Origin of the sequence: Acinetobacter marinus (genome assembly GCF_900096915.1) — a bacterium.
GTDB classification, from domain to species: domain Bacteria; phylum Pseudomonadota; class Gammaproteobacteria; order Pseudomonadales; family Moraxellaceae; genus Acinetobacter; species Acinetobacter marinus.
On the sequence record NZ_FMYK01000011.1, the window covers coordinates 1 to 57,671 of the forward strand.

Below are 57,671 nucleotides of genomic sequence, written 5' to 3' on the forward strand. Positions count from 1 at the left end.
GCCCTGAAAATGCCGACCATGGAAAGGATTCATATGCTGCACCTTTAGCTAAAACAGTCTTCAGCTTACCATTCGTGGTTATTTGCAACAGTGCCGTAATATCCGCATCACCTTTTTGAGTCGATTCAAGTATTTCATAATAGCGCTTGCGCTTATTCAAGATAATAGGTGACATCGCATATAGACGGATACTCTGTTGATCCATCTGTGCTAAAGCCAAGTCAATCAGTGTACGTGTAATACGTCCATTACCATCATCAAAAGGGTGGAGTGTCACAAACCATAGGTGAGTAATACCAGCGCGAATCAATGGGTCAAGCAAGGTATCGGTTCTACTCGTATTAAACCACTGGATAAACTCATCCACACGATGTTCTAAACCTTCTCGTGGTGGCGCTTCAAAATGCACAGTAGGGTGATCTATACGGCCAGAGACAACCTGCATCGGTTCATACCCACGTAATTGTCCGATCCTGATACGTTGTATCGTCCAATCAGTTTCATTAAATAACCATTGGTGCCACTGCAATAATCTTTCGACTGATAAGTCTTGTTCAAAGTTATTTAAGGCGTCCAACATGATATTGGCTAAACCATCTGAACGTTCAGAGCTTGGATAGGGTTGCTCCAGCGAGACACCTAGACGTTTTGCCAGAGATGAACGCAGCGAATAAACATTCAGCGTTTCATTCTCAATCGCTGAGGATGAGACCAGATTGGCAATCAGGTTGTCTAGTGTAAGGTATTCTTTTTCAGGGTTATGCTGGCTTTGTCCAAGCAGGATTCCAATTTTTTGATGAATGTGTCTGGTGAGTGGAAGAATACTTTCATCTTTCCATGTAAAGCTTGTCCAGTTCGGCTGTTTCCAAACCCAGTCATCATACATATTTGGTCATCCCCTGAAATAGTGAAGAATAGGAGTGAGTCGATTGCAGTGTATATTTGACTCATTGAGTGAGTCAAATAAATTAATAATTCAGCTCGGAATAAAGACTTTAACGATAAGTTTGTGCAATAAATGTTGGGGTCTGTAAATAGTTATATGGAAAGGAAAATGCCTATAGATGTGATTGCAAAGTGTCTTCACGGCTGAGGTAGCTGAGTTTTACTTAGAACATAAAACAGGGATTTCTTCATTGCTTAGCTACATATCGGCGACTACTTCGCTTACAAGTTTAGTTATCTAGCGTGAACACTCGACTGATCCTGATCGAGCCAAGATAGAGATGGGAATTCAGTACATAAGCCGACAAATTCCTGATCTTCTTCAGACCACAAAAATACTAAAAGTATAGGATTGATTGTTTATTAACATTAGTAAATTTCCATACTTTTAACTCAAGTGTTCAGATTATTTTTAATCCGCCTCTTTTTGAAAATTCAGTTTAGCACAGAGAAGAGTTTTCCTTATTTTGGAGGAGAATTTATCAGTGACGATTTTTCTATTTTTAAAAATGTGGATGATTATTGTTGAATTTTTCGAAAAATAAAAGTGACCAAATTTAATCTCAGAACGATATTTAAAATGATCTCTGAATGCTTGCTTTTCCTAAATGTATTGATATACAATGATTTCAGATAATGTCACTTAATGAAATTTATTATAAAAAAGTGGGTGACTTTTGCCAAGGTTGGGGTCGCGAGTTCGAGTCTCGTTTCCCGCTCCAAATTCTAAAAGCCTCAATCAATAGATTGGGGCTTTTTTTATGTCAGTACGATGTTGCATCTACAGTTATGCGCTTTCTTTAGTTATACAATATTTTCAGTATAAATCTGTTGGGTTGTTTCGACCTGCTCTGCTTTTATTTTCTTATCAATTAACCATCTGAATTGTGAAAGTGCAGAATCAACACTCAAGGCTTTCATGGGGTGTGATGGATTGAGCATAATATTGCGTTGTTGCCCTAATATCATTTCCTTATCTTCATTAAATGCCTGAATGATGCCGTTATATATTGCATCGGATACTGCGTGATCATCCAGTGCGAAGTCACGTGCTTGCCCAAAAAAGTAATGTGTCGAGTGCTCCGTTTCTGGGGTGAGTGCTTGTGCGCTTTTGAATGAAATGGCATTGGCTGGTTTTTCCTCATAGCTTCCTGTGCCAGTCGGGTACATCCCTGCATCCATCAGTAAGATACTTGGAATTAAAAAATCATAATACATCCAGCGATCTACCTTAGTATTCTCATCATAGCCTGCATGCTGTTTGGAATAGCCTGGCGCTTCGGTATTGTTGACCATTTTCTCTAAGCGTAAGCCATCGTCATTGCGTGTAACTTTGGGGAGAACACTGGCATAGTCTGGTGAGCCACCCAGTGTTGTTGGATGTAAAAATGGCAGATGAGAAAAATCGAGTAAATTGTCTGCGATCAGCAAATAGTTTACAGGATAATGCATGTGACCATTTGGCTTGTACGCCCAATCTGGATGGTCATACCAAAAGATATCTGGAATGAGATTTGGATCAGCCAAATTTTCATCTCCCATCCAAATCCAGATCCACTGATTCTTTTCCACCACGGGAAAAGTCTGAACGGACATTTTGGGAAGTCTTGTTTGTGCTGGAGCGCTAATGCATTGTCCATTTTTATCAAAGATTAAACCATGATAATTGCACTGAATGCAGTCATTGACTTTTTTACCTAAAGACAGTGGCGCTAGGCGATGACAACAGCGATCGATCATCGCTCTGACGATATGTTCTGAATCACGCCAAAATAGAACAGGCGTGTTTAAAATGGTGCGGGAAAATAAATCCTCAGCACCGACTTCATCCGTCCAAGCAGCCACATACCAACAATTTTTGACAAACATATTCAATATCCTTATCCATGGGTATCTATCGAGCATCATTTTCAGCGAAGCCAATCGAAAGCGAGCCGCTGATGCGATAGATCCTTACACTGACGTCATGTTGCGTATAGCCTTGCGGCACGATTAGCCTGACGCTTTGTATGAAAATCCTGAATGGTTATACTATGAAAAGGGCTACACCTTAGCAATTCAATGGGGTAATAGGCGTCATGATTGAAATCGATAATCAAAAAATGGATTTGAATTTGCTGTTTGTGTTTTATGAAATATATAAATTTCAAAGTGTCAGTAAGGCGGCGTTAAGTCTGAATCTGTCACAGTCTGCGGTAAGTCACTCTTTAAAGAAGCTCCGACATGTATTTTCAGATGAGTTATTCATTCGCAATGGCAATAAAATATCTGCCACGATCAAAGCCCATAAAATTTTCAATCAACTTGATCCGCTGATTGATTTGTTAAGGGAAAGTATTTATCAAACCATCGATTTTCAGCCTGAAACGTCGACAAGAACATTTAAGATTGCCATGATGGATATTACCGAAATCATCATGCTGCCTCGAGTTTTAAATTATTTGTTAAAACATAAATATCAGCTATCCGTTCAAGTGGTGAGCTCCAATGCAGATACGTTGTATCAGGATTTAAATGAAGGGAAGATCGATATTGTCGTGGGTAGTTTTAATGACATTCATCCAGATCTTTATCGTAAGCGACTGTTTGAACATGAATTTGTGGTGATTGAACATGCAAAAAATGATCACGGCACGCATGCGGAGCTCAGCCAAGCGCAATTTCTACAAAGGCAACACATTGTGGTTTGTTCCAGCTCAGATGCGACCTTTTCAAAAATGGCGTTAGAACCATTTGGACTCAAAAGGATGCATCTTTTAGAAATTAATAACTATTTACCTCTACCGTGGTTATTATTTGAAAATGATTGTATTGCAACGATTCCACAAGGATTGTCGAAAATATTATCAACCAATATGAAGCTGAATACTTATGCGCTGAATTGGTTTGCCAATGAGTTTTCTGTGGACATGATTTGGTCAGCAAGAGTGAATAAAGACCCTGCGATTTTTTGGCTGGTTAATTTAATCTATGATCTGATGGTCGATGTGCGTAATAAAAAAGGCGATTATCAAAATATTTTTTAATCTTGTTTATTTTGTTTGTTCTGCTTAGAAAAGCCTTCATGATGGGCGAATGAAACGCCCAAGTCACAATGTATGATGTGGATGCATTGCTGATTTAATTTGATGAACTAAAATCGCCTGTTATGGCATTTATTAAGACGCATAACAGGCGAATTCGGAATTAGCGCCCTGTTTTTTCTTTTAAAAACTGGCGTGCTTGTTTGATACGCTGTTTCACAGGTTTTGGTACTTTTGGCACGACCAATTTAGCGGCTTGATTGAACCACACCAACAACGAAAAATCACCTTCCATCTTGATCTGACCAGACTGCATGCCAGTCATAAATGCACTTGGGTCGCCTTTTAATAAGGTTTTTACCGCATATTCACTATCCACGAACTGGATTTTAAAATCAGCGGCTTGAGATGCGCCTGAAGTGCCAGATGCGGTCGAGACTTTGCCTTGATCGATAATAATCTGGCGAGCCACGCCTTGTTCTGTACCGATTTCAATGCAGAAACGTCGATCATAAATGAGTTCAATAAACTGTGGGCTGGTACGTGCCAATTGCTTCATGCGGAGCACTAAGCCTGCGATCAATAAATCCAATGGATCGGTGGTGACATCAACCGCAGGGAGCTTAACAACGGGTAAAGATGATAATTTCATCGACATTTTCCTAATCTTTGTATGGTTTTCTCAATAATGCCGATGCTAGCATAATCCAAATCAAAAAAAGATGGCTTTTCTATATTTTAGTTGTAAGTATTTGGTCAATACAGATGGGATTCGACAGTGCTATTGAAAATCAATTGAAAAAATACAGCAAAAAACACCATGTGCAAATGCATCACCATTTGCACAATGTTTGGACAAATTCAGTCGTCGTATACAGGCGTATGCTCTATATATTTGACCTTGGTGTCCGTTAGTCGAGCCAAACGGCGATCATTCATGGCGATAATGACTGTAAAAGCCACCAAGCAGACCATCATGGCACTGACATAACCATAGAGTAGTGGCATGTCGAATACACTTTGAATGCCTGCTCGAAGCAATTCTAACCCGCCCCAAAACACCATGCCTGCGCACATAAACACAAGCCAATAGCGATAGCGGGAAAATGCGATGAGCAATACAGCCAAGCCAACCAATGATCCCCCGATAATTGTGGCTACATTTAATGCAAACATTAAAACTCTCCTACCAAATAGACACTGGCTTACAGCGTCCAATGAATTGATCTTCGAATTTAGAATAGAACAACGTGGTGAGATCAATTTTCATACACATACCGTTGTGTACTTAAATTGATTATGCAATTTTTTTGCGGAAAAAAAAGCCCTTGAACGCATTGCTGCGACACAGTGTGACGCTGTATATTTTTAGTTCGATGTAGGGTGATGCATCAAGTATGCTGGATACTATATGTTGTGTGGGTTTGATTTATTACAGATTACGCTGATCGCTAAAGATGTTCTCACAAATTATTTTTTAATGACAAATTTGTAATATTTAAATATCTGATTTATATCATTATTTCACTTTAATCACGTTGTAATTACAAAAGTAATACAGCCGATATGCAGTGCTTAATTTACGACCCATACATACTAGATGTAGTGGGTCGTAGTCTATTTATGCACGGTATAAATCTTTGTCATGCAGACCCAAAAGATAGAGAATCCCGTCTAATCCAACACTGGAAATGGCTTGATTGGCATTTTCACGCACCAATGGCTTCGCACGAAATGCCACGCCAAGACCTGCAAGGGACAGCATCGGCAAGTCATTGGCACCGTCACCAACGGCGATCACTTGCTCGGTGGAAATGCCGAGTTTCTCTGCCATTTGTTCAAGCAGTAGCGCTTTGCGGGCACCATCGACGATGTCGCCTTTGACGATACCTGTGACTACACCATTTTCCACATCCAAAATATTGGCATGGACTTCATCAATGCCAAGTTTTTGTTGTAGATATTCAGCGAAATATTGAAAACCACCAGACAAAATTGCCGTTTTATAACCCAGCGATTTTAAAGTGGAGATGAGGCGCTGTGCGCCATCGGTAATGGTGAGACGTTCAGCAATTTTTGGTAAGACACTGGCATCTAAGCCTTTGAGCAAAGCCACTCGAGCACGGAAGCTCTGCTGAAAATCCAGTTCACCTTGCATGGCACGCTCAGTAATCTCGGCAACTTGCGCACCCACACCTGCTTCCAGTGCCAATTCATCGATCACTTCTTGGGTGATCAAGGTTGAATCCATATCAAAGCAGACGAGACGACGATTTCGACGATAGACATTGTCCTCTTGTACGGCGATGTCCATATTGTGCGCAGCACTCATCAACATGCAGGCAGAGCGCATCGCTTGTGCATCGAGCATTTGACCGCTGAGCCCAAATTGAATACAGGCGACATTTTCATGCGCTGGCTGATCGACGCTATTTGATGGCAACTCTAAACGACCAGATAGACGCGTCACGGTTTCGATATTAAAGCCTTGATCTGATACGATTTTGGTCACGGATTGTAGGTGTGACGCAGTCAACTCAGGCGCAAGCGCTGTGACGATATATTTGGTGCGACCGCCTTCTGCGACCCATTGTTGGTATTCGCTGGCAGGAATCGGTTTAAAACGAACAGTTAAACCGATCTCTTGTGCCAAGATCAAAATCTCTTTCATCGCCAAAGCGGTTGCAGTTTGATCTTCGGAGCTAACCACGATACCTAAGGTCAATTGATTGTGGATCACGGCTTGACCAACATCAAGAATCTGCAAACTATGTACAGACAATACTTGCATAAGTCGGGTAAACTGATTAGGTTGGTCAGGTCCTAAAAAGGATATAAGAATGATTTCTTGCATGCGCTTTTGCTAATGGGGCTAATCTAAGACTGGCTAGAATGATAATCTATAGTCATGACATTTTAAAAGCACTACATCGTTAACCTTGCTCGATGTACCATGATGTACACGATTTCGCATTGGCTTTGTGTGAGGTTTTAAATTGTCTTTGACTAAAAATTTGCAACGAATGGCTTTGGAAGTTTTAACTTGAATGCACCTCGACAAGGGCTTTTTGCAAGCCTGCTGATCCTCAGTTTTATTTTGCACGGTATTCTTATCGTGGTCGCAACCAATTATTTTTTAAAGGATAATCGTGCAATTCAAGGCGAGTTGTTGACTCGTCAGCTAGTTGCCGATAGTGCCGCAGAGCTTGCACCGCCAAATACTGTGGCATTGGCATTGCTGACTTCACGCTATGCCACCAACCCAAGCATTGCCTCATTACGTGTCTTGGATCAAAACGATCAAGTCTTGGCGACAGCGGGTGCCAATAAAACCCGTCAAGGTGATATCTTTGTCCGTGATGCGGTCGTCAATGAGCAAAAAGTTGGGCGCATCGAAGTGACTTTGATCAAACCAAGCGTTGGTGAATTGTTGCGTAATCAATGGTTGCCACTATTGGTTTCGTTGATTTTACATTTTGGTTTATGGATTGGTTATCGCACCATCGCACGTCCGACACGTTCAGAATTCTTAAGTAAAATGAAGCGTGAAGCCTTACTCAAGCATGAAATTCAGCGTCTTGCCGAAGCGGTTGAGCATGAAAAGCATCAGGCAAGTCTTGCGATTGCCAAAGCACAGCAGCTTTATCAGCGTCCGCATGCCGAATTACAAGTGAAAGATCCGTTGCAGCAAACCCAAGATTCTGAGCATATTTATCTGAGTGTGCAACATTATGATCCAAAACAACTTTTGGGGACGGTCAATCAAAAAACAGCACAAGATTATTTTTACCTGTGCCAATCATTCTTAAATAAAACTGTTGCCTTGTGTCAAAAGCATTATCAGCTCAGTGAAACGGATTTGGAAATTATTCAGCCATTTTATGATGATGGTGCATTGGTGCGTGTCAATAAAAAATCTGCCAATGCGATTGCGGCGATTATCCAAGTGGCGGTGGTCTTTCAGTTGATTTTTGAGGCAGTGTATAAGCGTTTTCGCCATGAAAAGCGCTTTGTTTTGCAAGCTCGCTGTGCCATTGCTGAAGCTCTGCCAAGCATGCAACTGGCGGCGGACAAATCTGCGATTCGTCTAGCGCAGTATCTACATGCCAAGGAAACAGCGATATATTTGAGCCGTCCAAGTTTTAAAGATGTGCGTCATTGCTATGAGTTTTTAAATCTGCCAAATCCGTCTAATGCGCTGACCCGTGATGCGGTGCTGCTGCAAGGCATGAATAATGACTGTGCGCAAACCGCACAAAAAATGCGTGCCGAAATCTTGCTTGGCCCAAAAGCCCATTTGCAAGATGACAATATCACGCCTCGATCTGATCAAGCCTAATATAATCAGTAGTTTAGTCAGTCGCTTAAAGCATCAGCTGATCAAGCAAACCCAGTCACATCCGACTGGGTTTATTTTTTCATTCAATCCAGCCATATCAACGCTCAGCACAGCATCATTCAGCAAAACATTCTCCATAAGAAGATCAGCAAAATCTGTGTGCGACGATTGCAGTCATCGAAAGTACAGCAATTTCTTGCAAAAACCGTTAGAATATGGCGCATTTATTCTATTTTGTTTGTTGCATTGAATTTCGCTTGTACTGAAATTTAAATGCTTTTAAACATTCCCATCGCTAAACAGGTGTAGCTGTAATGCAATTGAGTCGCATTGAAGAACTGGTTGCCGATATTCGTGAAGGCAAAATGGTCATTCTCATGGATGACGAAGATCGTGAAAATGAAGGTGATTTGATCATCGCAGCGACGCATGTGCGCCCTGAAGATATTAACTTTATGATCACCCATGCACGTGGTCTAGTCTGTTTGACCTTGAGTAAAGCCCGTTGCGAACAGCTCAATCTGCCGTTGATGGTCAATCTGAATGGTGCACAGCATGGCACCAATTTCACCTTGTCGATTGAAGCAGCCGAAGGCATCTCCACAGGCATCTCAGCCAAAGAGCGTGCGCATACTGTGCGTACAGCGGTGGCTGCACATGCGAAGCCAAGTGATATTGTACAGCCAGGACACATTTTCCCATTGATGGCTCAGCCAGGCGGTGTGTTGCACCGTGCGGGACACACTGAAGCAGGTTGCGATTTGGCACGTTTGGCTGGTCTTGAGCCTGCCTCAGTGATTTGTGAAATCATCAATGAAGATGGTGAAATGGCACGTCGTCCAGACCTTGAAGTCTTTGCAGAAAAGCATGGCATCAAGATGGGCACCATTGCAGATTTGATTCACTACCGCATGACCAATGAGCAAACCGTTGAGCGTATTGAGTCGAGCACCATTCAAACCGAATATGGTGAGTTCCAACTGTTCCGCTATCAAGAAGCAGGCAATCCTGCGGTACATTTGGCATTGGTCAAAGGCGATCCAACAGATGGTGTGACCACTGTGCGAGTCCACGGCTTTAATCCGACTCGTGATTTGCTCAAGCAGAAAAAAGCCGATGGCTCAAGTGCGTGGAATATCGATTCAGCATTGCAAGAAATCGCTAAAAACGAACGTGGCGTATTGGTGTGGATTGGTCAAAATCAATTGCCTGATCTCGGTCCTGCGCTAGTACAGCAGTCACAGCCACGCCAAGGCAAATCCAATGCAGCACTGTCACAGCAATATCAAACCATCGGTGTCGGTGCGCAAATCTTGCGTGATGTCGGTGTGAAAAAGATGCGTCTACTCAGCTCGCCACTGCGTTTTAATGCACTTTCAGGCTTTGATTTGGAAGTGGAAGAGTATGTGAGCCCTGCGCAGTGTGGACAATAGACAAATTTTTAAATTATTGGTTTTATGCATGATTAATCGCTCCACTGAGCGCAAAGAAATTAGAGGAAAGAAACATGGCAATTCGTAAGGTCGAAGGTGTTTTACATTTAGCAAACGAAGGGCAATATGCCATTGTCGTTGGTCGTTTTAATAGCTTCGTGGTGGAGCACTTGCTCGAAGGTGCCATTGATGCGCTGAAACGTCATGGCGTGGCAGAAGAGCAAATTACCGTGGCGTATGCACCGGGTGCTTGGGAGCTACCTGTAGTTGCCAAAAAATTTGCTTCAACAAAGCAGTTTGATGCCATCATTGCCCTTGGTGCAGTGATTCGTGGGAGTACGCCGCACTTTGATTTTGTCGCAGGTGAATGTGCAAAAGGTCTTGGTGTGGTGGGTCTTGAGAGCACAATGCCAGTCATCAATGGCGTATTGACCACCGACAGCATTGAACAAGCGATTGAGCGTTCAGGTACCAAAGCAGGCAACAAAGGTGCTGAAGCTGCGGTAACTGCGATCGAAATGGTTAATCTGTTAAAAGCGATTTAAGCGAAAGGCAATTAAAAGCATGAATCAAAGTTATCCAACAACCTATGCGGCAAAACGCAAAGCACGTCGTTTTGCTGTACAAGGCGTTTATGAATGGCAAATGAGTGGCAATGCCGTGCACGAGATTGAAGCACGCACCCGTGCCGATAATGCCATGCACAAAGTCGACATTAGCTACTATCACGAGTTGCTCAGCCAAGTCGTGGCAAGTCATGAGACGCTGGATGAATATCTCTTGCCTGCATTAGACCGCCCAGTATCAGCACTTGATGGTGTGGAATTGGCGACCTTACGTCTTGGCGTCTATGAACTGCTCAATCATATGGAAATTCCATACAAAGTGGTTTTGGACGAGTCAATTGAGCTGGCAAAACACTTTGGCGGTGCAGACAGTCATAAATATATCAATGGTGTATTGGATCGAGTGGCAACACAGCTCCGTCCAGATGAAAAGCAACTCTAACTGATTCCATCTACTGGCATTCGCCCATGGCTGAATTCTCAATCATCCGTCAATATTTTCAGTCGCTGACATCACGATCCTTAGCATCGCAATCCTTAGCATCGCAATCCCCGACATCACCAGCATCTGCTGATGTCGGGATTGGCGATGATTGTGCAGTCAGCACAGTACCGCAAGATATGCAGTTGGTCAGTTGCGTCGATACTTTGGTCGCTGGACGACATTTTCCCCTAGATACATCGGCGCATGCCATTGGCTGGAAAAGTATGGCGGTCAATCTTTCGGATTTGGCGGCGATGGGCGCAACAGCGCATAGCATTTTACTGGCGTTAAGTTTACCGAAAATTGAAGATGCATGGCTGGCTGAGTTTAGCCGAGGCGTTGCCGACTGTTGTAAAAGCTACAATGTGCAGCTCATCGGTGGTGATACAACGCAAAGTCCGACATTAACCATTTCCATCACCGCTTTGGGTTGGATTAAAACTGGACAGGCGATCTTACGCGGTGGTGCACAAGTTGGCGATCACATTGTAGTCAGTGGCGAAATTGGTAGTGCAGCGTATGCACTGCGCCACCCGAACAGCGCATTACAATCGACTTTGGACTATCCACAACCACAATTGGCTTTGGGGCAATCCTTAGTGGGTTTTGCGTCAAGTATGATTGATATTTCGGATGGTTTGGCGCAAGATTTAGGGCATATTTTGTCTGCCAGTCAGGTTGGTGCTGAGATTCAACTAGAGCAGATTCCGATTGCCAATGAACTTGCACAATTATCTATTGATCAGCGTTTTGCCGATGTGCTTGCAGGCGGTGATGATTATCAACTATGCTTTACCATCAGCCCTGATCATTTTCAGCGTTGGCAAGCACAGTGTGCACAAAGCAGTGTGACGCCAGTGACCGTCATTGGGCAAATTCAGCAAGACATGACTTGTCATTATTTTTATCAAAAGCAAAAATTTACCCCAGAAAAATCAGGATACCAACACTTTGCCTAAGACGCCGATCAATCTCGAAAATACTCCATTTCACGACCGTTTGACATGGTTTTTAGGTGTAGGCTTAGGTACAGGATTATCACCTGTTGCACCAGGTACCGTCGGTTCGCTCTTAATCTTGGTGCTTTATCCACTGTGGCTTTCGATCGGTTGGGTGGCGACCATCATTGCCATCGTGGTGATGTCCTTGCTTGGGATTTATATTTGCGGGCGTAGCGCCGAAATCATGCACACCCATGATGACAGTCGTATTGTGTGGGATGAATTTGCTGGACAATCGATCACATTAATCCCATTGATTTATCTTGCAAATCTGCCACATTGGTGGATTGTGATTGCTTTTGCATTATTTCGTTTATTTGACGTGTGGAAGCCATTCCCAATCGGCTTTGTAGATCGCAAAGTGCATGGTGGTTTTGGCATTATGCTCGATGATCTTTTGGCAGGCTTGATGGCGATGTTTAGCTTGGCTGTGATTTTGTATATCGTATTGACTTAAAAGGCGTTATTGATGATTGATGTGGTGATTTTAGCGGCAGGTAAAGGCACGCGAATGAAGTCGGCTTTACCAAAAGTTCTGCAACCTTTGGCAAAACAACCCTTACTCGCCCACGTCATCCATACCGCAAAACAACTGCACGCCGAACGCATTATTACTATTTATGGACATGGTGGCGATGCGGTCAAACAGCGATTTGCCAATGAGCAGATCGAATGGGTGGAGCAAGCCGAGCAACTCGGTACTGGACATGCGGTACAAATGACCCTGCCTGTACTTGGCAGATCTGGTTTTGCCTTGATTCTCTATGGCGATGTGCCACTTGTTTCCAAAGCCACATTACAACGTTTATTGGATGCGTCAAAAGACTCGGGCATTGGCATGATTACGCTGGAGGTGGCTGACCCAACAGGCTATGGGCGTATCGTTCGTGAAAATGGGCTGATTCAAGCCATTGTTGAGCATAAAGATGCTAATGATGCACAAAAGCAAATTACTGAAATTAATACAGGCATTTACTGCGTCAGCAATGAAAAATTGCATCAATGGTTACCAAAACTCTCCAATAACAATGCGCAAGGCGAATATTACCTGACTGATATTGTCGCTATGGCGGTGCAAGATGGTTTGGAAATTGCTTCGATCGCACCTGAATATGCGTTTGAAGTTGAAGGTGTGAATGACCGTTTGCAACTGGCAAATCTCGAACGTGAATGGCAACGCTATCAGGCAGAACAACTCATGCGCCAAGGCGTGCATTTGATTGATCCGTCACGTTTTGACTTACGTGGTACGCTCAGTGTTGGTCAGGACGTCGAGATTGATATTAATGTCATCATTGAAGGCGATTGTACCATTGGGGACAATGTCAAAATCGGCGCAGGCTGTGTGATTAAAGACAGTACGATTGCATCAGGTACGGTGATTCAGCCGTATAGTGTTTTTGATCAAGCCATCGTTGGCGAGAATAACCAAATAGGTCCTTTTGCCCGTTTACGTCCAAATGCTAGGCTCGCTGATGAAGTACATATCGGTAACTTTGTCGAAGTAAAAAATACCACAGTCGGTCTACGCAGTAAGGCAAATCATTTCACCTATCTTGGCGATGCTTCAGTGGGACAAGACAGCAACATCGGTGCAGGCACCATTACCTGTAACTATGACGGCGCCAATAAGTTTAAAACCACGATTGGCGATCGTGCCTTTATTGGTTCGAATAGTTCACTGGTTGCACCTGTGAGCATTGGCAATGGTGCAACGGTCGGCGCAGGCTCGGTGATTACACAAGATGTCGAAGCCAATGCTTTGGCTGTGGAGCGCAGTAAACAATTTCAAAAGGGCAATTATCAACGTCCACAAAAGCAAAAGTGAACGCAAAATCATTGAACGAAAATACACAGTCGTAAACGTTTTTTTGAGGTAAATCAGTATGTGCGGAATTGTTGGTGGTATCGCAGAACGTAATATTTCAGGGGTCTTACTTGAAGGGTTGAAACGTCTGGAATATCGTGGTTATGACTCCGCAGGTTTGGCGTTGATCGCATCGGGTCAGCTAAGTCGTGAGCGTGAAGTCGGCAAAGTTGCCAATCTCGTGCACGCTGCAGAACAAAGTGGTATTCACGGCAATGTCGGTATCGCACACACCCGCTGGGCAACGCATGGCAAGCCATCACAGCATAACGCCCATCCGCACACCTCACACAATATTGCTGTGGTACATAACGGTATTATTGAAAATTACCAAGAATTAAAAACCGAATTACAAGCACTTGGCTATCAGTTTACGTCTGAAACAGATACAGAAGTGGTGGCGCATCTGGTGCATCATGCACTGAAAAATCAAGCCGATTTATTGCTTGCTGTGCAATCCATCATTCCCAAACTCAAGGGTGCGTATGCGCTCGGCATTATTGATGCCAATCAACCTGATGAACTGATTGCTGTGCGTGAAGGTTCGCCATTGGTCATCGGTGTGGGTATTGGTGAATATTTTATCAGCTCCGATCAGTTGGCATTGTTGCCTGTGACCAATCGTTTTATCTATCTCGAAGAAGGCGATACGGTACGTTTGAAACGGGATAGTGTGGAAATCTTTGCCCACGGTCAAGCCATCGAGCGCCCAGTCACCGAGCTGGATGCCACCGTCATGAGCAGTAGCAAAGGTGAATATCGTCACTTTATGCTCAAAGAAATTTTTGAACAACCCAACGCCGTGCAACAAACCATTGCTCAAGCGCTTGATGGCAATGCCTTAAAAGAAAATTTCTTAGAACATGCCAATCCTGCGTTGACGCAAGTACAGCACGTACAAATCATTGCCTGTGGTACCAGCTATCATGCGGGATTGGTGGCGAAATATTGGTTTGAGCAAATCATCGGCTTGCCATGTCAGATCGAAATCGCCAGTGAATTCCGCTATCGTCATCCTGTGATTATTGCCAATACCTTGTATCTATGTATCTCGCAATCAGGTGAAACGGCTGATACTTTGGCGGCGTTACGTGATATTCAGAAACGTGCCAAAGCAAGCAATACGCCGATTTACACCATGGCGATTTGTAATGTATCGACTTCATCAATGATTCGTGAAACCAATTTTCATTTGCTTACCCTTGCAGGACCTGAGATTGGCGTGGCATCGACCAAAGCCTTTACCACTCAGCTTGCTGCGCTGATGCTTTTGATCTTAAAAATCGGTGAAGTGAAGCAATCGATTACCACTGAATTAAAATTAGAATTGATCCAAGCCCTTTGGCATTGTCCAAAAGTGCTGAATGAAACACTCAAACATGATGCCAAGATTCTCAGCCTGTCTGAGCTATTTGTTGAAAAGGCACACTGCTTATTCTTAGGTCGTGGCACGCATTATCCGATTGCATTGGAAGGTGCACTCAAGCTCAAAGAAATTTCTTATATCCATGCCGAAGGCTATGCCGCAGGTGAGCTTAAACATGGTCCTCTGGCACTGGTCGATAATGATATGCCTGTAGTAATCTTGGCACCGCAAGATGACATGCTTGATAAGCTGAAATCGAATATGGAAGAAGTACAAGCCCGTGGTGGTGAGTTATTCGTCTTTGCTGATGAGCACAGCGGTATCCATAAAAAAGACCGCCAGCATGTGGTGCATATTCCTCAAATCTCCCAGTGGCTTGCACCGATCATCTATAGTGTGCCTGTACAATTGCTGTCGTATCATGTTGCGGTACTGCGTGGAACAGATGTTGATCAACCAAGGAATTTAGCCAAGAGCGTCACGGTGGAGTGAGATAATTTTTTGATTTTATTAAATTTATATTGAGAGTAATAAAGATATACCTAGTGAAATCATATAATCAAAAAAGATCTGTTCTTAACAAAACAGATCTTTTTTTGTTCAAAATAAAATCTATATTCTACGTAAAACCCTAATCAAATAATCTAAGGACAATACAATGGACTTGGTTAGATTGAATGCAAAAGTCTATAGAAGTAAAACAGGTGTCTACACTGAAATTCCAGTCCTTTTAACGGAGTATGGGGTCATAGACTCCTTTGTTGAGTTTTTCCTTGATCATAGCCATAGACGTGGTAGAAGCTGGATGGAGAAACACATAACAGCAATAAAATTATTTTTAAATTTCTTAGAAGTAAACTTTCAAATTATCAATACTCCAAAAAAATTATTCAAAGTTTTTGTTCAACAGTAAATGGCTGGCTAAGTCCTGAAGCCTTTGAACTGAAATATTTTAAGAAATTAGAGGGATCGGCTGTCCACAATACTGTCTAGGATCACTCTTTAGTGTATAGTCACACAATAAAATTAAAGTACTTGAAATAAACTCTAAAAGTAAAAAATAGAGTTTTATGAGGAGGGAAGATGCAATACATTGATAAACAAATTCTTGAAGGAAAAGCAGTATTATTTCTTGGTGCAGGTGCATCGTATAGCTGTACTAATTCTAAAAATGTGAGAATTGGCTTTACAGGAGGTGAGTTACTGCAAAAAATTAATAAAGAGTTTCTTGGAAACACCTCAGATTCTTTAACACTAGACTTTGCATCAAGCATGGCTATACAAATTTCTGGAAGAGAAAATTTTGATCACTTTATAAAAAACTTAGTTTGTGATTTTGAACCAACAAATGAACATAAGATAATCACAGAGTTTAAGTGGAAAGCAATTTTTACCACAAATTATGATGAAGTAATTGAGACAGCATTTAAAGAAAATAAATCACATTTCCAAAAAGTAGAGAAAATTATTAGTGATAATGATTCATTACAAAAGGTGGTTGTTAATCCTGAAAAATTACCATTAATAAAAATACACGGCTGTATATCAAGAACAAATGATAATAGAGTTCCTTTAGTTATTGAAAGCAGTGATTATCGAAGACATTTAGAAAATAGGTCTAGCTTATATCAATTCTTAAAAGAGTGCTTAACTAGTAATTTAGTAATTTTTTACGGTTATGGTTTAGCTGATCCTAATATTATTGGTATTTTAGATGATTTAGAAAAAGATGGAGTAAGTCGTACAAGACACATATGGTTAGACCCATTTATGAAAGACTTACATAAAAAATATTGGGAAACCAAAAACTTGGAATGTATAATCAGCAATTTACATGATTTTTTGACAACCATTAAAAATAAAAAATCTAATAATGTAGTGTCTTTAAACAATATTCTAAAAAATGATTCTATTATTTCAAAAATAATTCCATCAAATAATAGACCTGGTGATGAGTTGGAAAATTATTTATTAGCTCAATTAATATATTTCGAAATAAATGATGAAATAAAGAAAGAGTCTGATAATTATAATAATGATATTTTCTACAGAGGTAATTCACATGGTTTCGGTTGGGTTAATAAAAATCTAGATTTCAAAAGAACTATAGAGGGAACCTTAGAAAATGAAATATTTGAAAATTTAGAAATATCTAACAATCATTTCAATTTTTTAGTAATTAATGGGTATGCAGGTAGTGGGAAAAGTGTCTTATTAAAAAGACTTGCATGGAATGGTGTTTCAAAATTTAACAAATATTGTTTTTACCTAAAAGAAGGTGCATTATTAAATACAACACTAATATTTGAACTGATTAATTTAATTAAAGAACCTATCATTATATTTGTTGATAATATCTTAGAATATCAAAAAGAAATAATAGAAATAAAAAATTTTTCAATAAAAGATAGAGCAAAAGTATTCATTGTAGGTACTGCTAGAAGTAATGAATGGCATAACAATGAAAATACTTTAGATAAATTAAACCCTAGTTTTTTTAGTTTAAAAGATTTAAATGATATAGAAATTAAAAATCTTATAGATAAATTAAAAGAATTTAATGCAGAAGGAAATTTAAAAGAATTAAATGATTCAGATAAATTTAAATTTATAAAAGAAAAAAGCAATAATCAATTACTGGTTACATTATTGGAAGCAACCCATTACGGTCAAGAATTTTCGGAAATAATAAAAGATGAATATGAAGGTATTTATGATAGATCAGCAAAGGATCTTTACTTAAGCATATGTTGCTTACATAGGCATGGAATAGAACTCAGAGCAGGAATGATTAAAAGACTAAGTGGCATTGACTTTGAACAGTTCAAACAAAAATTTTTACAGCCACTTGAGCTTTTAGTTGTGAGTTATCACAGTTATAGGTTAAATGATATTGTTTTTACATCTAGGCATTTTCATATTGCAGAACATGTATTTAAACAAGCATTTATGTCTGAAATGGATAAAGCCCAACAATTAATAAAAATTATTAGATACCTAAATATAGGTTTCGATACTGATGCTAAAGCATTAGAGTGTATTTTAAAGGGTAAAGTTTTAGCAGAAGAATTTAGCAGTAAGGATTTAGCACATTCTATTTTCAATATTGCACAAGAAATTGGTGTCAATAATGCATTTATTTTACATCAAAGAGCTATTTTAGAAATCAATCACTCAACACCAAATTTTGAATTAGCCTTAGAGTATTTGAAAAAAATTGATAATACTGATATTTATTATGATATGAGAACTGTAGAACATACCAAGGCAAATGCTTATAGAAAATTAGCACTTAATACAATATCTAGGCACGACAAAATAAAATATAGAAACTTCAGCCTAAAATTATTAAATGAAAACATTAAAACATCCACTAAAACGTCAATGCCTTACCATACAAAAGGATTGGTTTTACTTGATGAAATTAAAGACTGTGAGAATGAAAATGATCTAGTTGATATTATTAGAGATTTTGAGAACAATTTATCTGCTGGTTTTAAAAAATTTCCATATGATGAATCATTAACACTACTTGAACATGATTTTTCAAAAGAAATGAATAATTCCCCTCGTGCCATAGGAAAAATTAAAGAGGCATTACGAAAAAATAGTGATAATGTCTATATAGTTCAACGCTATGCTAAATTTTATATAAGTAAAAAAGATTACAATGAAGCTAGAATATGTATGTTAAATTTTTTAAGAAATGACATTAATAATCGTTATATTAATTATTTAATGGCATTATCATTTATTAATGAAAATGAAAGTCTATATTATCAAAAAGCCATTTCATACTTAAAAAAATGTTATTCACCTAATGATACAAATTATGAACCAAAATTTTTACATGCTTGCCTTGAGTATGTTTATCAAAGTGAAGAAAAAGCATTAAAAATTTTTAATGATTTATTACAATCAAATGTAAAACCAAGAATTAAAAATAAAATATCACACCCTATTTTGAATACAGATGGTCATGAAAAGCTTTTTGAGGCTGTAATAGTAACGATTAATGATCAATTTGGATTTGTAAAAACTTCGAAATATGCAGAAAATATATATATGCATAAAGTCTCTATGGTTGATCAAGATGATTGGGAAGCTTTGAGACCTGGTGACCCTATAAACATTACCATTTGTTTTAATTTTAGAGGACCAAGAGCTAAGACGGCTATTATCAGATAATCTATAAATTAATCCTTGGAATAAATTAAGACGATATTCGTTAGAATATAAATCTAAAAATTGTAGTTAGCATAACTGCTAACTACAATTAATATACTAAACAAAAAAATGGCTATACCAGTGATGACATATAATAAGAAGATATTTTATTAGATTCATAATCTTACTATATTTTATTATATACCCACTAAGTACTTATAAAGTACTCTCATACAAAATTTATTTATAAAAATAAAAATTTATCTCAAATAACAATCGCCTGCTATTCTTAAACTAATGAGAGTAGCAGGCGATTTGCTATAGCGATGGCGACTAAAAAAACTTAAAAATGATCTTAACCAATAAATAGACAGTAGTCAGCTCAGGTCTGAGCTCGTAGACGCAAGGAGTTCTCGTTTTAGTTTTTTTCCGCATTCGATGATCGTTTTTCTTTGCGCTGGTAAGGCGCCATGAATGATGGCTTTTGCCCTCACTTCCACTGTGACGTCATAATGTGGATAAGATGCACTGCGGTGAAACCAACCTCGATGCAGACCTAAAAATAGTGCAAATTCGTGCAATTCATCCAGACTATCTGCCATAAGATGACACCATTCTTTCCCCTTGTATTTGATACGCATGTTATCGACATAGATCGTCATATTTATTTCCATGTAACAATGAGAAGGCGAATCAACATTTTAGCGCAACGATGATAGGCTGTATATTAATCCATCAATATGGTGATAAATATGGTGATATAGGTTATTGATTACACTTCTAGCATAAAACTCACAGGGCCATCATTGATGAGGTGAACTTGCATATCTGCTGCAAAAATCCCTGCTGCGACATGCTGATATTGGCTGTGTAGATAGCTGAGTAAGGCATCATACAAGGCTTCCGCTTCGGCTGGTGGCATGGCGGGCGCAAAGTCGGGGCGTAGTCCCTTATGTGTATTGGCGTAGAGAGTGAATTGTGAAATCAGCAAAATCCCGCCATTTGCTTGAGCGACATTCCAGCCCATTTTTCCATTTTCATCATCGAATATCCGATATTTCAATAGCTTATCAATGAGTTTTTTGCCTTTTTCCAAAGTGTCTTCACGCCCGATACCGAGTAAGACCACCAGACCGTGGCTGATTTGACCAACGATTTGATCATCAACACTGACATGCGCCGACAGGGAACGCTGAATAAATGCACGCAAAATGAAACGCCTAATCAAAAGATTGCATGCATTGTAAAGGGCTGTTCGGCTTTCTTCAATCTTGCAGATGATATGGCTTTAAAGCAACTTCGATTCGATTTCTGTACGCAAGTGTTTGTATCGATTGATATAATTTTTTTGCATACTCTTGTAGCGGTTGAGTCGACTATTCACCGCATTGGGATTGTCCACCAACGCCACGATTTGCATGGTGCTATAGTTGAGTTGCATCACGGCATTGCGCAGGCGTGCCACTTCTGGGGTGTGGATATGCAGCTTTTTAAATTGTTCATTTTGACTACTCAGCGTGCCCGAAATATCCTGTAAGGACTGGCGAATTTGGGCGCTACTGGTACTTTTCTTTGAGGCAAAGCTAAGCTGTTGATCCAATTCATCAAAGACGCCATTTTGCTGGCTTCGGATTTGATCAAAGGCTTTCAGATCGGTTTTGAGTTTGCTTTGGTATGCCGCATCGGGACGTTGATCTTGCGTCATCCCAACGATTTGTTCCAAAGTATCTTTACAACCGACCAGCATCACACTGGCAAGAAGCAACAGTAATGCGAGCATCGGTTGAGATTTGACACGATAAACAGGGATACCAGTCGGCATTATTTTTCCTAAGACCATCAAATTAAAGCCCAGCGCATATTTATACTGAATGATTAATTAACAATCAAGTCTTTCATTCGATAGAATTTAGATTAGGCGCTGAATAGTTTTGCGTTTCCAAACCAGTTGGTAGTACAAGCCTTGAAAAATAAACAGACAGACGAATGCTGCTGCATAGCCGTACCAAATGCCTTGTAGCCCCCACCAGCGACTAAACAGATACGCTAGCGGTACTTCGATCAGCGTGATACAGGCGACATTGATCAGCATCGGTTGTACCACATGACCACTGGCACGCATAATCGACACGAACACCGCACTGGCGCCAAAAAACAGAATCGACCACAGCACAATAAACAATAATTGTTGTCCCAACTCGATCACATGCGGTTCGGTAATAAACAGTGCCATTAGATATTTCGATGCCAGATACGCTGCCATGATGAGTGTGCCTGTGAGTGCCAGATTCATCATCAATGCTGTGCGGGTGACTTTGCCAACGGCATCCGCATGGTTTGAACCGATGGCTTGTGCAGCAAAGATCGATGCAGCGATGGAAATCGAAATTGCAGGGAATTGCACATAGTTCAGCACTTGATTGACCGCACCATACGCCGCCGTTGCTTCAGCGCCAAAGCGGTTGACCAAGCCAACAATGACCAAGCCAGCCACCGATGTAGTGACCATTTGGATGCCTGTCGGGACACTCAATTTCAGGATCAGTTTGCTCATCTGCGGTTGATGGCGGATTTGTTTTAAAATCTCAGCATCGACTTTCAGCGGATGATTTTTGACTTTCATATAGACAAACAGAAAAATCAGCACCAAAAAATAACCGAGAATAGTGGCAATCGCAGGCGCAACAATCCCCATCTGCGGAAAACCAAAATAGCCTTTGATCAGCGTTGGCGTGACAATTAGACCGACCACACTGGTCAGCCCAAGTGCCATCAGTGGCGTCACGCTATCACCAACACCACGAATAATCGAGGTGTAAATAATATAAATAAAAATCAATGGGCTACCTGCCAACATACAGCGTACATAAGGCAGTGACAGATGCATAATTTCATCATCTGTACCAAGTAGGCGCAATAATTCTTCGGCAAAATAAACACCCAAAATAGCGATCAATGTGCCACCAATCAGGGTCATAAACAAGGTCGAGCCGATAATGCGTTTTAACTTATCATGGTCTCGTGCGCCCCATGCTTGCCCGATGAGTACGGTACAGCCCGCAGACAGCCCAATGATAAATGCCAAAAGCGTAAATAAAATCGGGAAGAAAACCGCCACCGCTGCGACCGCATTGACGCCCATCATCTGACCGACAAAGACGGTATTAATCGTACCTGATAAACTTTGTAAAATATTGGTGGCAATGAGTGGCAATAAAAAAATCAGAAAGCGTTTCCAAAATGCTTGTGACGGTTGGGCTACATCCATGTGATGATCATATACTTTTTAGTGTGATTGTTGCGCTAGTGTACGCCGATTCTATCGCTGGCGTTAGCGCTGATTTGTATCATCAGGGCGAAGAAAAATAAGAAAAAATGAAGAATTCACATGACATTGTGTTTGCGCCACTGTTGTGGTGTTTGCTGTGTCCACAGTTTAAACGCCCGCTGAAAGGCACTTTGTTCGGAATAGCCGAGTAGCAGTGCAATTTCCTGCAAACTCAAATGCGGATCTTGCAGATATTTAAAGGCAAGCATTTGGCGAATGGCTTGTACACGGGCTTGAAAAGTCGTGTTTTGGCTTTGCAGATGACGTTGGAGCTGTCTGACGGAAGTGTGAAGTTGCGTGGCAATCACTTCAATATTCAGTTGTTGTTTTTGCAATTGCTTTAAAATCGCCTGTTGTAATCGCTCATCAAGCTGTGTGGTATGCGGTAATTTTTCCAGTAACGTCTGCGCTTGCGCCATCAACAAATGTTGCAAGGTTTGGTCGGCATGGCGAATCGGTTTACTGAGAATTTGACTCGGCAAAACGATCTGCGCCGTGGGCTGTGAAAACAGCACAGGACAACCGAAATAGCGTTGATAAATCATTGTATCTTTTGGTGCGGGATGCATGAAATCGACTTGAATCAGCGCCACATCATCGATATGCAAAAAATGCCGTAAAAACTGATACATGATCGCAATCGCAATCTCATTGGTGACTTGCGTGGTAAAGACTTTGGGGACATCCCAGCCGATGATGAGGTGATCTTGATTTTTATTAAATATCAATGGGCTACCATCATAAATCAGCCGATAAAAATCATGATAGCGTAATAATGCCTCACCGAGATGCTCGCAACTTTGCGCCAAATAACCCAGTACGCCAAGATGTTTGAGCTCAACATATTGGGCGATGTCTAAGCCAAGCGCAGGCTGATTGTGCTGTTGATCTAGTTCATTAAGTAATTGATACCAGACTTGATAATCAAAGCGGGGTAAATTTTGCACATGCAGGAGCTGTGTCGGTGCGGGGAGTTGATTCGCTTGGCAGTAGCGCAATAATAAATCACCCAATCCACCGTAGACCGAGCCTTGATAGCTGGTGATCTGTTGCATCCGTACTCCTGATTCATCCTATGTCCTGTGCATTGTTATAAAATTCTTGTCGTAATTTGTCAATCAATCACAGACGAAGTGTCAATACGCTAGATTTTCATCGCTCTACACTGAATAGAGTAAATAAACAGGTGATTTTTATGATTAAGGGATTTGTTGCAGGATTAATGGTTGCTAATGCCTTTGAATGGGTAGCACATAAATATATTCTGCATGGTACACACCGAGCAGGTAAGCCAAGATTTAGTCCTGTGCCACGCAGTATGAAGTCGCATTGGGAACATCATCGTGAAGTGCGTAAACAAGAATTTGCGGACGATGGCTATGTACAAGGTCTGAGCAATTGGCGTACCAAGAATGAAGTGGTGTCTTTAGGAATCGTTGCAGTAACGACAAGTGCGATGTTTTATCCATTCTCAAAGGGTATGGCAGCTGCGGCATGGTATAGCGCATTCAACTATTACTATATCCACCGCCGTGCACACCTTGAGCCTGATTGGGCGAAAGCAAAGATTCCGTGGCACTATGATCATCACATGAATGCCAACCAAGATGCCAACTGGTGTGTGACTAAGCCGTGGTTTGACTATGTGATGGGCACGCGTGTGGTGTCGTCAGCAGATTTACAAGAGCGCAATCCACTTGGCGTCAATTTGCCGAAATTTATTGAAACGCCATTGAAACAGTTGGTCAATCAATACTTCCCTGCCAAATACGTGCAAAAATCGGTGGTGTCGAAAAGTACAACTCAGCAATCAAAAGATGCTGAAGCGCAAGATGCACTTTCAGTTGCATAAATCTGAGTAAAAACCTAAATTAAAACAATAAATAAAGCACTAAGTTAGCACCTTAATTTCTCAGTTTTATCAAAGCGGTTTTCATCAAAGCACTCCACGGTTTAGGATTGCTTATTTTTCACAGGCGTTATATTCTCAAAAACATAATGAATCTATATCTTCCACATCACCGCTGAGCAAAATATCTATGCATTTCCAAAACAATTACTCTCTGAAAAAACAATGTCTTGCTATCCTTGGTATCGTGGGTTTAACCGCCATTTCAACAATTAGCTTTGCCAAAGCATCGACCACCGTCTTTGCCGCCGCCAGTCTGACCAATGCCATGCAAGACATCGAAAAACTCTATGAGCAAACCTATAAAACCGATGTGAAAACCTCATTTGCAGGATCATCGACCTTGGCAAAGCAGATCGAAGCAGGCGCACCAGTCGACATTTTTATGTCAGCGGATTTGCAGTGGATGGATTATTTGCAAAAACAGGGTCAGGTGAATCCCAAAAATCGGGTGAATTTACTCGGTAACTCTTTGGTGTGGATTGCGCCAAAATCACAAACCTCAAAACTTGATGTCAAAAAGGGCGCAGTGCCTGCAGTGGTGAAAAATAGTCGCATCTGTACAGGCGATACCAGCAGTGTACCTGTCGGGAAATATGCAAAGTCAGCACTCACTTCATTGGGTTGGTGGACGACCATTCAACCTAAATTGGTGGAAACCGAAGATGTGCGTGGTGCGCTTGCCTTTGTGGAACGTGGTGAATGTCAGCTCGGCATTGTCTATGCGACGGACGCAGCGATCAGTGATAAAGTCAAAGTGGTTGGCTCATTCCCTGTAGGAAGCTATCCAGCAGTGGTCTATCCAATTGCTAAGCTAGACCAATCTTCGGAAACACAACGTATGTATCAGTTTATCCAAGGCAAAAAAGCTGAAGCGATCTTTAAAAAGTATGGCTTTATTCCGCTTCATCCAGCTGCAAAACGTAAATAATGCTTGTGTTAAGTCCTGAAGAAATCAGCCTACTGCAACTGTCCTGTAAAGTTGCAGTAGCTTGTCTTTTGCTGAATATTATTCCTGCATTATTCTTCGGTTGGCTATTGGCACGCAAAGAGTTTTTGGGGAAATCCCTATTAGAAACATTGATCTTTCTACCTTTAGTCCTGCCGCCTGTTGTGCCGGGTTATTTGTTGCTCCAGCTATTTGGTAATAATGGCGTGATCGGCAAATATTTTAGTTACTTGGGATTCGAGTTGGCGTTTAACTGGAAAGGGGCGGTACTCGCTTCGGCAGTGATGGGCTTTCCGTTGTTGGTACAGTCGATTCGCCTTGCCATTGAATTGGTTGATCGTCGTTTAGAAATCGCTGCCATGACTTTGGGTGCATCTCGATTTGCTACTTTTCGGCAGATCACCTTGCCATTGGCGAGTAGTGGGATTTTAGTTGGGTTAATTCTGTGTTTTTGTCGCAGTTTAGGCGAGTTCGGTGCGACCATTAGCTTTGTCGGCAATATCGCCGAAGAAACCCGCACCTTACCGCTTGCGATGTATAGCCTGATGCAACAGCCGAATAGCGAAGATGCTTTAAATCGCTTAATTATCATGTCCTTAGCGATTGCATTTCTGGCGCTATGGTTTGCACAATGGTTTCAACGTCGGCAAAAACGGCTTCGAGGTGTGCAATGACTGACACGATGAATCAGCAAAAGTCATCTGTGATAGACATTGATATTGCATTATCTTTGGGGCAATTTCAGCTTGAGGCGCAGTATCAGACCGAGCAACAAGTATTGGGATTGTTTGGCGCATCGGGCTCTGGAAAAACCTCAATTTTGCATAGCGTGGCAGGCATTGTCACACCGCAAAAAGGTCGGATTCACATTCAGGAGCAGTGCTTTTTTGATGCGAGTCAAAAGATCAATCAATCGGTGCAACAGCGCCGTGTCGGTTTGGTGTTTCAAGATGCTCAGCTCTTTCCACATTTCTCGGTGAAAAAGAATTTATTGTTTGGGTTTCAGCATATTGAATCGTCACAGCGACATTTTCAGTTGGATCAAGTGGTGGAGTTACTCAAGTTGGCGCATCTACTAGATCGTATGCCGATCAAGCTCTCAGGCGGTGAAAAGCAACGTGTTGCGTTAGGACGTGCGTTATTGTATTCACCGAAAATTTTGCTCTTAGATGAGCCATTGTCTGCGCTAGATACGACACATAAACAGGAAATTATTCCGTTCTTTCAGCAGATACGAGATCAGACCAATATTCCGATGCTCTATGTCAGTCATGATATAGATGAAATTAAGCAACTGACTGATGAAGTGTGGTGTTTGACTTAATTTGTTAGTTGGATCGATCTTCTTTTTTTCTTAACTCTTCATTGGTAATCTCGACCATGTAATTCATTGGCATCATGATAAATGATAGAACTTCATCGTAGTCTAACTCATTCGGATCGACATTAGATAACTCAGGATTTATTGTCACTTCAAACTCAACAAACCACCATTTTTGTATTTTGAAATATAAATCACGAATTTGACCAATATATTCTGTTTTCGTTCTTTTTCCACTATCGGAGATCATTTTAGACAATTCATGTGCTAGTTCATTGCGATGAATCTTAAAATTTTTGACGCTTTGGATATCATCTTTAGAAATAACCCCATTTTTTTCTAACCAGATCAAAGAAGCGATAATGATATCTTTTCGATAGAGTTCGCGTACTTGAGTTTCGTATTTTGTATCAAGAGTTAAGCCATTTTCATTAAATCCATTGGTATAAAAATCTTTAATTTTCTGAATGATACTTTCAATTAATAAATCGTATGCGGTTAAATATAATGACGCAGAGATAAGTTGGAACTTAACTTCATCAGGATCTAAAAATTTCATCCAATCTTTATAAATCTTTTGCTTATCTGTCATTTTGAACTTGAACAAACTAATTGCGAAAACTCTACCATTTCACTTTCAATACTTTGCTTCGCAATCGCCTGCATCTGCCGATATTTCTCCACGATTTCCAGACCAAACGCTGTGACTTGTGCGCCGCCGCCATGCGAGCCACCTGTTTGCGTACTGACCAATGGCGAGATGAAATTTCGATTCATAGTATCGACCAACTGCCAAGCACGACGGTAGCTCATATTCATCTGCTTGGCGGCTTTGGAGATTGAACCTGTGGCGTGAATGGCTAGAAGTAACTCGGCTTTCCCTGGACCAAAAGCAATCTCAGCATCATTATAGATGCGAAGTTTGAGGCTGAGATGCGCTGATTGAGTCATCGGAATGAAATTTTATTTGACGAAACGCATTGATAAATCAATGGCTTGTACATCTTTAGTCAGTGCGCCCATCGAAATATAGTCTACACCAGTCGAAGCCACTTCACGCAAGCGTTCAACGGTAATGTTGCCCGACGCTTCAAGTTTGCAACGTCCATCGACCAGTTTTACTGCATCGATCATTTCTTGCTGACTAAAATTATCCAGCATCACAATATCCGCACCTGCCTCGAGTGCTTGCTGTAACTCATCAAAACTTTCGACTTCGACTTCGACAGGCTTATTTGGTGCGATTTGATGCGCTTGGTCGATTGCTTGGGCGATACCGCCTGCCGCCATGATGTGATTTTCTTTGATCAAAAATGCGTCGAATAATCCAATACGATGATTTTGACCACCACCCATGGCTACAGCATATTTTTGAGCAATACGTAAGCCCGGTAAGGTTTTGCGAGTATCCAAAATTTTAGTATTTAAGCCATCAAGCAATTTCACATACCCGTTCACTTTGGTCGCTACCGCAGATAAAGTCTGAACAAAATTCAGCGCAGGGCGTTCACCTGTCAGCAGGCTACGTGCGTTACCTTTTAGTTCTAAAAAGGCGTCATTAGCGAGGACAGTATCGCCATCATTTTTTAGCCAAATCACTTCAACAGTTGGATCAAGCTGCGCAAAAATTGCATCGACCCACGGACGACCTGCAAGCACCATATCTTCCCGAGTAATCACCCGTGCATGGGCAATCTCGTCTGCAGGCGTAAGCTGTGCGGTAATGTCGCCATCGCCAATATCTTCTGCAAGGGCATGTTGGACATTGATTTGGATCGCTTGCTCAAGCATCGTTGACGAAATCATGGTGTACTCAAAAAGGGATGATGAAAATTGAGACTGATTATAGCGGATTTTTTGTGATGGCTGATATGCCCTGTATGACTTACTGAAAAATAATCAATGCAGAAAAAGATTTACACAGCGCACGTGCAACAACTCAAGTAATATAATGCGTATGACATCAGATTCAATAAAATTTTGCGCATCATGACTGAACTAAAAATTGAACAAGGACGATTAAATATCGCTCGGCAGATCGCTTCACCGAATTTTAATGCACGTCCTGAGCAGACTGAGATTCGTCTAGTGGTGATTCATAATATCAGTTTGCCACCATCGCAGTTTGGTGGCGGTTATATCGAGCAATTTTTTCAAAATCAACTCGATCATAGCAAGCATCCTTATTTTGAAACCATTCGAGGGATGCAAGTTTCAGCGCATTTGCTGATTTTGCGCACTGGGGAAATTTTACAGTTCGTCAATTTTAACGATCGAGCGTGGCACGCAGGACGTTCGAGCTATCTTGGGCAAGTGGAATGTAATGATTATTCCATCGGCATCGAGCTTGAGGGCAGTGATGATTTACCTTTTGAAGAGGTGCAATATCAGCAATTGAGCCAAGTCATTGTTGCACTAGAATCTGCTTATCCAAAAACCAAACAGCATCTTGCAGGACATTCGGATATTGCGCCGCAACGTAAAACAGATCCCGGTGATTTTTTTGATTGGCAAAAACTACGTCGGCTTTTACAGCAGACACGCGCTACATAAAATCATTGGATTTACATGGTCTAGCGCATGCAAATGCTAAAAATTCCTCTACAATAAGCACTTTTGTGATTTGGGATAAAAAACCATGGCGCTATGGCGATCGACCGTCATTGTCAGTGCGATGACCATGTTGTCACGCATCTTAGGCTTGGTACGAGATATGGTCTTGCTCAATGTATTTGGCGCAGGCAAAGACTTCGATACCTTCGTGGTGGCGTTCCGCATTCCCAATTTTTTCAGGCGACTGTTTGCCGAAGGGGCATTTTCCCAAGCCTTTATTCCCGTACTTACAGAGTATAAAACTTCAAAAACACACGAAGAAGTGCAAATCTTAGTTAGTCGTGTATTTGGCGGTTTATTGCTGATCATGAGTTTGCTCACCGTCATTGCGATGGTGGCAGCACCTGCGATTTTATATGCCTATGCAGGTGGTTTTGCCGATGATCCTGAGAAATTTGCACAGCTGATTGATCTATTTCGCCTGACCTTTCCGTACCTGCTATTTATGTCGTTGACGGCATTTGCCAGTAGTATTTTGAATAGTTACGGTTCATTTACCACGCCTGCGTTTGCGCCTGTCTTGCTCAATCTCAGTATGATTTTGGCGGCATTATTTTTAGCGCCAAAAATGTATCCTGATCCTGCAATCATGTCGCTGGGTTGGGGGGTGTTGATCGCTGGTGTGCTACAACTAGCCTTACAACTTCCCGAATTATGGCGTAAAAAATTACTGATTCCACCGAAGCTCGACTTCAAACATGAAGGCGTGCAACGCATCTTAAAATTGATGTTGCCTGCATTGTTTGGCGTGTCGGTGACGCAGATTAATTTATTGCTCAATACCTTTTGGGCGTCGCATATGCAAGATGGTTCGGTGTCGTGGCTGTATACCGCAGAGCGGATGACCGAGTTACCATTGGGCTTGATTGGCGTGGCGATTGGTACGGTGATTTTACCGTCGTTATCGAGCCGACATGCTGAGCAAGATGCGGAAAAATTTCGTGGGATGATTGATTGGGCTGCCAAAGTGATTATTTTGGTCGGTGTGCCCGCCAGTATTGCGCTCGGTATGCTGGCTACGCCGATCATTCAAACGCTGTTCCAACACGGTGAGTTTACCTTTCGAGATACCGAGATGACTGCTTTGGCATTGCAATGTATGAGTGCAGGCGTGATTTCATTTATGCTGATCAAAGTCTTTGCGCCAGGCTTTTATGCACAACAAGATACCAAGACACCTGTGCGTATCGGCATGATTACCGTCTTTGCCAATATGCTGATTACCATTATTTTGCTCGGAATTTTTCATCTGATTGGCTGGCAGGCACAGCATATGGCACTGGCATTGGCATCATCAGGCTCGGCGTTGGTCAATGCAGGATTGCTCTATGTGGCATTGCATCGTCGTAATATTTATCGCTTCGAAGGGCACTGGAAGAAAACCATCGTACAATTTGCCGTTGCCAATATTGCCATGATCATCGCTCTTTGGTTCGGTTTACAATGGTTTAATGGCGAGACTGGGGCGATCATTCGCATCGTATCGCTGATTTTGCTCTGTGTTTTGGGTGCGGCGGTGTACGGCATTGCTTTGCTAGCAACTGGCTTTAGACCACGTCACTTACGCCCATAAAGCGCAACATATTTCGCCGTATATCGCCCAATAAAAAAGCTGTCCTTGGACAGCTTTTTGCATTTTATCTGGTGAAATGCTTGTTTGTTGAAATTATTTCACACGATACCATGTTTGGTTACGACCGAGTGCAGCAACACCGATATAACCACGGACTTTCAATGTCTTACCATTGGCAGCCATTTCCGCATTCATTTTATAAGTTTTTCCTGACTTTGGATCAAGAATTGTCCCGCCAGTAAACTTATTACCTGAGTCTGATTTGAGGTTTTGTACAATGGTCAAACCTTCGATTGGCTTACCTTTGAGTGAACCAGAGCAAGCGTCACAGGTTTTCTTCGAGGTTGTATCAAGTTGTTTTGCGATCGAAGCAGTATATGAACCATTAGATTGCTTTTTGAATTCGACAATCGCTTTGGCTTTGCCTGATTCATCATCAATGGTTTTCCACTGGGTATTATTGAGATCTGCAGCAAAAGCTGAGGTTGCCAACAAACTTCCGAATGTAATTAGGGCTAGTTTTTTCATTTATTGCGTCCTTCCTTAAAGGGGTTTGTCCTACATCATCCACGATAAAACATTAACGAATTTCTATTATGATTGTTTCGTTTATGCGTGTAATTTTATATGCTTATTTTGTGAATATCTAGCCACATTATGGAAAAATAATATGCCTGCTCCACAACAACTCAAATATTTTGTGATCGAAAAAGCCTTGAGAACACTGGTTCACTTTCCGAGTCGACAAGGGCTATCGGCACAGACACTGCGCATGATTTTAGCCAAGGCGACTAAATTATTCCCAGTAGATCAACGGCTTGCATTTCGAGAAATCAGTTTAGCAGGCATGCGCTGTGAAGAAATTCGTCACCGTAAAGCGCCCGCAACGCAGTTGATTTTTCATATTCATGGTGGTGCATTTTTTTTAGGTGGACTGGACAGTCACCGTGGCTTGATGTGTGATTTGGTGCGTGCGACAGGGGCACAAGTGATTCATCTGGACTATCCATTAGCGCCAGAATTTGCCTTTCCACATGCATTGGATGCACTGCAAGCTGCTTATTTGGAGGCGTTAGAGCAGGGCATTGCAGCGAAAAATATTACACTTTCTGGAGACTCCTGCGGTGCCAATTTGGCGTTGGCATTGTGTTTAAAATTGCGGGATGAAAAGCAACCTTTACCGAATGGCTTGATTTTATTATCACCGTGGCTAGATCTGTCGCTTGGCGGCGCATCGATCGTGCGCAATGCCAAACATGATGCGTTGTTGTCTGAGCAATTGCTTCGAGATGGCATCAAATATTATTTGGATGATCAAGCCAGCGTTGATGAACCTTATGTTTCGCCATTATTTGCCAATCTTAAAGGCTTGCCTGAAATGTTAATCCATGTCGGCAGTAAAGAGATATTACTGGATGATGCCAAACGCTTAAAGCAGGCGGCAGACGATGCGGATGTGGACTGTACCCTGACGATTTACCCTGGCATGTGGCATAACTTTCATATGTTTAGCCATTGGGTCGATACCGCAAAACGTGCGCTACGTGATATTGCCAAGTTTGTCGATCACATTGATCGTTAAAAATGCGCATTTTTGTGCGTTTCACGTGGAACATGAAAAATCATAATTCAGATTTACGTCCACCAATAGCGCAAAATATGAAAATAGATCGGCGCAGAAAAGCAAATCGAATCGAGCCGATCGAGCATACCACCATGCCCTTGGATGAGGTGTCCCCAGTCTTTGACGCCTCGATCCCGTTTGATCGCCGACATCACCAAACCACCAAAGAAGCCAAAGACACAGACAATAAAGCCAATCACAGCGGCTTGCCAGAGGTTAAATGGTGTCAACCAATGCATTGCCACACCGAGTAAGGTCGCAAGCAACATGCCACCAAATAAGCCTTCAATGGTTTTGGATGGGCTAAGTTTTGGTGCAACTAAATGTTTTCCAAGTAATTTTCCACAGACGTATTGCAATACATCGGAGCTTTGCACCACCAAAATTAACCAAATCGCCAACCAAATTTGTTCACCTTGGAACTGTGGAATGTTTATATTGACGATGGCAGGCACGTGTGAAATACAAAACACACAGATCATTAGTGCCCATTGGATTTTGCTGGTACGTTCCAAAAAATTGGTGGTATCTTCTTGTTTTAATGTGCTAATTGGAATCAGTAAGAAGATATAGAGTGGAATAAAAATCGAATATAAACCATACCAATCGATGTGAATCAGATAATATTGATAGGGAATGACAAAATAAAAAGCGATCAATAGCGCCCAATAATCACCCCGCCGAGTCGGTAATAACGTAATAAATTCCCGCAGTGCAAACAATGAAATCAGCGCAAATAAAATAATCAGTGCGGTATGACCCAACAGAATCGCCACACCGAGCACGATCAGCATCACCCACCACGCATTAATCCGTGCATTGAGGTTGTCAATGACGGCATGTGGCTGATAATTGACCCGTTGTTTGAGCAAGTGACCAATGGTGGACGCCACACTCAGCAAGATGGTGATAAAGATAAACAGCAGTGCGGTCAGATGGGTGTTACTCATGTTATTGATACTCCGCATCTTTTAAGGCTAATAATTGCTGTCGTGCTTGCGCTAAGAAGACCGATTTTTCACAATTTTGCGTATCGGTTAAGGGTTCACCAAAAGCAACCGTGGAGAGTAATGGCAAGGGAATCACCGCACCTTTGGGCATGACCCGATTGAGATTGGTGATCCATACAGGGATAATTTCTACCTCAGGAAATTGTTGGGACAGATGAAAGAGTCCACTTTTAAAGTCCAACAACTCTTGATCTTCTTCGAGATTTCGAGTGCCTTCAGGGAAAAAAATAATCGACTGACCTTGTGTCAAAGCAGCTTTCACAGGGGCAAGCGGATCCTCACCCTGTTCATGTTGACGGCTGATGATAATGCCGTGAAACACATCATGAATCAGAAATCGTTTCAGTGCGCTATGTTGCCAATAGTCCGATGCTGCCACAGGATGAGTCTTTTCCCGAATCTGGGTCGGTAAGGATGACCACAGCAGGATAAAATCGATATGGCTATTGTGATTGGCATAATAGATGCGTTGTTTTTGCTCAGGCTGACAGCCTACCCAAAGACTGCGTGCGCCAGTCAATAAACGAGTCGAGCGACGTAAAATAAATGCCAAAAAATAGGTCAATCCTCGAAATAGACGACTGGATTTATTTACACTTGGCATAGCACCACCCCAATGATCAGACCGATCAGATATAGCCACATCAACACCGCACTGCCAATAAAATACCGAAATAAACGCATGATACCTGTGAAGCGATCATCCCAATTGCGCACATTGTGCGATGCTTTAACTAGCTTAAAAAATATAAGAGATTGATCAAGTTGCGTGGTGAATTCGGCTATGGATGTGCCTTGTTGCTGAGCATCTATGAGCTGAGCTAAAAGTCCCTGATCGAAGCAAAAACGCAGATAAAAATATAAATGAATCAGTAGGATAAATATCGCAGGAATAATCCAAAGCAACACCTGATGCAACACAGCAATGATAAAAATTCCGCACCACGCCAGCACACAACTCAACAAAAAGGCGAGGCTACTTGTACTTAGCGCCAGCAAAGTCTGCGCTTGGAATAGAATGCGATCATTGTGCGGTTCCATGCTGATGCCATTGTTCCAATTGAGCGAGATTGTCGTGTTTCAAAACGATCCAAGGACGTGCCTGTTGAATCAATTGCATGCCTTGATCAGGGCTTTGCACGACGCCACGTTGTAGTAGCCATGCGATCAACACGGTACTACTTCGAGAATAGCCCAAAGCACAATAAATCAACAACTTTTTTACATCCTGAGTATGGGATAAATCTGCGGATTCAAACGGTGAGGATTGCAATGTTGCAGGTTGACTTGGTGTAGATTGAGTCGCTAAAGATTGCACCTCTGCAAAAAGATGCGCGAATCGTTGTACCGCTTCATCTAGTTGCTGAGCCTGAATGGGAATGAGATCAAGACTATAAAAGGCTTCAAACGATTGCTGCACCCGTTTGGCATGTGGCAGTTCGGCACAGCAGTCAAACAGTGCATCATAAGCATTGGCGTGTTCTGCCGTAGGAATGCGCCCCAAATAAATCTCAACATTCTCAACGCAGATAATCAGATTGTCCTCAGGATGCGAACGTGTCCACAGCCGACTATTGCACCATGCCATCAGTAAATAAGGTGCTAATAACAAGCGACTAGCAATCGACATCGTACCATTGCTATGCTTTTGAAATACCGAGGGTTGTTTGAGTAAATAAGCCAGCGCCACCAATGCCAAAGATAACGCAGGATAAAGCAACCATAAAAAACCACCACCGAACGCAAAGGCAATTGCGCTCAAGATAATTGCCAGTACAGCATAAAAGCTGGCAAGTTTCACATGCTTCGCCGTCAGCTTTTGCCGACCACAGCGTAACGGACTATAGCCATCTAAGGGAAATAGCCACATACAGATCGCACCAACCATGAGCCCTGTGGGGATATCAATAAAATGATGTTGCCATGTGGTCAGTACCGACAGTCCGATAAGAAATGACCACAGATGCACCAACCATCGCCAAGATGGTTTGATATGACGACGGAAAAAATCCCATAAAATCACTAATAAAATGATGTGCAAAGAGGGCGCTTGATTAAAGGGTTTATCAAAACCCATTAAAATATCAAACCATGTGCCGAAAAATCCTGAGATTTCAGGGCGCTCAAAACTGAATTTTAAGGGAAATAGAATAAAACAGCTGACAGCGATCAATTGTGCGCTGAGTAAACGTAAAAACTGCTGGCGAAGTTCAAACGTTGTAAAACACAGCAGTAAGGAGATGCCATAAAATAAATCAATCGACCAATACGGCACGATCGTCCATGGTAATAATGGAATATGCTTTTCCCATGCATAGACGATGCTGGGTACAGCGTCCAATTGGCTGGCATAGTGGTTGGCGAAACCGTAAGACCAGAAGAAAAAGGGTGCCAACACGACTAAGCATAAAATGCCATATTGCCAAACACCACGTTGTGGCGGATTGATAATCATGGTTTACTCTGCGATACGCTGTGCCACGGAAACGGTAAAAATACCAAATTCATCAATACGTTGATCGACTTTTTTAAAGCCTGCTTGTTCCACCAAAGCGTCCATCTCAGCTTGCGCACGTAGACGCATTACCCATGCTTGCCCTTGACGGTGTGAGGTCAAGGCACGTGCGATAAACTCTTGTTGCGGATGCCAGATTTGCCCTGTGTAAATCAGATAACCACCGACTTCAACACAATTCGACAAACCTGTTAAGGAATTGCGTAGCCAAGCATTGTCTGCAAATAACTCATAAAGTCCAGAGACTACAGCCAGATTGACTTTCGGTTCGATCGCCGCCAAATCTTGTGCATCAAAAGCATCGCCTTGCACAAACTGCGCAATATCATGCAAGCCACGTTCATGAATCAAGGCTTGTCCCGCATCGACGTTGATGTCGCTATAATCCCGCAACAAGATCGAGGCAGGACGTTCACTGAGCTGCGCCACGGCATCCAAAATATAGCGCCCATGCCCCGCCGCAATATCGAGAATACGCACCGCTTGACCTTCGGTGCTCAATTGCTGGGCATACTGTTTTAACATCAGCTCCAGATTTTGCTTACGCACACGAATGCCACGCCAGCCGATCGCATTGAGGTATTGTTTATCGATGAGCTTTCCGAGCGGATTTTTACTTTCCATTTGATTGCGATAGACAAAATCGAGCGTTGAACCTGAGTCATAACCTGTCTTTTCCCCGATTTTTAACCCTTTGGAAAATAGACTGCCAATTTTTAAATTCTGTTTTGCCAGTTGCCAGTAGGCATTTTTTAGTGATTTGGCGGGTAAAGGCGTAGAAATCTGCTCGGCAATGGCACAGCTACTGCCGATCACATCAGCATCTAAGACGTTGAGTTGATGCGAGTGCTCAAAGTTTGCCAAGATAAAGCGACGCATCTTTTCGATGGCGAGATGACGATCCTTTTCACCCAAAGTGTCGTGATAAAAGCCTTCTAGCACATGCCATTCTTTATTGGGATGTGCTAATTTTTCAAAAAAACTGCGCTGTGGTGGCTGACGCACCACGAAATCGGCAGAAGAACTGAGTACCTGCGTCGGTACAAAGATATTTTGTGCATCAGCGACAATTCGATCACTCGCCTCATACAGCCCAAGCAACATCCGCACCGAGATCGCTTTGGCAATCATCGGGTCTTCATCATAGCTTTTGGCACGGGCTTGATCATGGGTCAGCATCTTGGCTTTGACATAGCTGGTAATAAAGAAATTACCACGGACTTTTGCCAGTGCGGTCAAACCTGCACGAGCGAAAGGCACATAGAGCTTAATATCAAATGCAGGCGAGGCAAGGCACAGCGCACGGATTTTTGGCGCATAGTCATGAACCCAAGTGGCAGCAAGCACGGCGCCAACGCTTTGCCCAATCACCGCAATATTTTCTGTTTTGATTTGATAGGACTGATTGATATGGCGCACAAAATATTCTAAATCCAGCACCACCGCACTAAAACTTGGTGCATCACCACGTGCACCCTCGGTATGTCCATGTCCACGTTGATCCCATGCAAAAAAATCAAACTCAGGCAAATCCAGTTCACTGACTAAATGTGCCATACGCTCGGCATGTTCATGCCCACGATGCAGAAGAATAATCGCTTGCTTATCTGCTGCGGGTGTATCAATGGATTGATTGCTTTGCCAATGTTGATAGACGATGTGCTGTCCATCATGGCTTTGAAATTGCTGTTTGTGGTTGTTATACATATTTATTTTCCTATATTGATTCAAGTCGATCCTAATCTTTGTGATGTAATAGTCCTTGTCGAATACGATTAAAAATGGTCAGTATTAATAACACACTCGATAGCAGTAATATGCCATTGATCACTGTATCAATCTGTTGAATTTGTATATTTTGAAACTTTGCTTGTAGTGTTGGACTCAAGGCAATAATCACTGCCAATACACTGATCACAAAGGCACGATCGCTTTTGCCCATTGGGCCATCATAGCGACGTTCGGCACCAATAATCGGCGCCATGACCCCTGCATATTCCGCTAGGATTGCCAAAAAAATAAATAAAAATAACAGCTTATGACTAATTAAAGTAAATGCAATCAAACATAGATAAAGTGCACTGTCGCTGATCACATCGCACAATTCATTGAGATACGCACCGAGGTGGGACTGTTGCCCAAACTCACGAGCCAGCATGCCATCGATGGCATTACACGCCATGCGCAGCAACATCCACACGGGCAACAAAAGAAAGTACCAGATCGAACCATGAGGCGACTGCACACTAAAATAAATCCCAATCGCCACAAAGACTGAAACCAGCATACTGCCTAGCGTCACCATATTGGCAGTGACGCCCAGTCGATACAGCCCTTTGACCAAGGGTCGAAGTAGGTTTTGAAAGGCAGGCTTGAGCTGATAGATGGATGGCATGATGAATTGCGCAGTCTTATTGTTCAGTTTTAATAAAATCAATGATCAATTCAGTGTATCGGTTTTTTGTTCGAAGTTAAATCTTTATTATGCGTTGTTGTCGTTGCATATTTTCATGACGCCATCAAGAATATGCGGACGTCATGAATCGTTAAGTGTTTCGGTCAGAATGTGAATCGCCAAGCCATTTGTACATCACCAAAGCATCGACCAAGCCTTGGGTTGGGTGATTAAACGCCTTTGGTAATCGCCCAACAATGTCAAAGCCAAGTTTTTGCCAAAGTCGCACAGCACCTGCATTGCTTGATGCCACAAAGTTAAATTGCATCGACAAATAACCTAGCTCACGGGCGATTTGCTGCGAGTGTTCACACATCTGCGCCGCCACGCCTTGCCCACGTGCTGCTTCGGACACCATGTAACCACAATTACAGACATGCGCACCTGCAGCAGCGTGGTTGGTTTTGATGTAGTACGAACCGAGAATTTCCCCATCTTTTTCAAAAACAAAGGTTTGACGAGGTAAATTCATCCATTGATGAAAAGCCTCCTCTTGACTGATGTTTCGATCATAGGCATAAGTCTCGCCCGCTTGGGCAATGGGTTTGAAAAAAGTCCAAATTTGAGCAAAATCTTCGCTGCTTGCTAGTCTAATCATGTTCACTTCACCCACTTTTGCGTCCGCTATATTGTGCAGAATATATTAACGGTGCAAAAGATTAAAAATATAAAATTCAAAGACTTTAGTCTAGATTTGACGATTAACAGCGTTGTAATAGATTAAAGCGTTCATCTTCACGCTTATGCGCACTGACTTGTTGTAAGACTTTATGGATAAAGCGTAACTTATCTAAGACGGTACTCGACAGTACAAATGGATAGGCATCTTCCAGTCCCATACTTTGGTTCAGCGAATTTAGACCATACGTGAGCGCAAACCAGTTATTTAAGGTCAGTTCAAAATCTTGCGCATGGGTGGGTGATTCGGTGAAGCGCAGTTCAGGGCCGTTCTTATGGCGTTTTTCCACGGTCATGCCGATATGATACGCCGTATCTAAGGTGCTGATCATGTGTAGATAATGCGCCCAAGTTTCCGCCCAATCTTCCCAAGGATGGCTGGTGGCATAAGTGCTGATAAAGCGTTCTTGCCAATCTTTTTGCGCACCGTGTTCATAATAGTTTTGGAGGGCTTGGCTATAATCTTGACGCTCGTCTCCAAAAATCTGCCGAAACTCAGCCAGCCACGGGGTATCTGCGATCAACACATCAAAATAGTAGTGTCCACTCTCATGGCGAAAGTGTCCAAGTAGAGTGCGATAGTTTTCGCCCATGGTAATGCGGGTTTGTTCTCGATAGAGATGATCTGCCTCAAAGGCATTCAAGGTAATCACCCCATTGGCATGACCTGTCATCACGGGATGGTCTTCGGTCGGTACCAAAAACTGAAAACTCAAACCGAGCGCATCATCAGGGCTGGTTTTTGGTCGTGGGAAAATATCGAGACGCTGGGTGATATATAAAAAACGGCGTTTGGCGATTTCGAGTTTTGCCCAATATTCAATATTTTTTTCTTCGTGCAGATTCGGGATCACCGAGGTCAATTGACATGAGCAACAATAAGCTGAGGGATCGTCAGCGTCGATCATCCAATTGCAGACATGATATTCTTGATAGTTGGCGCACGGGCGGTATAGTTTTTCCGAACCATCAAGCGCAAGCCAGCCTTGTTCGGTTTGCTCGAACGTCGCCATATCTTGACTTGTCGGTAAATAACCCACCACTTTATTGCAAGAGATGCATAAGCTGTTGCTATACATGATTTGCGCATGGCAATGATTACAATAAAAAACTTTCATATCCGCTAAAACTAAAAAGAATCGTGTTCGATCATAGGGTAATTAGCTGTGATTGAAAAGTGCATTGACCTAGAAGTCGTAGAAAACTCGCAAAACGAAGCACAGGTCAGGGCTTTATTTTTGCATTGGTAAAGTCGGTATAAGTGTCTGTATCAGCAGATTTAATCTTATTCTACTTTTAAAATGGTATTGGTCAGCACATTCATCAGCACAAAACGGTCATTGACCTTGACCCATTGCTGGTAACGAGACGGTTCACTGAGTTGACGATGATCTCGATAATCAACCCGCTCGGCATGACGAAACTCTTCTGGTAAGGCTTGTCCTGCTTTGAGCGGGGCGTTATGACGTTGCTGTTTTTTGCCTTGACCTCGACCTTTGTCATTTTTCTGGCGCTCATCGCCTTGCCCGTGTCGATCTTGCTCAAAAGACGGATCATGCGGATGCTGGTTGTCTTTTGGCTTTGCAAACGTGGTTTGCCCTGCCATTAAGCTCAGCATAACAATAATCAATCCAGCAAGTTGTTTCATACGAGCAACCTATTCAATTGGGTGTGTGCCAGCAATCATAACCGATTGGCTTTGGCTGTTGATGAATTTGGTTTTACTTTTACGTGAAAACTATGTAGAAACGATGGATTTTTGTGCATGGAAATGACAATAGATGAGAATCATTTCCGATGGTTTGGGTCATTTTTCATGGTCATGGTGTACTGAGCAATGAATTTGACGATGCGTCGTCTGAATCGCAACAGACCCTAATCAAAGTGGTTGAAATGCAAAAATCATCTATCGATTAGTCAATCAATTTACGAAATACTTGTGAGTTGCGTTGATAGTTGTACATGGCTTGGCGCGCGCTTGGCAGTTCGCTCAATTCGACTTTTTCAAAGCCTTGTTCCATAAACCAATGCCCCGTATGGGTGGTGAGCAAATATAACTGTCCAATGCCAAGGTGTTTGGCACGTTGCTCCAAAAAGTGTAAGACTTGCACGCCACGATTGGATTTACGGTAGTCGGGATGCACCGCAACGCAGGCAATTTCACCTGACGCAGGTTCAGTATCGTCAACAGGGAGCGGATAAAGTGCAGCACAGGCAAGGATCATCCCGTCACGTTCAATCACGGCAAAGTGCTCGATTTCATCTTCTAGCCGTTCTCGTGAGCGATACACCAAGATGCCTTGCTCCTCAAGAGGACGCAGCAGATTGAGCAATCCGCCAACGTCTTGAATCGTGGCTTGGCGCACTGCTTCATAGTCCATCGCTGTGACCAGCGTACCGAGACCATCACGGGTAAATAGCTCACCAAGAAGCGCACCATTTTGATGGTACGACAGCAGATGACAACGTTTCACGCCAGCTTTGCACGCCTGTACTGCACCTGCCAAGTGCAAATACTGCTCATGATTTGGCGTATCGAATTGTGTCAAATGATGTGTGGCTTGCTGTGGTGTGAGCTCTCGAATGAGTTTGTGCTGGCTGTCTAAAAAGCCACGCTGTTCCCCAAGAAAAATCAGTTTATCCGCTTTTAAGTCAATGGCAGCACGTGTCGCTACCTCTTCTGCACGCAAGTTAAACACTTCACCCGTGGAAGAATAGCCTGTCGGACCAAGTAGGACGATTTGATTATTTTTCAGATTATGCGTGATGGCATCATGATCAATGGCACGCACCTCACCTGTCAGTTGAAAATCAACGCCTTCGTGGATACCAAACGGTTTTGCCGTGACGAAATTGCCTGAGACCACATCGATGCGTGCGCCATACATCGGTGAGTTGGCGAGTCCCATCGACAGTAAGGCTTCAATCTGCAAACGAATCGAACCAACCGCACTGAGCACCGCAGGCAAAGATTCACGGGTGGTGATACGGCGATGTTTTAAAAATGGGGTTTTAAGCTGAAGCTGTGCCAGATTGTGATTGATTTGCGGACGTGCACCATGTACCAAAACCAGCCGTATACCCAGCGCATGCAGTAGTGCAATATCATGAATAATATGCTGAAAATTATCAGATTGCAGGGCTTCGCCACCGAACATCAGTACAAAAGTTTTATGACGATGCGTGTTAATATACGGTGCTGCATGACGAAACCAATGCACATAGTCAGGCGTAGATGCTTGATCCAAGGATAAGTTATTTTGATTTGGGGTGGGCTGTGCTGGTTTTGTCACGGGATGACCTTATTTTTCAATATGCGATACAACATGCCAAGCATAGCACTATCGATGCATTGCCAAAAGTGCTTGGAATCAGTCATTTGTATATGTCGTTTGCGGATGCGATGAGATGAATATTTTAATCTTGGGTTGTGGTCAAATTGGTCGAGCGCTCGCTGAGGGCTTGGCACAAGAAGGCGATGGGGCAACACATCAAGTGACCTGCGTGAGTCGAAGCGCACAAACCTTTGCTCAAGCGAATATCCAGCATGTTGCGCAAGATATTCAAGATTTAAATTTTCTAAATTTAGATCTATCCGATCAGCATGGTTTTGATTGGGTCTATGTCATTGTTTCACCAAGTGAACGCAGCGTGGATGGCTATCAGCAGATTTTCATTGATAGCGCTCGCCCAGTCTTTCGGGCATTGCAACATCATCCGATTCAAAAAGTGATTTTTGTGTCCTCTACGCGTGTCTATGGCGAGGATAGCGGACAATGGTTAAATGACGAAACTACGCCACAGACGCATGATCCGATCGGGCAGACCCTGATTGCAGCGGAGCAACTGTGGTCGGCGTATTGGCAGGAAAAGCTCACCATCATCCGCCCCAGTGGTTTATATCGGGAGCACAGTCTATATCTCAAAACGAAAGCATTAGAAACTACGCAATTGACGACAAATCATTGGACCAATCGGCTTCATCGCAGTGATTTGGTGGGATTTTTACAGTACTTCATGCAGATTGAAAATGTAGAAAATATCGAATCAAGCTATATCCTGACTGACCAACGCCCGAGCATACAACATGAATTATTCAATATCATCCGTGCGGAACATCAATTTGAACCGCTAACGATTCATGCCGATGCAAAGACAACAGGCAAACGACTGCGTGCGGATCGTTTTACGCAGTCGGGTTATAAGCTGAAATATTCTGCGCATCCTCTATTGACTAAGATAATCCCCACCGAGCCTCCCCTTTGAAAAAATGGAGGAGCGCCTATCTTAAGCCTAAAGCCAGTCAGTTAAGTATTTTTTAATCCTCCCCAACCCTCCTTTTTCAAAGGAGGGAGTATTTCGAGATTCAATACAGTGTTGAATTCAATGGTATTCCCCTCTTTTCAAAGAGGGGTTAGGGGAGATTTATCAATCAGTAATAATGAAATTACGCTTAACTGATCAGCATTATATCTTAAGCCTGTTTTTTAAAGCGTTCACGGACAAAGGTATAGATTGCAGGCAGTACGCTCAAGATGATGATGGCGAAAATGACATAGGTGAAGTTGTCTTTGACCGCAGGAATATTGCCAAATAAATAACCCAACAGAATAAATGAACCCACCCAACAGATCGCACCGATCACGTTATAGCTCAAAAAATATTTATAATTCATCGAGCTGGCACCCGCCACAAAGGGTGCAAAAGTCCGTGCAAAAGGAATAAAGCGGGCGAATATAATGGTCTTGCCACCATGCTTTTCAAAAAAGGCTTGGGTTTTGAACAAGTATTCTTTATTGATCCAGCGTGACTCAATGCTAAACACTCGAGGACCAATATATTTCCCGATATGATAATTCAGCGTATCGCCAAGCACCGCAGCGATAAATAGCAGAATAACCAATAACACAGGATCCATTGCACCAGTGGCAGCCAAAGCACCCGCAGCGAACAGTAAACTGTCACCAGGTAAAAATGGCATCACCACCAGACCAGTTTCGACAAAAATAATTAAAAATAAAATGCCGTAAATCCACACCCCATAATTGGTCACGAACTCGACGAGGTGTTGGTCGACATGCAAAATAAAATCAAGCAAATACATTGCGTTTCATTCAAATCAAAAAATTTGCCTAATGCTAGCAGGAGTCGTTCGTGCTTGCATTAGGCAATCTGTGATTTTTTATAAGTTGCAGGTCAATTCAACTCAAGTCAATTCAGATCAATAACATCAGATCAATTAACCTGTATTGCGTAGTCCCGCAGCGATGCCTGCGATGGTGACCATTAAGGCATGATCGACAGGGGTTTGCTCTTGTCCTTGTTCAATGTATTGACGGCGACGGCGCATTAATTCTGCTTGCAACAAATGTAACGGCAACAGGTAAGTTTTGCGCACACGCATCGATTGATCAAAGTTATCTTTGTCTTCAATCAGTGTCGAGCCAGACTTAAGCTGAAGCACAGTATCCACTGCTTTATCCAAGCGTTTACGCAAGCTATCGCCAAGCTCGATCAAGGCAGGGTCATCGGTCAGATGTGACTCATAGTACTGCGCAATACGTGGATCGGCTTTTGCCAAGACCATTTCCAACATATCGATCAAGGTATTGAAATATGGCCATTGATCTAACATGGTCAATAAGGTGTCTTTTTGCTGTGCATCGAGTGCATGTCGGATCGCAGCGCCAGTGCCGAGCCAAGCAGGGAGCATCAGGCGAATCTGTGTCCATGCAAACACCCACGGAATTGCACGTAAAGATTCAATGCCACCACCGACTTTACGCTTTGCAGGGCGAGAGCCCAACGGTAGCATTTGCAGTTCTAACTCTGGTGTCACGGTACGCAGATAACGAACAAAATCAGGATGTTCACGCACTGTTTTACGATACAGTTGCACCGATTCTGTGGTCATTTGATGCATCAGCTCACGCCACGCAGGCTCAGGCTTTGGCGGTGGCAGTAAGGTGGCTTTTAAGGTCGCCGCACAATAGATTTCTAAGTTCTGAATGGCAATTGGCTCTAAACCAAATTTAAAGCGGATCATCTCGCCTTGTTCGGTGACACGGATTGCGCCCTTGATCGAACCTGGCGGCTGTGCATAGAGTGCTTGATGGGTTGGTGCACCACCACGACTGATCGAACCACCACGACCGTGGAATAGTGTCAATTGAATGCCGTGCTTTTGCGCCACTTCAGTGAGTTGTTCCTGAGCACGATATTGTGCCCAGTTGGCAGACATGAATCCTGCATCTTTGGCAGAGTCGGAGTAGCCGATCATCACTTCATGCTTGCCTTGAATTTGTTGCTTGTACCACGGCATATTCAGCAGTTGATCAATGGTTGATGCTGCACGATCCAGATCGTCTAAGGTCTCAAATAATGGCACTACACGCAGGGGCTTGGCGACACCCGCTTCTTTTTGCAGGAGCATCACCGCCAATACATCACTTGGATATTCCGCCATAGAAATAATATAAGCACCGAGCGACTCAGGCGGTTGCTGAGCCAACATTTTGACCGTCGCCAAGACCTCTTGTACATCGGCATGTGCCAGCGCATCCTCAGGGTTCAGCTCGACATGATGTGGCAATAATGGGCGTTTATTGGACAGCTCTTGAATCAACCATGTTTGTTTGGCTTGTTCGCTCCAAGTAGAAAATTCGCCTAAGCCGAGATACGCCGTGATGGCACTGACTGCTTGACGATGACGGGTGGATTCTTGACGAATATCGAGCTTGACCAATTCAATGCCAAAACAGTTGGCACGATGAATCACATCCAGCAATAAGCCATCCGCAATATTTTGCATTTTGCTTTGAGTTAAGGATTGGTAACAATCGTGCAACGGCTCAAGTAACTCTTGGGTCGAGTGAATCACGCCAGTATCATCTAGCGCCGTTTGCCCATGCAATCTGGCGTCTAACCAACGCAAGGTCAGTTGTAGTCGGTCACGCAGGTTGCGTAAACGCTCACGATATGGCTCAACGTGGTGATTGACTTTTTCTGCGAATTCAGCGGTGCACTGTTGCATGGAGAGTTCCCAGCGCAAATTCTCAATGTCTTTTAAGAATAAATCTGCTGCTTTCCAGCGTGACAGCAATAACACTTCCTCAGTCACTTTATACGTGACATTTGGGTTGCCATCACGGTCGCCACCCATCCACGAGGCAAAACGAATCGGTGCGCTATCTAAGGGTAAGCGTTTGCCACAGTAAGTGAGCACCAGTTGATCTAGCTCACGGATAAACTTCGGTACCGCCGTCCATAATGTTTGCTCGATGGTGGTAAAGCCCCATTTTGCCTCATCGACTGGTGTTGGGCGATTTTGGCGAATTTCATCGGTTTGCCATGCGGCGCTAATTTCTTGTTGTAATTGCGCTTCGAGTTGGGCTTGTTCGATCGGGGTCAGTTTGCGTTGATCCAAATCGGCTAGACAGCGACTGATGTCGTCATATTTTTGAATCAAGGTGCGACGGCTAACTTCGGTTGGATGGGCGGTCAGTACTAGCTCGATATGCAGATTTTGTACAGTTTCATAAAGCGTCTGCGCATCGATTTTTTCAGATTGGCTGAGCTTAAATAGATGCTGTAACACATTGCTGTGATTCAGTTCATCGCTATCAAGGTGAAATTGATTGCGACGACGCTGCCGCACCCCATGATATTGCTCGGCGATATTGGCAAAGTTGAGAAAATGGGTAAATGCACGGCTTAGAGGCAAGGCATCTTCATCACTTAAATTCTGTAAAATTTCCGCCAATTTTTGCTCTGCCTGCGCATCACCATCACGTGCGCCTTTGGCATATTTACGGATATGCTCGACTTGGTCATACAGGGTTTGCCCGACTTGTTGTTTTAAGGTGTCGCCTAAATAACTCCCCAATACACGCACATCATCACGTAGTTCCACATCAATTTCTGTTTGGCTCATGGTTTATTTGGCTCCTTAAAAGCGGCGGCGGGATGGATCAAAAAAAGAAAAATAGCTAGGGTCTGTTGACATTTCAACCATGCATTGCGTTATCAGCTAAAACAACAGAAACGAGACATGAAACGAAGGTAATGGTCACTCCCTTACCAAGTTTCATAACGAAGTTTATGGCAGTTTTAGCGATAACCCTTTGGGACTAGGATGTTTTTTGGCGCTACGTCGTTAGGAAAGAGTCATTTAGAATGACTAAACTTCCTCATTCCTGCCTAGTGTCACCTAAAAAACATCCGTAGTCGCAAGCATCTGTGAGATGTCAACAGACCCTATATTCAAGCATCAAAATCTTGTTCTCGGCTTAGTCTACTCGCATCATGCGCTTGCCACAAATGGCTTGGGCTAAAGTCTGATACCTCAGGTGCAATGTCCAGAATACGGAGCGGTAGAAAGATCACTATAAAGGCAAATCGAAATATCTTATTTGCATAAAACGACAGTCGATTGGCGTGAATGTAAGCAAAAAATTTCGCTACATAGAGGCAGTGTTCTGAGCATGAAATAAAAAGAGCATAAACGTATACGGATGACTTTAAAATTATGCGCAATGATGCAATGTTGTGTAGAAGATTGCCCTAACGCAAAGGATAGACTTTAAAGAAAATCGCCAATTGATGTTTGACCTTGGTCTGGATTTTTGCCAAATCAGGCACAGGGTCGATCCCCCAAAGCACACGGTCATGATGCACATCGGTCATTAAGGTACAAAATAAATCAATCGCCAGCAATTCATCATCAATATCGATGAGTTGATGTTGTTGAAACTGTTGAAATAATGAGAGTAAGTTGGTGCGAGTCTGCTGTGGTCCAGAATTGAAAAACAATGCGACCAAATCAGGCTCTTGGCTGGCTAAGCTGGTCATCAGCTGATGCAATTTGATCGCCTCATCCGAATACACCATCTTTAAAAATGCCACGGACAGTTCAAATAAATGTGCTTCGACCGACTTGTGAATATCCAACTGATAGAAATGTTTGGGCAGGCGTTGGTCACAGACCATGGAAATCGCAGCACCAAATAAATGTGCTTTATCTTGGAAATGGTTATATACCGTGAGCTTAGAGACATTGGCGAGCTTGGCGATGCTGTCCATGCTAGTCCCCTCATAGCCTGTACGCAAGAAACACTGCGTAGCTGCTTCCAAAATCGCTTGGCGTTTTTTCAGATCTTTGGGACGACCGACTTGGGGTTGCATGCTGGCGCATTTCCTTCTTAAGCAGATTGACTTTACTGACATTAAAAAATGTCTAGCTTACAATGACAACAATTATTATACTGCCTAGTATAGAAATAGCGAAGCATTGTTTTCGCACACCATCCGCAGGGATAGGGATTCGCATCGATCAGGGCAAGTGTGTGCATAGACGCACGATAAAGGCAGTATAAAGAGTACAAATCATGAATAGTCGACAGCATTTTGCAACATGGTTGAACACAGGCGTTGTGTTATTGATGAGTCTGACGCTAGTCGCTTGTAGCAAACCAGAAAAAAAGCCTGAACAATTAAAAATCGTCATGGTGACTCAGCCCGAGTCCAACCATCAGCAAACGCAAAGCTATGCAGGCGAAGTGCAAGCTCGCCAGCAAACCAATTTGGCTTTTCGTGTTGGCGGACAAGTGGTGGCACGCACGGTCGATGTCGGCGATCGAGTAAGTGTTGGACAGGTGATTGCCCGTCTGGATGTGAAAGATGCTAATTTAGAACTTAACGCCGCCCGTGCACAGCTCGAACAAGCCCAATCGGCGCTCAATAATAGCCAAGCTGAATTGAACCGTTTTAAACAGCTGTTACCAGACAATGCGGTCAGTCGCTCACAATATGACAGTGCAGAAAATCAATATCAATCCGCACAATCCAGCCTAAAACAAGCCCAATCCAACTATGCCATGGCACAAAACCAAAGCCAATATAATCAACTGCGTGCCACCAAAAACGGTGTGATTACTACTCGAGAGATTGAAGTCGGGCAAGTGGTTGCAGCGGGTCAAACTGCATATCAACTGGCACTGGATGGTGAGCGAGATGTGGTGATCGGTGTAGCAGAAAATGCAGTGCGTGAACTGCGTGTTGGGCAGTCAGCGACAGTGAGTCTGTGGTCGGCACCAGAGCAACGCTTTGATGCCTATGTACGAGAAATCGCCCCAGCCGCTGATCAAAGTCGGACTTTCCAAGTCAAAGTGGCACTACGCAATCAAAGCCAAGCGATCCAGCTTGGGCAAAGTGCTCGGGTGTTTTTCCAAAGTACAGATGCAGAACAAGTCACCGTACCTTTGTCGAGTATTTCTGCGGTCAATGACAAGCCTTATGTGTGGGTGGTTGCACCGAATCAGACACTGCATCGCACTTGGGTACAACTCGGTGAATATCATCATGATCGTGTGCCTGTGTTGGCAGGCTTAAACGCCGATCAATGGGTGGTGGTCGGTGGCGTGCATTTGCTCCGTGAAAAGCAAAAAGTGCGCTTAGTCGATGAAGACAATCGTCCTGTGACGCTGGGAAATACCACGGATACCTCACAGCCAAGCAAAGCACAATCAGGTACAGCTCAGCCAAGTGAAAAGCCAGCAAATACAGCCACACAGAATGCATCTGCGACGCCTGCAACAGCCAATTCGGAGGGCTAAATCATGTCATTTAACTTATCCGAATGGGCACTTAAGAACAAAGGCTTGGTGCTGTACTTTATGGCATTACTGGCGGTCGTCGGCTTTTTATCTTATTCCAAACTGTCGCAAAGTGAAGATCCACCGTTTACCTTTAAGGTGATGGTGGTACAGACCTATTGGCCCGGTGCAACAGCACGGGAAGTCTCCTTGCAAGTCACCGATCGCATCGAAAAAGCACTGATGGAAACGGGCAAATACGAGCGCATTGCCGCCTATTCTCGACCGGGTGAATCGATGGTGACGTTTGTCGCCAAGGACACGATGCGTTCTGCGCAGATTCCTGATGTGTGGTATGAGGTGCGCAAAAAAGTCGGCGATATGAAGCATGAATTGCCGTCGGGGGTACAAGGACCATTCTTTAATGATGAATTTGGCGACACCTTTGGCAATATCTATGTACTGACTGGCGATGATTATAACTATGCCACCATGAAGGAATATGCTGATCGGTTGCAATTACAACTACAGCGTGTGCCTGATGTCGGGAAAGTCGATTTGGTGGGTCTGCAAGACGAAAAGATTTGGGTGGAAATTTCCAATACCAAAGCGGTCAATATGGGCATTCCCGTGACCCAGATTCAGCAAGCCTTGAATGCGCAAAACAGTATTAACTCGACGGGTTATTTTGAAACGCAGAGTGATCGGATTCAGCTTCGGGTCAGTGGTGAGCTGAAATCTGTAGATGAACTACGTGCCATGTCTCTGTTGGTGGGTGATCGCACCATTAAACTCGGTGATGTGGCTGAGGTCTATCGTGGCTTTAGTGAGCCTGCCCAGCCTCGCATGCGTTTTATGGGTGAGAATGGTATTGGGATCGCCGTGTCGATGCGTAAAGGTGGCGACATCTTGGCATTAGGCAAGCATCTTGAAAGCGAATTTGCTCTATTACAAGACACCTTGCCTGTGGGCATGAAGCTAAGCAAAGTCTCAGATCAACCTGTGGCGGTGAAACGCAGTGTCAATGAGTTTATGAAAGTGCTTGCCGAAGCGGTCTTTATCGTCTTATTGGTAAGTTTCTTCTCATTGGGATTTCGGACAGGTCTGGTGGTGGCATTTTCAATCCCGCTGGTCTTGGCGATGACTTTTGCAGGCATGAATTTATTCGATGTCGGACTGCATAAAATTTCCCTTGGCGCACTGATTCTGGCGCTTGGGCTACTGGTGGATGATGCCATTATCGCTGTGGAAATGATGGCGATCAAAATGGAGCAGGGCTACAGTCGACTGAAAGCCGCTGGCTTTGCATGGACGAGTACCGCCTTTCCGATGCTCACGGGCACATTGATTACCGCAGCGGGCTTTTTACCGATTGCGACAGCGCAGTCGGGCACAGGGGAATATACTCGCTCGATCTTCCAAGTGGTGACCATTGCTTTGTTGGTATCTTGGGTGGCGGCAGTGGTGTTTGTACCGTATCTGGGTGCAAAACTGTTGCCTGATTTTCAGAATATGCATCAGCAACCTGCACCGTGGTATCAGCGACTCTGGGCGAAACTGCGCAAAAAGCCCGCACCGAAACCGATCGAGCATGATGCGGATCATGACCCGTACCAAACGCCGTTTTATCAACGCTTTCGCAAGATGGTCAATACCTGTGTTGAATATCGTAAGACGGTGATTCTGGTGACGGTTGCGATTTTTATCGGCTCTTTGGCGCTGTTTAAAACGGTTCCACAACAATTTTTCCCACCGTCGAATCGGGGTGAAATCTTAATTGATTTGAAATTGGAAGAGGGCGCTTCACTCAAAGCCACCGAGCAGGCAGTGAAAAAAGTCGAACAATTCTTAAAGACTCAAAAAGGCATTGATAATTATGTGGCATATGTAGGCACAGGCTCGCCACGCTTTTACTTGCCACTCGATCAGCAGTTGCCACAAGCCAGTTTTGCCCAGTTCGTGGTATTGGCAAGCTCACTTGATGAACGTAATGAAATCCGTCAAAACTTAGATCGACAATTGCGAGAAATCTTACCGCAAGTGCGTACACGGGTCTCTTTGCTTGAAAATGGACCACCAGTTGGCTACCCAATCCAATATCGAGTATCAGGCGAGGACATTGGCGAAGTGCGTAAATGGGCACAACAGCTCTCTTCAACACTCGGTGAGCAAGCCGATGTCACCAATGTTCATCTGGACTGGGGTGAACCGAGTAAAATGATTTACCTGAAAGTCGATCAAGACCGTGCACGTCAGATGGGTGTGACCAGTCAAGATTTGGCGAACTTTTTGAGTAGCTCGTTGACAGGTAGTGTGATTGATCAATATCGAGAAAAACGGGAATTGATCGAAATTCGTATGCGTGGTGATGCCAAAGAGCGCATTGATGTCGGGGCACTATCGAGTCTAGCTGTACCAACCAGCAATGGTGGTAGTGTGCCACTAGCGCAGATTGCCAATATCGAATATCGCTTTGAAGAAGGCTTGATTTGGCACCGAAATCGCTTACCGACCATTACCGTGCGTGCCGATATGCGTACCGATAAACAGCCTGCAACATTTATCGCAGAAATGGCGGAGCAAGTTGATCAATTGCGTCAGCAATTACCAAGTGGTTATTTGGTCGACGTGGGCGGAACCGTAGAAGAATCTGCTCGTGGACAGAAGTCAGTCAATGCAGGTATGCCATTATTCTTAGCGGTGGTGTTCACCTTACTGATGTTGCAGCTCAAGAGTATTTCTCGTTCCATCATCGTGTTGCTCACCGCACCACTCGGGATTATTGGCGTGACTGTGTTTTTATTATTATTTGGCAAGCCGTTTGGCTTTGTGGCGATGCTCGGCACCATTGCCTTGTCGGGGATGATTATGCGTAACTCGTTGATTCTGATTGATCAGATTGAGCAGGATATTAGCGCTGGCTCTGATCCGTGGACAGCGATTATCGACTCCACTGTGCGCCGTTTTAGACCGATTATCTTGACCGCTTTGGCTGCGGTGCTGGCGATGATTCCATTGTCACGCAGTATTTTCTTTGGACCAATGGCGGTGGCGATCATGGGGGGCTTGATTGCAGCGACAGTTTTGACGCTATTTTTCTTGCCTGCGGTCTATGCAGCATGGTTTAAAGTGAAAAAAGACGATACGGCGAAATCCAGCGCATAGTTTGTAAGAAATTGCTATCTTCTGCGGGCGATATGTAGTATTTTTGCAATACAAAATGAGGGCAAGCCAGACAACGATTTGTCAGGTCAGAAAAGATGCTCAGCGATTGAGGTATACATGGGTCAGGAACAACAAAAACGACAGCAAAAGCAGATTTTATGGGCTTATGTGATGATGTTTCTGACCGTGTTTAGTATTGTGCCGCTGGTTATTGCCTATGTGCTGGCGATGCGCTTGACCAATATCGCAGATATTGAAGTTTGGCTGAATTCACATGCACTGTGGATCGTGCGCAGTTTATTGATTTTTCTGTGTATCGCCGTGTTTGCCGCACTGTGGTTTATTCCCTTGTATTTCTTTGTTTGGGATCAACAGATTTGGGTCACCGCATGCACCATTGCGGGTGTGATCTTTGCGCTGGTGGCGTGGCTTTATCTGCTCAATGCATGGCTCAAAGGCATGATCAAATTTTTCCAGCGTAAACCTGTCTATTGATTCGCCTTGCGTCATTCCATTTAGTCTTCATTTCCTAGTCGAAAAACCGCTATCAAAACTGTCTATACCAGCACTTTGGCAAAATTTTTTTGCTGATCTTGGCGTTTTTGCTTGTAAAAAACTAAAGCGCCCCAATCTTAGACGCAGTCAAATTTTAATTTTTAAATTTTCAGTGTGAAATGTGAGGAGTACCGCTATTCATGGCAAAGCGTGACTATTATGAGGTTTTAGGTGTTGCTAAAACCGCCAGCGATGACGAAATCAAAAAAGCCTACCGCAAGCTGGCGATGAAATATCACCCAGACCGCAACCCTGACAATGCTGAAGCAGAAGACAAATTTAAAGAAGCCACTGAGGCGTATGAAGTCTTATCAGACGGCGAAAAACGTAGCATGTATGACCGTATGGGACACAGTGCGTTTGAAGGCGGTTTTGGTGGAGGCGGTGGCTTCGGTGGTGGTGGTTTTAGCGCCGAAGATATTTTTAGTCAGTTTGGCGATATTTTTGGTGGTGCATTTGGCGGTGGCGGACGTGGACAGCAACGTCAGCGCCGTGGCTCAGATTTGCGCTATGTGATGGAACTCAGTCTTGAAGAAGCCATCAAAGGCGTCAAGAAAACTATTACGTTCTCTGCGCCAGCACCTTGTAATACTTGTGATGGCAAGGGAGCAAAAAATCCAAACGATGTGGAAACTTGTAAAACCTGTCATGGCGCTGGTCAAGTGCGCATGCAACAAGGTTTCTTTGCGGTACAACAAACTTGTAGTACGTGCCGTGGTACGGGTAAAACCATTAAAAACCCATGTAATACCTGTCATGGTAGCGGCATCCAAGATCGTCAGCAGACCTTGGAAGTGACCATTCCTGCGGGTGTGGACAATGGCGACCGTGTACGCCTCACTGGTAAAGGTGAAGCGATGCGTGATGGTCAAGCAGGTGATCTTTACGTGGAAGTGGTGGTGCGTGAGCATGAAATCTTCCAACGTGATGGCGCCGACCTGTATATGGATGTGCCTGTTAGCATCGCCGATGCAGCTTTGGGTAAAGAAATCCAAATTCCGACCTTGGATAGCCGAGTCAGTTTGAAAATCCCTGAAGGCACACAAACAGGGAAAATGTTCCGTCTACGTGGTAAAGGGGTAAAACCTGTGCGTAGCACTATGGTGGGGGATTTACTTTGCCGAGTAATGGTAGAAACGCCGACCAATCTCAATGAAAAGCAACGTGAATTATTACGTGAGTTTCAGCAGACACTTGGTGACAGCAATCTGCACAGCGAAACCAAGAAAAAGAAAGGTTTCTTTGATAAGGTATCAGACTTGTTTGACTAATTGATTGATATTATATCGATTTTTAGGTTTTAAAATGCTTGCCATGTGCAGGCATTTTTTATGCAAGTTTATATGGCATTTGTGAAGCATGCTGAAATTCAACATAAAAATCACTGATGTGTAGGATTTCGCCTTCTCATGGGGCAAAGTTTTGCTATAGTAATGCACAAATTTTTTATCTTTGATTTAAGCTGAGGCAGTTATGGCAAATTCACCACGTATTGGCATTTTGGGTGCGGGTGGTCGTATGGGACGTACCTTGATCCAAGCAGTACATCAAGCAGGGCATACGCTTGCAGCCGCAGTAGAGCGTCCTGAAAGCAGTTTGCTCGGTGCGGATGCAGGTGAGTTGGCTGGAGTTGGTGCGCTTGGTGTTAAAGTGGTTGGTAGTCTTGAAGAAGCCTTGCCAGTGTGTGATGTGGTGATTGACTTTACTGCACCCTCGGCGACTGAACAACATCTCAAAGCATGCCAAGCTGCCAATGTGGCGATGGTGATTGGTACTACAGGTTTTAGCGATGCACAAAAAGCCTTGCTAGATGAGGCGGCGAAAACGATTCCAGTGGTCTATGCGGCGAACTATTCCGTCGGGGTCAATGTCTCGATCAAACTGCTTGAGATGGCAGCCAAAGCCTTTGGCGATACGGTCGATATCGAAGTGGTTGAAGCGCATCACCGTCACAAAGTTGATGCACCATCAGGCACGGCACTGATGATGGGTGAAGCGGTTGCGGACGCACTTGGTCGTGATCTCAAAGACGTTGCAGTGTATGGACGTGAAGGGATTACAGGTGCACGTGATCGTCAAACCATCGGTTTTGAAACCATTCGTGGTGGTGATATTGTCGGTGAACACAATGTGATGTTTATTGGCGAAGGTGAGCGTTTGGAAATTAAACACACTGCCACCAGTCGCATGAACTTCGCAGGTGGTGCCGTCCGTGCTGCTGCATGGGTCGTTGCCCAATCACCGAAGCGTTACGATATGCTGGATGTGTTGAATCTGAAATAAACGAGCAGTAAGAAGTAAAAAGTACACAATAAAAGTGGCGTGCTCTAGGGTGCGTCCCAATGTGTTTGGTGGAAAGCACAAGGCAGAGAGATGCATGACAGCTTGTTGCCGAAACATCGTGAAACACCTTGAGATATATTGCTGACATGCAGTCACAGAAAGCTACGGACAATGCAAGATGCATTGTTTATACTTTTTAAAAATGGTTTGAGTGCGATCTGACAGAAGCCATTGCGAATATCAGCTTTGCCATGTGATCAAAGCAGAAAACAAAAATATTGGAACAATGGTTGGATCATCATCATTGGACAAGAAGAATTGGACGACAAGGATATGTTAAAACGATTTTACGCCTTTTGGGTGGTGCTGTGTTTATGCGTTGGTGTGTTACTGAGCAACATCAGCTATGCCAAAGGGACAGAAAAATTATCCATTAATAAGCAAGGTATTAAGGTCTGGACGCAGCAGATCAAAGACAATCCGATGATGCACTATCGTGCTGAAACCACGCTGAATACCTCGATTGAAAATGCCGTCGGCTTAATCTTGGATACCGATCGTGGCAAAACCTGGATTCCCTATGTGACTGATATTCAAGTGATTGATCGGGACGATGCTGCGGGTGAGTTTGTGATTTATATCAAATTTGATTTTCCTTTCCCGCTCAACGACCGTGATCTGGTGGTGAAAGGAAAAATGAGTAAAAATAACAAAGGTCAAATGATTGTGAAAAATACCGCAATCAAAGACCCTCGAGTGCCACTGAAAAATAACGTGATTCGCATCACCCGCTACGAAGGCGATTGGGTGCTGACCAAACTCAGCGCTAAGCAAGTCAAAGTCAGCACGTCGGGTTTTGCCGATCCTGCGGGCTCGATTCCGACCAGTTTTGTGAATACTTTTGTGGAACAGCAACCCTATCAAATGTTGCAGCGCATGAAACAGTATGTCAAAACGGTGAAATATAGCAGCGACGATTTACCTTCAGCCTTGAGATAAGATCGTTTTGACGCTGTATTCTTCCGTATAACGACTATATAGCGTGGTGAAATACCCGTAACATTCGACATTATCTTTTGTAATTGCGCTGGTGAAGTGTGAAAATCCAGCTACACTAGGCGCAGTTTTTACCGAGTCGATTTAGGGCAATAGAATGAAACATTGGAAACAACTCAGTACAGCATTAATGTTCTCTGGTATGGCAGGCGGGATGGTGGCTTTGAGTGCCAGCGCACACGCCGATATGCTTGGTTTGTACGGTAGTGTCGATTACTGGCACCTACAAGGCGAATATAATCAATCACCTGAAGATGAAAGTCTGCGTGATGCGGACAAACTGGACTTGGAAGATAAAGGTCAAGCGCAAATCGCACTGGCTTTTGAGCATCCTATTCCATTGATTCCAAATGCAAAAATCCGTCATGTTGGGATTGATGTCGACACTGAAGAAGACAATCTCTCAGGTCATGCACTGTATAATATCGACCTCGATTCAACCGATTTCATTTTATATTATGAAATTCTAGACAATATCGTCAGTGTTGATGCGGGTGTAGCAGCAAAACGCCTTGATGGTGATGTGACTTACTACAGCACACTCGGTGAAGATAAGGTTAACATCAGTGAAACCGCACCAATGGTGTATCTTGCAGCAGGAGCAAAACTGCCATTTACAGGGTTGAGTGCTAAAGCAGAAGTATTGGCAACGAATTATAGTGATACGCAAATCACTGATGCATCAGCAGAAATCAAATATAACTTCATTGAAAATATGGCAATCGACTTGGGTGCAAAAGCGGGTTATCGTTTGCTCAATATTGAACTAGATGATCAAGATGGCTATAACACCAAGTTCGATTTTGATGGTCCATATATTGGCTTAGAAGCGCATTTCTAATTTGAAAATCGCT

General features: G+C 43.2%; 51 protein-coding genes and 1 pseudogene. 25 read left to right on the plus strand and 27 right to left on the minus strand.

The genetic code is table 11. From position 1 onward, the window contains the following. A partial coding sequence (locus tag BLQ60_RS12940) for a Fic family protein (RefSeq protein ID WP_244516055.1) occupies nucleotides 1-886 on the minus strand: 886 nt, incomplete at its 3' end. 863 nt (nucleotides 887-1,749) lie between these two features. Next, complete coding sequence (locus BLQ60_RS12945) at nucleotides 1,750-2,814, minus strand: aromatic ring-hydroxylating oxygenase subunit alpha (protein WP_092621393.1); 1,065 nt, start codon at nucleotides 2,812-2,814, stop codon at nucleotides 1,750-1,752. Between the two features lie 209 nt (nucleotides 2,815-3,023). Between BLQ60_RS12945 and BLQ60_RS12950 the strand changes: the two genes are divergently transcribed. Beyond that, complete coding sequence (locus BLQ60_RS12950) at nucleotides 3,024-3,971, plus strand: LysR family transcriptional regulator (RefSeq protein WP_092621396.1); 948 nt, start codon at nucleotides 3,024-3,026, stop codon at nucleotides 3,969-3,971. Nucleotides 3,972-4,131: 160 nt separating this feature from the next. Here BLQ60_RS12950 and BLQ60_RS12955 read toward each other — a convergent pair whose 3' ends face one another. The 3 genes from BLQ60_RS12955 to serB form a co-directional block, all read right to left on the minus strand. Next, nucleotides 4,132-4,620 (minus strand): SCP-2 sterol transfer family protein, encoded by a 489-nt coding sequence (locus tag BLQ60_RS12955; RefSeq protein ID WP_092621399.1) that lies wholly within the window; start codon nucleotides 4,618-4,620, stop codon nucleotides 4,132-4,134. A gap of 209 nt (nucleotides 4,621-4,829) precedes the next feature. Continuing rightward, a complete protein-coding gene (gene aciT, locus BLQ60_RS12960; protein WP_092621402.1) occupies nucleotides 4,830-5,144 on the minus strand; it encodes an AciT family ciprofloxacin tolerance protein in 315 nt (104 codons plus the stop codon). A gap of 445 nt (nucleotides 5,145-5,589) precedes the next feature. Beyond that, nucleotides 5,590-6,822, minus strand: a complete 1,233-nt coding sequence (serB, locus tag BLQ60_RS12965; RefSeq protein WP_092621405.1) for a phosphoserine phosphatase SerB — start codon at nucleotides 6,820-6,822, stop codon at nucleotides 5,590-5,592. Between the two features lie 189 nt (nucleotides 6,823-7,011). Here serB and BLQ60_RS12970 point away from each other — a divergent pair, with 189 nt between their 5' ends. From BLQ60_RS12970 to BLQ60_RS13015, 9 genes are all read left to right on the plus strand, one after another. After that, the gene (locus BLQ60_RS12970) at nucleotides 7,012-8,307 is read left to right on the plus strand and encodes a hypothetical protein (protein ID WP_092621408.1); all 1,296 of its coding nucleotides are present in this window, start codon (nucleotides 7,012-7,014) and stop codon (nucleotides 8,305-8,307) included. Between the two features lie 314 nt (nucleotides 8,308-8,621). Beyond that, entirely contained in the window at nucleotides 8,622-9,740 is a 1,119-nt protein-coding gene (gene ribBA / locus BLQ60_RS12975; RefSeq protein ID WP_092621411.1) for a bifunctional 3,4-dihydroxy-2-butanone-4-phosphate synthase/GTP cyclohydrolase II, read from the plus strand. Between the two features lie 74 nt (nucleotides 9,741-9,814). Next, nucleotides 9,815-10,285 carry a 6,7-dimethyl-8-ribityllumazine synthase gene (gene ribH, locus BLQ60_RS12980; protein ID WP_092621414.1) on the plus strand — a complete coding sequence of 157 codons (471 nt, stop codon included), beginning with the start codon at nucleotides 9,815-9,817 and terminating at the stop codon, nucleotides 10,283-10,285. A gap of 19 nt (nucleotides 10,286-10,304) precedes the next feature. After that, on the plus strand, nucleotides 10,305-10,748 hold the full coding sequence (gene nusB, locus BLQ60_RS12985) for a transcription antitermination factor NusB (protein ID WP_092621417.1): 444 nt from the start codon (nucleotides 10,305-10,307) through the stop codon (nucleotides 10,746-10,748). Between the two features lie 26 nt (nucleotides 10,749-10,774). Beyond that, entirely contained in the window at nucleotides 10,775-11,749 is a 975-nt protein-coding gene (gene thiL, locus BLQ60_RS12990; RefSeq protein ID WP_092621420.1) for a thiamine-phosphate kinase, read from the plus strand. Continuing rightward, entirely contained in the window at nucleotides 11,742-12,248 is a 507-nt protein-coding gene (locus BLQ60_RS12995) for a phosphatidylglycerophosphatase A family protein (protein ID WP_092621423.1), read from the plus strand. The genes thiL and BLQ60_RS12995 overlap by 8 nt, the downstream gene beginning before the upstream one ends. A 12-nt stretch (nucleotides 12,249-12,260) precedes the next feature. Continuing rightward, the gene (gene glmU, locus BLQ60_RS13000; RefSeq protein WP_378235115.1) at nucleotides 12,261-13,619 is read left to right on the plus strand and encodes a bifunctional UDP-N-acetylglucosamine diphosphorylase/glucosamine-1-phosphate N-acetyltransferase GlmU; all 1,359 of its coding nucleotides are present in this window, start codon (nucleotides 12,261-12,263) and stop codon (nucleotides 13,617-13,619) included. 58 nt (nucleotides 13,620-13,677) lie between these two features. Then, a complete protein-coding gene (gene glmS, locus BLQ60_RS13005; RefSeq protein ID WP_092621429.1) occupies nucleotides 13,678-15,516 on the plus strand; it encodes a glutamine--fructose-6-phosphate transaminase (isomerizing) in 1,839 nt (612 codons plus the stop codon). Nucleotides 15,517-16,107: 591 nt separating this feature from the next. Further along, complete coding sequence (locus BLQ60_RS13015) at nucleotides 16,108-19,212, plus strand: SIR2 family protein (RefSeq protein ID WP_092621432.1); 3,105 nt, start codon at nucleotides 16,108-16,110, stop codon at nucleotides 19,210-19,212. A gap of 356 nt (nucleotides 19,213-19,568) precedes the next feature. Here BLQ60_RS13015 and BLQ60_RS13020 read toward each other — a convergent pair whose 3' ends face one another. From BLQ60_RS13020 to BLQ60_RS13040, 5 genes are all read right to left on the minus strand, one after another. Continuing rightward, nucleotides 19,569-19,853 (minus strand): DUF4031 domain-containing protein, encoded by a 285-nt coding sequence (locus tag BLQ60_RS13020; protein ID WP_092621435.1) that lies wholly within the window; start codon nucleotides 19,851-19,853, stop codon nucleotides 19,569-19,571. A gap of 110 nt (nucleotides 19,854-19,963) precedes the next feature. Further along, complete coding sequence (gene dtd, locus BLQ60_RS13025) at nucleotides 19,964-20,401, minus strand: D-aminoacyl-tRNA deacylase (protein WP_092621438.1); 438 nt, start codon at nucleotides 20,399-20,401, stop codon at nucleotides 19,964-19,966. A 78-nt stretch (nucleotides 20,402-20,479) separates the two neighbouring features. Further along, on the minus strand, nucleotides 20,480-21,013 hold the full coding sequence (locus tag BLQ60_RS13030; protein ID WP_092621441.1) for a hypothetical protein: 534 nt from the start codon (nucleotides 21,011-21,013) through the stop codon (nucleotides 20,480-20,482). Between the two features lie 87 nt (nucleotides 21,014-21,100). Continuing rightward, nucleotides 21,101-22,459, minus strand: a complete 1,359-nt coding sequence (locus BLQ60_RS13035) for an MATE family efflux transporter (protein ID WP_092621444.1) — start codon at nucleotides 22,457-22,459, stop codon at nucleotides 21,101-21,103. 116 nt (nucleotides 22,460-22,575) lie between these two features. Next, a complete protein-coding gene (locus BLQ60_RS13040; protein WP_092621447.1) occupies nucleotides 22,576-23,574 on the minus strand; it encodes an AraC family transcriptional regulator in 999 nt (332 codons plus the stop codon). A gap of 140 nt (nucleotides 23,575-23,714) precedes the next feature. Here BLQ60_RS13040 and BLQ60_RS13045 point away from each other — a divergent pair, with 140 nt between their 5' ends. From BLQ60_RS13045 to BLQ60_RS13060, 4 genes are all read left to right on the plus strand, one after another. Next, the gene (locus BLQ60_RS13045) at nucleotides 23,715-24,371 is read left to right on the plus strand and encodes a sterol desaturase family protein (RefSeq protein ID WP_092621449.1); all 657 of its coding nucleotides are present in this window, start codon (nucleotides 23,715-23,717) and stop codon (nucleotides 24,369-24,371) included. Nucleotides 24,372-24,558: 187 nt separating this feature from the next. After that, nucleotides 24,559-25,359 (plus strand): molybdate ABC transporter substrate-binding protein, encoded by an 801-nt coding sequence (gene modA / locus BLQ60_RS13050; protein ID WP_092621451.1) that lies wholly within the window; start codon nucleotides 24,559-24,561, stop codon nucleotides 25,357-25,359. Continuing rightward, nucleotides 25,356-26,051: a molybdate ABC transporter permease subunit gene (gene modB / locus BLQ60_RS13055; protein WP_378235119.1), complete on the plus strand. Its 696-nt coding sequence runs from the start codon at nucleotides 25,356-25,358 to the stop codon at nucleotides 26,049-26,051. The genes modA and modB overlap by 4 nt, the downstream gene beginning before the upstream one ends. Further along, complete coding sequence (locus BLQ60_RS13060; protein WP_244516056.1) at nucleotides 26,048-26,701, plus strand: molybdenum ABC transporter ATP-binding protein; 654 nt, start codon at nucleotides 26,048-26,050, stop codon at nucleotides 26,699-26,701. Before modB ends, BLQ60_RS13060 begins: the two co-directional genes overlap by 4 nt. Before the next feature lie 4 nt (nucleotides 26,702-26,705). Here the strand turns inward: BLQ60_RS13060 and BLQ60_RS13065 are convergent, their stop codons facing one another. Genes BLQ60_RS13065 through nadC form a run of 3 tightly spaced genes read right to left on the minus strand, consistent with a single transcriptional unit; the run spans nucleotide 26,706 to nucleotide 28,504 of the window. Continuing rightward, nucleotides 26,706-27,290, minus strand: a complete 585-nt coding sequence (locus BLQ60_RS13065; protein WP_092621455.1) for a hypothetical protein — start codon at nucleotides 27,288-27,290, stop codon at nucleotides 26,706-26,708. Then, nucleotides 27,287-27,649: a winged helix-turn-helix domain-containing protein gene (locus BLQ60_RS13070; RefSeq protein ID WP_092621457.1), complete on the minus strand. Its 363-nt coding sequence runs from the start codon at nucleotides 27,647-27,649 to the stop codon at nucleotides 27,287-27,289. Before BLQ60_RS13070 ends, BLQ60_RS13065 begins: the two co-directional genes overlap by 4 nt. A gap of 12 nt (nucleotides 27,650-27,661) precedes the next feature. Further along, nucleotides 27,662-28,504 carry a carboxylating nicotinate-nucleotide diphosphorylase gene (gene nadC, locus BLQ60_RS13075; RefSeq protein ID WP_092621460.1) on the minus strand — a complete coding sequence of 281 codons (843 nt, stop codon included), beginning with the start codon at nucleotides 28,502-28,504 and terminating at the stop codon, nucleotides 27,662-27,664. 183 nt (nucleotides 28,505-28,687) lie between these two features. On the opposite strand from nadC, the gene ampD reads away from it, so the two are divergent. Together ampD and murJ are read left to right on the plus strand one after the other, a co-directional pair. Continuing rightward, nucleotides 28,688-29,251 carry a 1,6-anhydro-N-acetylmuramyl-L-alanine amidase AmpD gene (gene ampD / locus BLQ60_RS13080; protein ID WP_092621463.1) on the plus strand — a complete coding sequence of 188 codons (564 nt, stop codon included), beginning with the start codon at nucleotides 28,688-28,690 and terminating at the stop codon, nucleotides 29,249-29,251. An 85-nt stretch (nucleotides 29,252-29,336) separates the two neighbouring features. Then, nucleotides 29,337-30,884, plus strand: coding sequence for a murein biosynthesis integral membrane protein MurJ (gene murJ, locus BLQ60_RS13085; protein WP_092621466.1), 1,548 nt, complete (start codon nucleotides 29,337-29,339; stop codon nucleotides 30,882-30,884). Nucleotides 30,885-30,977: 93 nt separating this feature from the next. Here the strand turns inward: murJ and BLQ60_RS13090 are convergent, their stop codons facing one another. Next, the gene (locus BLQ60_RS13090) at nucleotides 30,978-31,412 is read right to left on the minus strand and encodes a DUF2147 domain-containing protein (protein ID WP_092621469.1); all 435 of its coding nucleotides are present in this window, start codon (nucleotides 31,410-31,412) and stop codon (nucleotides 30,978-30,980) included. A gap of 142 nt (nucleotides 31,413-31,554) precedes the next feature. On the opposite strand from BLQ60_RS13090, the gene BLQ60_RS13095 reads away from it, so the two are divergent. Continuing rightward, the gene (locus BLQ60_RS13095) at nucleotides 31,555-32,466 is read left to right on the plus strand and encodes an alpha/beta hydrolase (RefSeq protein WP_092621471.1); all 912 of its coding nucleotides are present in this window, start codon (nucleotides 31,555-31,557) and stop codon (nucleotides 32,464-32,466) included. 53 nt (nucleotides 32,467-32,519) lie between these two features. Here the strand turns inward: BLQ60_RS13095 and BLQ60_RS13100 are convergent, their stop codons facing one another. From BLQ60_RS13100 to argA, 10 genes are all read right to left on the minus strand, one after another. Beyond that, complete coding sequence (locus tag BLQ60_RS13100; RefSeq protein WP_092621474.1) at nucleotides 32,520-33,458, minus strand: phosphatidate cytidylyltransferase; 939 nt, start codon at nucleotides 33,456-33,458, stop codon at nucleotides 32,520-32,522. A 1-nt stretch (nucleotide 33,459) separates the two neighbouring features. Next, entirely contained in the window at nucleotides 33,460-34,122 is a 663-nt protein-coding gene (locus BLQ60_RS13105) for a lysophospholipid acyltransferase family protein (RefSeq protein WP_092621477.1), read from the minus strand. Further along, on the minus strand, nucleotides 34,110-34,559 hold the full coding sequence (locus BLQ60_RS13110; protein ID WP_092621480.1) for a hypothetical protein: 450 nt from the start codon (nucleotides 34,557-34,559) through the stop codon (nucleotides 34,110-34,112). The genes BLQ60_RS13105 and BLQ60_RS13110 overlap by 13 nt, the downstream gene beginning before the upstream one ends. Then, nucleotides 34,543-35,973, minus strand: a complete 1,431-nt coding sequence (locus BLQ60_RS13115; protein WP_092621483.1) for a phosphatase PAP2/dual specificity phosphatase family protein — start codon at nucleotides 35,971-35,973, stop codon at nucleotides 34,543-34,545. The genes BLQ60_RS13110 and BLQ60_RS13115 overlap by 17 nt, the downstream gene beginning before the upstream one ends. A gap of 3 nt (nucleotides 35,974-35,976) precedes the next feature. Beyond that, the gene (locus BLQ60_RS13120) at nucleotides 35,977-37,740 is read right to left on the minus strand and encodes a bifunctional alpha/beta hydrolase/class I SAM-dependent methyltransferase (RefSeq protein WP_092621486.1); all 1,764 of its coding nucleotides are present in this window, start codon (nucleotides 37,738-37,740) and stop codon (nucleotides 35,977-35,979) included. 31 nt (nucleotides 37,741-37,771) lie between these two features. Then, the gene (locus tag BLQ60_RS13125) at nucleotides 37,772-38,428 is read right to left on the minus strand and encodes a CDP-alcohol phosphatidyltransferase family protein (protein WP_092621579.1); all 657 of its coding nucleotides are present in this window, start codon (nucleotides 38,426-38,428) and stop codon (nucleotides 37,772-37,774) included. A 151-nt stretch (nucleotides 38,429-38,579) separates the two neighbouring features. Further along, nucleotides 38,580-39,086 carry a GNAT family N-acetyltransferase gene (locus BLQ60_RS13130; RefSeq protein ID WP_092621489.1) on the minus strand — a complete coding sequence of 169 codons (507 nt, stop codon included), beginning with the start codon at nucleotides 39,084-39,086 and terminating at the stop codon, nucleotides 38,580-38,582. Nucleotides 39,087-39,189: 103 nt separating this feature from the next. Continuing rightward, nucleotides 39,190-40,284, minus strand: coding sequence for a zinc-binding metallopeptidase family protein (locus BLQ60_RS13135; protein WP_092621492.1), 1,095 nt, complete (start codon nucleotides 40,282-40,284; stop codon nucleotides 39,190-39,192). 167 nt (nucleotides 40,285-40,451) lie between these two features. After that, entirely contained in the window at nucleotides 40,452-40,814 is a 363-nt protein-coding gene (locus tag BLQ60_RS13140) for an RcnB family protein (protein WP_092621495.1), read from the minus strand. 265 nt (nucleotides 40,815-41,079) lie between these two features. Beyond that, a complete protein-coding gene (gene argA / locus BLQ60_RS13145; RefSeq protein WP_378235111.1) occupies nucleotides 41,080-42,459 on the minus strand; it encodes an amino-acid N-acetyltransferase in 1,380 nt (459 codons plus the stop codon). Nucleotides 42,460-42,574: 115 nt separating this feature from the next. On the opposite strand from argA, the gene BLQ60_RS13150 reads away from it, so the two are divergent. After that, nucleotides 42,575-43,432 (plus strand): NAD-dependent epimerase/dehydratase family protein, encoded by an 858-nt coding sequence (locus BLQ60_RS13150; RefSeq protein ID WP_092621498.1) that lies wholly within the window; start codon nucleotides 42,575-42,577, stop codon nucleotides 43,430-43,432. Between the two features lie 208 nt (nucleotides 43,433-43,640). Here the strand turns inward: BLQ60_RS13150 and BLQ60_RS13155 are convergent, their stop codons facing one another. The 3 genes from BLQ60_RS13155 to BLQ60_RS13165 all read right to left on the minus strand — a co-directional run bounded on the left by BLQ60_RS13155 (nucleotide 43,641) and on the right by BLQ60_RS13165 (nucleotide 48,349). Then, a complete protein-coding gene (locus tag BLQ60_RS13155; protein ID WP_092621501.1) occupies nucleotides 43,641-44,270 on the minus strand; it encodes a DedA family protein in 630 nt (209 codons plus the stop codon). A 135-nt stretch (nucleotides 44,271-44,405) separates the two neighbouring features. Next, nucleotides 44,406-47,099 carry a phosphoenolpyruvate carboxylase gene (gene ppc / locus BLQ60_RS13160; protein ID WP_092621504.1) on the minus strand — a complete coding sequence of 898 codons (2,694 nt, stop codon included), beginning with the start codon at nucleotides 47,097-47,099 and terminating at the stop codon, nucleotides 44,406-44,408. A gap of 629 nt (nucleotides 47,100-47,728) precedes the next feature. After that, the gene (locus BLQ60_RS13165; RefSeq protein ID WP_171259116.1) at nucleotides 47,729-48,349 is read right to left on the minus strand and encodes a TetR/AcrR family transcriptional regulator; all 621 of its coding nucleotides are present in this window, start codon (nucleotides 48,347-48,349) and stop codon (nucleotides 47,729-47,731) included. A 203-nt stretch (nucleotides 48,350-48,552) separates the two neighbouring features. Between BLQ60_RS13165 and BLQ60_RS13170 the strand changes: the two are divergent. From BLQ60_RS13170 to BLQ60_RS13200, 7 genes and pseudogenes are all read left to right on the plus strand, one after another. Beyond that, nucleotides 48,553-49,650, plus strand: a pseudogene (locus tag BLQ60_RS13170) (efflux RND transporter periplasmic adaptor subunit); the annotation flags it as partial. Between the two features lie 132 nt (nucleotides 49,651-49,782). Further along, a complete protein-coding gene (locus BLQ60_RS13175) occupies nucleotides 49,783-52,923 on the plus strand; it encodes an efflux RND transporter permease subunit (RefSeq protein ID WP_092621513.1) in 3,141 nt (1,046 codons plus the stop codon). A gap of 117 nt (nucleotides 52,924-53,040) precedes the next feature. Continuing rightward, complete coding sequence (locus tag BLQ60_RS13180; RefSeq protein WP_092621516.1) at nucleotides 53,041-53,418, plus strand: hypothetical protein; 378 nt, start codon at nucleotides 53,041-53,043, stop codon at nucleotides 53,416-53,418. 200 nt (nucleotides 53,419-53,618) lie between these two features. After that, nucleotides 53,619-54,749, plus strand: a complete 1,131-nt coding sequence (gene dnaJ, locus BLQ60_RS13185; RefSeq protein ID WP_092621519.1) for a molecular chaperone DnaJ — start codon at nucleotides 53,619-53,621, stop codon at nucleotides 54,747-54,749. 202 nt (nucleotides 54,750-54,951) lie between these two features. Beyond that, a complete protein-coding gene (gene dapB, locus BLQ60_RS13190) occupies nucleotides 54,952-55,761 on the plus strand; it encodes a 4-hydroxy-tetrahydrodipicolinate reductase (RefSeq protein WP_092621522.1) in 810 nt (269 codons plus the stop codon). A 333-nt stretch (nucleotides 55,762-56,094) separates the two neighbouring features. Beyond that, nucleotides 56,095-56,760, plus strand: coding sequence for an START domain-containing protein (locus BLQ60_RS13195; RefSeq protein WP_092621585.1), 666 nt, complete (start codon nucleotides 56,095-56,097; stop codon nucleotides 56,758-56,760). A 154-nt stretch (nucleotides 56,761-56,914) separates the two neighbouring features. Next, nucleotides 56,915-57,658, plus strand: a complete 744-nt coding sequence (locus tag BLQ60_RS13200) for a TIGR04219 family outer membrane beta-barrel protein (RefSeq protein WP_378235110.1) — start codon at nucleotides 56,915-56,917, stop codon at nucleotides 57,656-57,658. Nucleotides 57,659-57,671 lie beyond the last annotated feature (13 nt).

Excerpts from the sequence above, each read along its gene's own strand:
- BLQ60_RS12945 (WP_092621393.1), bottom strand. The coding sequence starts at position 2,814 with ATGTTTGTCAAAAATTGTTGGTATGTGGCTGCTTGGACGGATGAAGTC.
- BLQ60_RS12950 (WP_092621396.1), top strand. The coding sequence starts at position 3,024 with ATGATTGAAATCGATAATCAAAAAATGGATTTGAATTTGCTGTTTGTG.
- BLQ60_RS12955 (WP_092621399.1), bottom strand. The coding sequence starts at position 4,620 with ATGAAATTATCATCTTTACCCGTTGTTAAGCTCCCTGCGGTTGATGTC.
- aciT (WP_092621402.1), bottom strand. The coding sequence starts at position 5,144 with ATGTTTGCATTAAATGTAGCCACAATTATCGGGGGATCATTGGTTGGC.
- serB (WP_092621405.1), bottom strand. The coding sequence starts at position 6,822 with ATGCAAGAAATCATTCTTATATCCTTTTTAGGACCTGACCAACCTAAT.
- ribBA (WP_092621411.1), top strand. The coding sequence starts at position 8,622 with ATGCAATTGAGTCGCATTGAAGAACTGGTTGCCGATATTCGTGAAGGC.
- ribH (WP_092621414.1), top strand. The coding sequence starts at position 9,815 with ATGGCAATTCGTAAGGTCGAAGGTGTTTTACATTTAGCAAACGAAGGG.
- nusB (WP_092621417.1), top strand. The coding sequence starts at position 10,305 with ATGAATCAAAGTTATCCAACAACCTATGCGGCAAAACGCAAAGCACGT.
- thiL (WP_092621420.1), top strand. The coding sequence starts at position 10,775 with ATGGCTGAATTCTCAATCATCCGTCAATATTTTCAGTCGCTGACATCA.
- glmU (WP_378235115.1), top strand. The coding sequence starts at position 12,261 with ATGATTGATGTGGTGATTTTAGCGGCAGGTAAAGGCACGCGAATGAAG.
- glmS (WP_092621429.1), top strand. The coding sequence starts at position 13,678 with ATGTGCGGAATTGTTGGTGGTATCGCAGAACGTAATATTTCAGGGGTC.
- BLQ60_RS13015 (WP_092621432.1), top strand. The coding sequence starts at position 16,108 with ATGCAATACATTGATAAACAAATTCTTGAAGGAAAAGCAGTATTATTT.
- BLQ60_RS13020 (WP_092621435.1), bottom strand. The coding sequence starts at position 19,853 with ATGACGATCTATGTCGATAACATGCGTATCAAATACAAGGGGAAAGAA.
- BLQ60_RS13030 (WP_092621441.1), bottom strand. The coding sequence starts at position 21,013 with ATGCCGACTGGTATCCCTGTTTATCGTGTCAAATCTCAACCGATGCTC.
- BLQ60_RS13035 (WP_092621444.1), bottom strand. The coding sequence starts at position 22,459 with ATGGATGTAGCCCAACCGTCACAAGCATTTTGGAAACGCTTTCTGATT.
- BLQ60_RS13040 (WP_092621447.1), bottom strand. The coding sequence starts at position 23,574 with ATGCAACAGATCACCAGCTATCAAGGCTCGGTCTACGGTGGATTGGGT.
- BLQ60_RS13045 (WP_092621449.1), top strand. The coding sequence starts at position 23,715 with ATGATTAAGGGATTTGTTGCAGGATTAATGGTTGCTAATGCCTTTGAA.
- modA (WP_092621451.1), top strand. The coding sequence starts at position 24,559 with ATGCATTTCCAAAACAATTACTCTCTGAAAAAACAATGTCTTGCTATC.
- BLQ60_RS13060 (WP_244516056.1), top strand. The coding sequence starts at position 26,048 with ATGACTGACACGATGAATCAGCAAAAGTCATCTGTGATAGACATTGAT.
- BLQ60_RS13065 (WP_092621455.1), bottom strand. The coding sequence starts at position 27,290 with ATGACAGATAAGCAAAAGATTTATAAAGATTGGATGAAATTTTTAGAT.
- BLQ60_RS13070 (WP_092621457.1), bottom strand. The coding sequence starts at position 27,649 with ATGACTCAATCAGCGCATCTCAGCCTCAAACTTCGCATCTATAATGAT.
- nadC (WP_092621460.1), bottom strand. The coding sequence starts at position 28,504 with ATGATTTCGTCAACGATGCTTGAGCAAGCGATCCAAATCAATGTCCAA.
- ampD (WP_092621463.1), top strand. The coding sequence starts at position 28,688 with ATGACTGAACTAAAAATTGAACAAGGACGATTAAATATCGCTCGGCAG.
- murJ (WP_092621466.1), top strand. The coding sequence starts at position 29,337 with ATGGCGCTATGGCGATCGACCGTCATTGTCAGTGCGATGACCATGTTG.
- BLQ60_RS13090 (WP_092621469.1), bottom strand. The coding sequence starts at position 31,412 with ATGAAAAAACTAGCCCTAATTACATTCGGAAGTTTGTTGGCAACCTCA.
- BLQ60_RS13095 (WP_092621471.1), top strand. The coding sequence starts at position 31,555 with ATGCCTGCTCCACAACAACTCAAATATTTTGTGATCGAAAAAGCCTTG.
- BLQ60_RS13100 (WP_092621474.1), bottom strand. The coding sequence starts at position 33,458 with ATGAGTAACACCCATCTGACCGCACTGCTGTTTATCTTTATCACCATC.
- BLQ60_RS13105 (WP_092621477.1), bottom strand. The coding sequence starts at position 34,122 with ATGCCAAGTGTAAATAAATCCAGTCGTCTATTTCGAGGATTGACCTAT.
- BLQ60_RS13110 (WP_092621480.1), bottom strand. The coding sequence starts at position 34,559 with ATGGAACCGCACAATGATCGCATTCTATTCCAAGCGCAGACTTTGCTG.
- BLQ60_RS13115 (WP_092621483.1), bottom strand. The coding sequence starts at position 35,973 with ATGATTATCAATCCGCCACAACGTGGTGTTTGGCAATATGGCATTTTA.
- BLQ60_RS13120 (WP_092621486.1), bottom strand. The coding sequence starts at position 37,740 with ATGTATAACAACCACAAACAGCAATTTCAAAGCCATGATGGACAGCAC.
- BLQ60_RS13125 (WP_092621579.1), bottom strand. The coding sequence starts at position 38,428 with ATGCCATCCATCTATCAGCTCAAGCCTGCCTTTCAAAACCTACTTCGA.
- BLQ60_RS13130 (WP_092621489.1), bottom strand. The coding sequence starts at position 39,086 with ATGATTAGACTAGCAAGCAGCGAAGATTTTGCTCAAATTTGGACTTTT.
- BLQ60_RS13135 (WP_092621492.1), bottom strand. The coding sequence starts at position 40,284 with ATGAAAGTTTTTTATTGTAATCATTGCCATGCGCAAATCATGTATAGC.
- BLQ60_RS13140 (WP_092621495.1), bottom strand. The coding sequence starts at position 40,814 with ATGAAACAACTTGCTGGATTGATTATTGTTATGCTGAGCTTAATGGCA.
- BLQ60_RS13150 (WP_092621498.1), top strand. The coding sequence starts at position 42,575 with ATGAATATTTTAATCTTGGGTTGTGGTCAAATTGGTCGAGCGCTCGCT.
- BLQ60_RS13155 (WP_092621501.1), bottom strand. The coding sequence starts at position 44,270 with ATGTATTTGCTTGATTTTATTTTGCATGTCGACCAACACCTCGTCGAG.
- ppc (WP_092621504.1), bottom strand. The coding sequence starts at position 47,099 with ATGAGCCAAACAGAAATTGATGTGGAACTACGTGATGATGTGCGTGTA.
- BLQ60_RS13165 (WP_171259116.1), bottom strand. The coding sequence starts at position 48,349 with ATGCAACCCCAAGTCGGTCGTCCCAAAGATCTGAAAAAACGCCAAGCG.
- BLQ60_RS13175 (WP_092621513.1), top strand. The coding sequence starts at position 49,783 with ATGTCATTTAACTTATCCGAATGGGCACTTAAGAACAAAGGCTTGGTG.
- BLQ60_RS13180 (WP_092621516.1), top strand. The coding sequence starts at position 53,041 with ATGGGTCAGGAACAACAAAAACGACAGCAAAAGCAGATTTTATGGGCT.
- dnaJ (WP_092621519.1), top strand. The coding sequence starts at position 53,619 with ATGGCAAAGCGTGACTATTATGAGGTTTTAGGTGTTGCTAAAACCGCC.
- dapB (WP_092621522.1), top strand. The coding sequence starts at position 54,952 with ATGGCAAATTCACCACGTATTGGCATTTTGGGTGCGGGTGGTCGTATG.
- BLQ60_RS13195 (WP_092621585.1), top strand. The coding sequence starts at position 56,095 with ATGTTAAAACGATTTTACGCCTTTTGGGTGGTGCTGTGTTTATGCGTT.
- BLQ60_RS13200 (WP_378235110.1), top strand. The coding sequence starts at position 56,915 with ATGAAACATTGGAAACAACTCAGTACAGCATTAATGTTCTCTGGTATG.